Below are 54993 nucleotides of genomic sequence, written 5' to 3' on the forward strand. Positions count from 1 at the left end.
GCCCAGAATAACGGTCAGCGCCTCGATCAGTTGAACGCCCGCGTCGATGGTGTCGAGCAGCAGATGCGCGAAGCCAAGACCAAGCGCGCCAGAAACTGATCGCGCAACTGATCACGTAGCCGATCAAGCTACCGATCCGGTCGGGCTGGTCCCGATCCCGTGCCGGCGCCCCCCGCTTGTTGGGGGCGCCGGCCCCATTGCCGGATATTATCCCCGATGCACAAATTCCCAAGGGCGCTGGCGATGCTGGCGCTGTTCGGTGCCTCGCCCGCGCTGGCGGCCGCGCCAGAAGCGGCCGCGTCCGAGAAGCCCGCGCCTGAAACGCCGCGATCGCCGGATGCGCGCCGGGTCATCGACTGGATCGCCGCGACCGGCGACAATCATGGCCTGCCTTATGCCATCGTCGACAAGCAGGCGGCCCATGTCTTCCTGTTCGATGCCAGGGGGAAGGCGCTTGCCGATGCGCCGGTGCTGATCGGCATCGCGCCCGGAGACGATGCCACGCCCGGTGTTGGCAAGAAGAGCCTGGCGGAGATCGGCCCGGCGGAAAAGACCACGCCGGCCGGCCGCTTCCTCGCCAAATTCGGCCTCGCGGCGGGCAAGCAACGCGTGCTGTGGGTCGATTATGCGACCTCGGTCGCGATGCACACCATCCCCAAGGGGAATCCCAAGGAAAAGCGGCGCGAGCGCATGCTGTCGCCGACGATCGACGATAATCGCATCACTTTTGGCTGCATCAACGTGCCGATCGCCTTCTATAATCGCGGCCTGCGCCCGCAATTTCTGAAAAAGGGCGGCTATGTCTATGTGCTGCCGGACACAAAGTCGCTCGAAGCGGTTTTTCCTCCCCTGCATGTCCAGTCTTATCGGAAGGCGGACGCATCCTCATAAGGCGGGAGGCACGCGTATGATGATCGGGAGGGCAAGCGGCCTGATACTGGTTGCGGCGGCGGGGTTGTCGCCGGGCAGCGCGCAAGCCGGCTTTTATTCGGGCGAGGCGCTGCTGGAAAGCTGCACCGTCGATCGCACCGACAAGGCTTTTTTCGAGAAAAGCTATGAATGCGTCGGCTATGTCGCCGGCGCGGTCGATGCGTTCAACACCACGCGCGAGGTGAATGGCCTTAAAAGCTGCATCCCCGCCGATGTGACGCTCAACCAGTTGAAGGGCGCCACCGTCGACTATCTGCGCGCCAATCCGGACAAGCGCGCCCAGTCCGCCTCCGCCCTGGTCTTCACCGCCACGCGGCAAGCCTGGCCCTGCCCGAAGGCAAAGGCCAGGCCCGGCACGAAGAAGAAACGGAATTAGCGCTTATTGCGCGGCCTTGCCGACGGGGCGCATATAGAGGCGCGCCATCGCCGCCTCCATCTTCGCCCGGTCGACCGACAGGATCACGCGCTGCGCCTGCTCGCCCAGATGCGGGCGATAGGCTTCCGTCCAGGACAGGGTGTCACCATAGGCCGCCGTCTGGCTGGTCTCGAAATCGACCCACAAAGTCTCGTCCTTCGTCACGATCTCCGGATTGAGCCAGGCCATGGCGACGATCTCGTCCCACATCGGATAGCCCGGCTCCAGCCCGGTCTGGAACAGATCGGTCAGCGGCGTGTGAGCGGGCTTCAACTCGTCGAGGAAGGCGCGGGTCCATTGCGTGCCGGTGGACGGATCGACCGGGTTCATCGTGATCTTCTTCCACGGCGCATGGGCAAAGATCTTCGCCGCCTCGGGATCCCAGCGGATGTTGAACTCGCGGCGCGGCGAATTGACGAATTCGCGGGCAAACTGCTCGGCCGACGGCCCTTCCAGCACCTGATGCGGGGCCAGGCTGCCGCCCATATAGAGGATTTCCTTCACATTGGCGGCAAAGCTGGGGTCCAGGCTCTGAGCGATCGCGATATTGGTCATCGGCCCGGTCGCGAACAGGGTGATCTCGCCCGGATGCGCCTTCACCATCCGCACCAGGAAGGCGGCGGCAATCTCGGCGCTGGGCTTCGTCCTGGGGTTGCCGATCGGCAGGTCGGGCACCTTGGTCGGATCGGTCGATCCGGGATGCTCCTGAATCGTGTCGCCCGGCCAGTAATCGGTCCATGGCCCCTTGAACACCAGCCGGCCATATTGGCCTTCCCAGCGCTTGGTCGCCTCGGCGCTGTTGAGCAGCGGGAAGGTCGCGCCCGGCACCACCGGCACGTCGGTCCGGCCCAATATCTCCAACGTCCGCAGCGCATAGGCGGTCGCCGTGTCGCGCCACACCGATCCGCTGGTGGTGGTGATGCCCAGCACCTCGACATCCGGGCTTTGCAGCAACAGCAGCGGCACGCCGTTGAGGCCGATCATGTCGTCGTCGACGATCACCAGCCGCTTGGGGCTTGCCGGCGCGGCGGGCTTGGCATTCGCGCCCTGCACGCCCAGCATCAGCGCCAGCGCGCCCAGCATGATCTTCATCGTCCGCATTGCGTCAAACCCCCATTTCGCTTCGTCCCGCCGCCTGTTAGGACGGTGTCATGCGCAGCCTCTATCCGCCGATCGAACCCTACGCCACTGGTCATCTTGACGTAGGCGATGGCCACAGCCTCTATTGGGAACGGTCCGGCACGCCCGGCGCCAAGCCCGCTGTCTTCCTGCATGGCGGGCCGGGCGGCGGCATATCGCCCGATCATCGCCGCCTGTTCGATCCCGCCCGCTATGACGTGCTGCTGTTCGACCAGCGCGGCTGCGGCCGATCGACCCCGCACGCCAACCTCGAAGCCAACACCACCTGGCATCTGGTCGCCGATATCGAGCGCTTGCGCGAGATGATGGGCGTCGACCAGTGGCTGGTCTTTGGCGGCAGCTGGGGATCGACGCTGGCGCTGGCTTATGCGCAGGCGCATGTCGCGCGCGTCACCGAACTGGTGCTGCGCGGCATCTTCACCATCCGCCAGTCAGAGATCGACTGGTATTATCAACAGGGCGCCAGCCGCATCTATCCCGACAAGTGGGAACGCTTCGTGGCGCCGATTCCGGAAGGTGAGCGCGTCGACATGGTCGGCGCCTATCGCCGCATCCTGACCGGTGACGATTGCGCCGCGCAGGTCGCCGCCGCCAAGGCCTGGAGCGTCTGGGAAGGCGAGACCATCCGCCTGCTGCCCGACGACGCGCTGTCCGCCACCCATGAGGGCGATGATTTCGCACTCGCCTTCGCCCGGATCGAAAATCATTATTTCGTCCATCGCGGCTGGCTGGAAGATGGCCAGTTGATCCGCGAGGCAGGGAAGCTGGCCGGCATCCCGGGCGTCATCGTCCAGGGCCGCTATGACATGGCCTGCCCGGCCGAAACCGCCTGGGCGCTGCACCGCGCCTGGCCGCAGGCGCGCTTCGAAATGATCGAAGGCGCCGGTCATGCGTTCAACGAACCGGGCATATTGGACGCGCTGATCCGCGCGACCGACGGATTTGCGGCATGATGGAAGGAAAAGACGTGCGGACTATGATGTTGCTGGCGACGGCGCTGTTTCTCGCCTCCTGTGGCGGCGGCGATGAGGTGACGGCGGTCGAGAACCGGAACATGCCCGAAACCGGCGCAGCGGCTGAAGTCGCCAAGCTCGACCCCGACCTGCGCAACGGCGTGCTGGAAAAGGCGATCAAAGCATCGGGCGTCGCCTGCCCCTCGGTCACCGGCTCGGAACGCGCCGAAATCCGGCCGGGCGTCAAGGGCTGGAAGGCCCAGTGCGACAACCAGACCGCGCATCTGATCGAAATCCTGCCCGACGGCACCGCCAAGGTGACCAGCCGGACGCATTGAATATTGTTTAGGCTGCGCGGCGACTGATCCGTGCCAGTTCGCTACCATGAACACGGCGCTCTTCCTCCAGATCGAAATCGATCTGGAGGCCAAGGAAGAAGCCCTCGCTCACGCCGAAATACCGCGCCAGACGCAGGTCGATATTGGCATCGATCGGCGCCTTTTCTGCCAGGATCGCTTCCAGCCGCTGCACTGCAATGCCAGCGCCATCGACCACTTCACTCGTCGGAATATCGCTGCCGATCAGGAAATCTTCGCGCAGGATCGCGCCGGGATGAACATTGTCCAACCGGTCCTCGTCCTCAATGATAGTCCTCGATTCGGACATTTTCCGCGCCTCCGTCTGACCAGTTGAAGGTAATGCGCCACTGGTCGTTGATCCGCAGACTATATCGTGAAGGGGTAAAGCCTTTCAACTGCTCGAACCGATTTCCCGTCGGAACCCGCAGGTCATAGAGATTGAGTGTCCGATGAATCTGCCGCAGCTTGCGCCGGGCCGTCTGTTGAATGTCCGGAGGCAGGCGTCGGCTCCGTTGGCCAAGCCAGATTTTTTCGGTCTCGGGATCGGCGAAGGAGCGGATCATGGCGGTATATCCCCACAGGACGACAATCTAATCTGGCGCAACCTGCATCAGATTTGAATCGACGTTTACTACAGCCCTCAGGGCGCCCGTCCTCTTGGGGGTTTTCCTTTACCGCCCGAACTTCCGCGTCGTCTTCCCGAACCGTCCTTTCCGTGTGCCCGGCTTGCCCTCGGTCGCGCGGCCGCGTGGCGCCGTCACCTGCTGGTCCGCCGGCAGGCCCAGTTCCTCCGCCTCCAGCTTGCGGATCTCGTCGCGGATGCGGCCGGCTTCCTCGAACTCCAGGTCCGCCGCCGCCGCGCGCATCTTCTTTTCCAGATCCTCGATATAGGCGCGCAGATTATGGCCGACGAGATGCGGGCGATCCTCCAGCCCCGTCTCGATCGTGACCTGATCCTTGCTCGCGACATGGGCGATGATGTCGCCGATATTTTTCTTCACGGTGAAGGGCGTGATGCCATGCGCATCATTATAGGCCTGCTGCTTTTCGCGGCGGCGGGAGGTCTCGTTGAGCGCGCGTTCCATGCTGCCCGTCACCCGGTCGGCATAGAGGATGACGCGGCCGTCGACATTGCGGGCGGCGCGGCCGATCGTCTGGATCAGCGATGTCTCGCTGCGCAAAAAGCCTTCCTTGTCCGCATCGAGGATCGCCACCAGCCCGCATTCGGGAATGTCGAGCCCCTCGCGCAGCAGGTTGATGCCGATCAGCACGTCATAGACGCCCAGGCGAAGATCACGGATCAGCTCGATACGCTCCAGCGTCTCGACGTCGCTATGCATGTAGCGGACCTTGATCCCCGCCTCATGCATGAATTCGGTCAGATCCTCGGCCATCCGCTTGGTCAGCGTGGTGACGAGCGTGCGGTATCCCTGCGCCGCGACCTTGCGGCATTCGTTGATCAGATCGTCGACTTGGTCCTCGACCGGCTTGATCTCGACCGGCGGGTCGATGAGGCCGGTGGGGCGGATCACTTGCTCGCTGAACACGCCGCCGGTCTGCTCCATCTCCCACGGGCCGGGCGTCGCCGAGACGCTGACCGTCTGCGGCCGCATCGCGTCCCATTCATTGAAGCGCAGCGGCCGGTTGTCGATGCAGCTCGGCAGGCGGAAGCCATATTCGGCCAGCGTGATCTTGCGCCGGTGGTCGCCCCGCGCCATCGCGCCGATCTGCGGCACGGTCTGGTGGCTTTCATCCACGAACAGCACAGCATTTTCGGGCAGATATTCAAACAGCGTCGGCGGCGGCTCGCCGGGCAAACGGCCGGTCAGGAAGCGGCTGTAATTCTCGATCCCCGCACAACTCCCTGTCGCCGCGATCATCTCCAGGTCGAAATTGGTGCGCTGCTCCAGCCGCTGCGCCTCCAGCAGCTTGCCTTCGGCCTCCAGTTCCTTCAGCCGCTCGGTCAGCTCGAAGCGGATCGCCTCCATCGCCTGCTTCAAGGTCGGGCCGGGGGTCACATGGTGGCTGTTGGGAAAGACCTTCACATAATCGAGGCTGGCGACCTTCCTGCCGGACAGCGGATCGAACTCGACAATCTCCTCGATCTCGTCGCCGAAGAAGCTGATCCGCCAGGCCGTATCCTCATAGTGGGACGGGAAGATTTCCAGATTGTCGCCCTTCACGCGGAAATTGCCGCGCGCAAAGCCCGCATCGTTGCGCTTATACTGCAGCGCCACCAGCTTGCGGATGATCTCGCGCTGGTCCTCGATCCCGCCCTTCTTCATGGAGAAGGTCATGGCCGAATAGGTTTCGACCGACCCGATGCCATAGAGGCAGGAGACGGACGCGACGATGATGACATCGTCCCGCTCCAGCAGCGCGCGGGTGGCCGAATGGCGCATCCGGTCGATGCTTTCGTTTACCGAGCTTTCCTTCTCGATATAGGTGTCCGACCGCGCAACATAGGCTTCGGGCTGATAATAGTCGTAATAGCTGACGAAATATTCGACCGCATTGTCGGGGAAGAAGCTCTTGAACTCGCCATAGAGCTGCGCCGCCAATATCTTGTTGGGCGCCAGGATCAGCGCTGGCCGCTGCAACGCCTCGATCGTCTTGGCCATGGTGAAGGTCTTGCCCGAACCGGTGACGCCCAGCAGCACCTGGTCCTTCTCGCCCTCTTGTGCCGCCGCCACCAGTTCGGCGATCGCGGTCGGCTGGTCGCCCGACGGTTCATAGTCGCTGACCAGGGTGAAGGGGCGTCCACCCTCGCTTTTCTCCGGGCGCGCGGGCCGGTGCGGCACGAAGTCCTGGCCGGTTTCGGGTTCGTCAAGGCTGGTGCGGATCTGGATCGACATGGGCGTAATATGGGGCCTTTGGGCAAGGGCGCAATCCGCGCCCTGGCAAGTCAGGGCTGTAATTCGAACGCGCTCTTGGGCGGCGGCGGATAGACGACCGGCTTGTCGCCGAACCGCACCCGCAACGCGGCTTCGCGGCGCTCGCTATCGATAACTTCGACATCCACCTCTTCAGGATATCGGAAGCTGACATGAAATTTCTTCCCAGTGATCATATATTCCAACACCGACCAGCGCATGTTGGGGCCGTCGGGTTCCAGATACCAGGCTTCCCAAAGCATATCGCTGAGATTTGTGTCGCGCGGATTATAATAACGAACGACGTCGCCTTCATCCTTGAAAACGCTGGGGCTTACCCACCCGTCTCCGATTTCCACATACAGAAACACGCCATCTGGATCGCCTCCGACCAAGCTGGCCAATTCTTGACCGATCTCGTTCATGAGCGGTCCCAGGGTATCGAGTTTATCGCTCATGACGCCGGCCTTTTCTTTCGTTCGAGAAATCCCGGAATTCTTCGACGCCGTTGATGCGCCAAGTGACATGGATTCGATAAGGCCGTTTTGACGCTCCCTCATAAACGGGAACGATATGAACAACGACCTTCTTTCCGCCGCGCAGTGCCTGCGTCCATCTATCTTCCATAGCGCGGTAGGCGCCTCGATTGAAATTCCGATCCTGGGCGAAATGGTTGAAGCTGTCGCCGGGACCGTTGAAACGGGCAGCAATGAAATGACCGCCATCGTCACCGGGGCGACGATCCGGCTGACCTGCCTGAGCTTGCGCTTGGCGGGAGCGTTTGGCGATCGGTCCATCCGTAAGTTCGGCAATAATTTCTCTTGGGCGAGCGATGACGTCGATATCGAACGCATAGCCATTTCTCACTTCCCGCTGCCAGTTCGAGTTCAGTAGCTGGCTTTCCAGCGACGGTGGATCAGCTGGATCGGGCGGCAAGTCCCCGCCATGCGTATCCATATAATGGGCAAGGGCGACGACCTTGTTCTTGGCTGCCCGCCCCGCATCCAGATAGGTCTGATGTGGCAGCTTCAGCCGTTGTCCGATCTGCAAGGGTTGATCGAGCGGCATGTTGTTCAGCCACGCGAGGTCCGCAGCCGTCAGCCCCTGGCGCTGGGCGGCGATACGGCTGAGCGTGTCGCCCTGTTTGACCATGTAGAGCGAATGATTGGCGGGGTGATCGGCGCGAAAGCGATCGCGATCGGGAGCACCATTTCGTCTTGTCGCCAACGGTGACGACGACCGTGCGACGCCGGTGCCACCGGGACGGGACGGAGGCGCATTTGCGTTGCCACCCGTGGCGCCGAAATAGCGGCCCTGTCCACGGAAGGTGAAGCGACCGTTTTCCTCGTCATGCCAGGGATTGAATTTCACCTCGATCGCGTCCGGCCCGATACGACGACCGGTGCGGAGATAAAGACTGAATGCGGTTTCGCGATTGGATCGAATAGACTCCCTCTCGGTCATCGACACGCCTCCCCCATTGATGACCGGATCGTCTACCATGATATCGGGAACAAATCAAGAACAAGCTATATAAGGGCGCACCTCGCCACCTTACCACGCCCGGCCGCCCCGGATCGCAATAATCCCGATATCCAGACCCGCCGCCGCTTGCTAAGTCTGGGCCAGATAAAGGGTCGCTTCTGCCAAGATATGCCAGGGGAAGCCGGTGATGACCAAAGCCTTGACCAACGGCCTGCTGGCCTGCGCGCTCGCGGTGCTGGCCGGATGCAACAAGCCGTCCGCCAGCCAGGACACACAGATCGCCGCGACCGACGCGATGAGCCATGACGCCGCCGTCACGCAGATCGAGAAGGTGCAGCTCAAGCCCGGCCAGTGGGAAGGGCGCTTCGTGATGGAGCGGATCGACATGAGCGGCGGGGAGGCGATGCCCGCGGCGGCGCGCCAGCAGATGCAGCAGGCGATGAACCGCACGCTGCGCTATTGCGTCACGCCCGAGCAGGCCGCCCATCCCGACGGCCGCGCCTTTTCCGGCGATCCGGGCAAGGATTGCCGCTACAGCGACTTCGCCGTGCGCGGCGGCACGGTGAAGGGCAATGTCACCTGCCAGCGCGATGGCGGCACCAGCAGCATGACGATGGCCGGCATCTATGCGCCCGACAGCTATGCGGTGCAGATGGACATGCGCCAGACCGGCTTGCCCAATGGCATGGAGATGGCGATGAAGGCACGGTCGGAGGGCCGCTGGATCGGGCCGGATTGTGCGGAGGGTCAATGAGAACGGTCGCGTTCATGGGCTGCGGCGTCGACCTGGCCGGGTGACGCAGGGGGAGGGACAAGGCTGCTGGCTCTGCGTCCGCCCGCTCGGCGCGCGGATCGAATGGCATCATCCCGTGCCCAAGAGTTGGGGCGGGCGACAGATGGTGCCGGTCCATCCGATCTGCCACCGCACCATCCATGCCACCCTGTCCAACGCGGAACTGGCCCGCACCTATGCCGATGCCATGGCCTTGCGCAGCCATCCCGCCATCGCCCGTTTCCTCGGCTGGATCGCCGACAAGCCGGCCGATTTCCATGCGCCCACCCTGTCCGCCGGGCGCCGGCGGCGATGAATCCGCGCGCGCAACATTTCTACTTGCGCCCGCGCGCGCATCGGTAGAGCGTGCCGCCGTGGAACGAACGGGGAGAGGATATGCGTGACATTCTGACGCTGGGCGGCTTGCTGGCCACCAGCCTGACCCTTGCCGCCTGCGGCAGCGAACCGGCCGCTCCGCCCGCGCAGGAGGAGGAGGCCGCGCCGGCGATGATGAAGAGCGGGCAATGGACCCTCAGCCGCAAGACCACCGGCTACAACACCCCCACCGTCACGGCGGAGGAATATCAGGCCGCGCTCAAGCAGGTGAGCGAGGACAAGATCTGCATCAAGGTCGATGCCGCCGGCGTGCCCGACGCCGATGCGCTAGCCGGGGCGGAAGGCAGCGACTGCAGTTACAAGGACAAGATGGTGCGCAAGGGCCGGTTGATCGCGACCCTTGCCTGCAAGGCCGGCGCCGGCACCTCCGAAATCGTGGTCGAGGGCAATTTTACCGAGGATACGCTGACCTTCGGCACCACCATGACCAAGACGCAGGGCGGCAAGCCGGTGCTGCGCACCACCCACGACCTGTCCGGCAAGCGCGACGGCGACTGCCCGGCCTGACCGGCGGGATCGATCCGGGTGGGCCTCAGTCCGCCCGGCGGGCCTGGGCATGGATTTCCGCCCGCGACAGCAGCAGGTCGAGGTCTGCGCGGCTGATGTCGAAATTGTCGGGCAGTTCGGCCAGCGCCCTGTCGATATCCTCCAGGTGGAATCCTGCCTCCGCGCGCATCTTGTCGGCGATCACCGGCGGCGCGACCGGCTGGTGCGGATAGCTGTGGCCCGACAGGCGGTGGAAGAACAGGCCGAGGGACACCAGAGCGATCGAATTGATCCCGACCGGCGCAAAGGCGAAGGCATAGCCCGCATCATGAATGCCCTGGCTGCCGATCACCGCGGTCAGCGCGGCGGCGCCGCCGGGCGGATGCAGGCAGCGCAGCAGGCTCATCAATATTATCGCAAGGCCCACCGCCACGCCGGCCGCGACCATCATGTCGGGGATCAACTGATAGGCGGCGACGCCGATCAGGCTGGACAGGATATTGCCGCCCACCACCGACCAGGGCTGGGCCAGCGGGCTCGCCGGCACGGCGAAGATCAGCACGGCCGACGCGCCCAGCGGCGCGACGATGATCGGCAGGTCGCCGGCATGCAGGGGCAACTGGCTGCACACCAATATGGTGAGGCTGATGCCGATCGCCGCGCCCAGGCCCGCGACCAGTCGGTCGATCGGGCGGGCACCGGCCAGCAGAGGCTTGAAAAGATTCATTGCGAATATTCCTTTGGCGCAGCCCCTTGCGCCGCCAGGAGGCAAAAGACCACCCCAGTTTTTCTGCCGCGCGGACAAGATCGCCTTATCGTGGCGGGCCAAGGCCGGTCGATGCAGATCCCATGTCGCAGGACAGGGTGGCACAGCTCAAGGCGGCGAATTCCCGCGCCCGGCTTCGCGCGCTCATGGCGGACTGGATGGCAATCAGGCCGATCAGGCCAATGACCAGCATGCGTCGCCCCTGCGCCCAGGCCAGTGAGCCCATCACCCCGCACAGGGCGCAGGCGATCGCCGCCAGCGGCAGGAACATGCGTGGCTTGGGATCGATCGCCAGCGCATAGACCAGCACTGCGAAATGAAAGGCGCCCGCCAGCATCAGCCAGCCGATCAGCCGCCCGCCGGCGGCCGCACTGCCCAGATGCCGGCGTTGCAGGAGCAGCAATACCAGTGTCACCGGCAGGATGAAGGTAGCGCCATTGGCCATCAGGTTCAGCAGCGCATCGACCGTCCAGTGCAGTTCGATCCCCGATGCTGGCCGCCAATGATCGATGAAATCGACATTGAACAGAGGACTGCGATGAATGTCGACGCCCGGCGCCAGTTCGCCGGTCGGCACGCCACCATGCGCCAGCGACAACCGCCATGACCGCAGGGGATCGCCGGTCGCGCTCCAGTAGAACAGCGTCTCGACCAGCAGTGGACCAGCCAATCCGCTCAGCAGACGTCCCAGCCCCTGCCATCGCCCGATAGCCAACGCCGCCGCGAAAAAGACCGGCACCATCGCCAGCGATGTCGGCCGGGTCATCACCGCGAAGGACAGGGCGGTGCCCGACAGGATGAACCAGATTGCGCCATTGCGTTCGCTCGCCCATTGCAGCCCATGGACTGCCGCGAGCAGAAAGGTGAGTTCAATGATGTCGACGCCGAAATGGAGCATGCGCTCGGAAAAGACCGGCATCATCGCAAAGCATAGCCCGCCGATCAGGCTGGCCCTGCGTCCGAAACGTCGTTCGACCGTGGCGGTGAACAGGGCGATGGCGCACAGGCTATAGGCCAGCGGCACGATCGCCAATATGATGCGGCTTTCGCCGAGCATCGCCAGCATCGCGCTCGCCGGAATGACCAGGGTGAAGCGGCGCGCCCAATGATCCCCCGGCAGGCAGTAGCCGTGCTGGCTCGCGCAGCGGGCCGCGTCCAGATAATGCTGGTCGTCCCACCCATGCCCGACATAGCCGATCGGCGCGATCGCCATAATCAGCAGCGCCGCCATGATCGCGATCGCGATCGGGGGCAGGGAAAATCCGGTGGAAGCCCTATTCTTGGCAAGGGACGTCGCCATGGAGTTCCTTCATTCCGGCCGTAGAGATCCCATCCTAGACGCTAATGGTTAATGCTATTGCAGCGCGTCGATCGCCCGCTGGTCGCAATGTCTGGGGCCGCGCGGCACCGGGCTGACATTGGGTACCAGCAGCGACTGGCCGATCCGCATCGGCGCGAAGCGCTTTCGTTCTATCCCCGCGCAGCGCAGATATTGCTCCAGCATCCGCGGCGGCGTGTCGCGCTTCTCGTAGGAGAGGCGGAAGGTGCCCCAGTGGATCGGGATCGCGGTCGAAGCGCCCAGCCGCTCGAACAGTTCGACCGCGCGGCGCGGGCCGATATGCGCGTCCGATTCCATCTGTCCCGGCCAGAAGCGAAAGGCGCCGATCGGGATCAGCGCCAGCCGGATCGGCCCGAACCGCGTTGCATCGCCGGTCCAGCCCATGTCGCCCGCGCCGGTGTCACCGGCAAAATAGATATTGCCCGCCCGCGTCTCGATCAGGAAGCTCGACCAGAGCGCCCGGTTGCGGTCGGTGAACCAGCGGCTGCTCCAATGATGGTTGCGCGTCGCATGGACCCGATAGTCCGGGCAATGCTCGTAATTCTCGCACTGGATCACCGCTTCGGGCACAAGTCCGTTCAACTGCGCGCCGGTCACCGACTGACCCCAGTCGAGCGCCACCGACGGGATGCCGTTCGCCTTCAATATCGCGTCATTGCCCAGCGCCGTGACGATCCTGGGCCGGTCGCGCTGCCACAGCATCTTGAGTGTCGGGATATCCAGATGGTCATAATGATTATGGCTGATGACGATCAGGTCGATCCTGGGCAGATCCTTCATCCTGATGCCCGGCTCCGCGACCCGTTTTGGCCCCAGCGGCGGAAAGGGGCTGGCATGGTCGGACCAGATCGGGTCGGTCAATATGTTGATGCCCGCCGCCTGCACCAGCACGGTCGCATGGCCGACCCAGGTGGCGACCATGCCGCGCGGCGCGGCAAAGGGGGCGGGGCGCGCCGGCTTGACCGCCACCGCATCGGGCCATGCGGGGCGATCGTCATTGCCCAGCAGCCAGCGGGCGATGAAGCCCTGCCGGCTGGTGCCGGGCGGGGCGGGCATGTCGATCGCGCCATCGGGGTTGAAGAAGCGGGCGCCGTCATAATGGCGGCTCGCCGGCCCCTCATAATAGATGCGGTCGAGGAAGGGCGGCACGATCACCGTCGCCAGGCAGGCGGCGATCAGCAGGAACAGCAGCGCGACCCCGACAGCCTTCATCATTGCAACCGCGCGCGCCATGCCTGCTCCCATGCCCGTCATCGCGCCGCCATAGCGGACCGGCGGGGCAGGGCAAGGCCTCCCTATTGACCCTGACCCATGTTGGCGAGTGCGCCATTCCCGGCCTCGGGATCAAGGATAACCCTGATACCAACCGGCCCATCGCCGACCTAGCCTTGCGCCGTTCGTCTTCCCCAGTCTGACTCGCAGGAGCATCGCATGAGCAAAAAGCCGAATATTCTCATCATCTGGGGCGATGACGTCGGGATGTGGAATCTCAGCTGCTATCATCGCGGCATGATGGGCGGCTCGACCCCCAATATCGATCGCATCGCCAAGAAGGGCATGATCTTCATGGATCATTATGCCCAGGCCTCCTGCACCGCCGGCCGCGCCGCCTTCATCACCGGCCAATATCCGATCCGCGTCGGCCTCAGCACCGTCGGCCTCGCCGGCGCGCCGCAGGGCATGCAGAAGGAAGATCCCACGATCGCAGAACTGCTCAAGCCCCATGGCTATGCCACCGGCCAGTTCGGCAAGAACCATCTGGGCGACCGGGACGAGCATCTGCCGACCGCGCATGGCTTCGACGAATTTTTCGGCATCCTCTATCACCTCAATGCCGGCCAATATTCGGAAGAATATGATTATCCCAAGGATCCCGAAGTGGCCAAGGCCTTCGCCTGGCGCGGCGTGATCCACAGCAAGGCCGACGGCAAGGGGGGCCAGTCGATCGAGGACAAGGGGCCTTTCGGTTCCGAGCGACAGAAGACGCTCGTCAATGAATTCATGGTCGAATCCAAGCGCTTCATCACCGATGCGGTGAAGGCCGACAAGCCCTTCTTCGTCTGGCACAACACGACGCGCATGCATTACCAGACCCACCTGCCGCCCGAATATGACGGCGTCACCGGCTATGGTCTCTATGCCGACGGCGTGAAGCAGATGGACGATCATGTCGGCGAACTGCTCGACCTGCTCGAAGAACTGGGCGTGGCCGACGACACGTTCGTCATGTTCTCGACCGACAATGGCGCGGCCTCCAATTCATGGCCCGATGGCGGCAACCAGCCCTTCCGCGGCGAAAAGGGCGTCGGCGGCTATGAAGGCGGCTTCCGCGTGCCCTGCGTCGTCAGCTGGCCCGGCCATGTGCAGGAAAATGTCGCCACTGGCGAGTTCATGGCGATGGAGGACTGGATGCCCACCATCCTGTCCGCGCTGGGCGAGCCGGAGCTCAAGGATGAACTGCTCAAGGGCAAGACCATCGGCAGCATGACCTACAAGGTCCATCTCGACGGCTATGACCAGACCGAATTGCTCAGCGGCAAGGGCAAGTCGAAGCGCAAGGATTTCTACTATTTCACGGAAACCACGCTGCACGGCCTGCGCTATGGCGACTGGAAGTTCCTGTTCAAGACGCAGGACAAATGGTTCAACGGCATTCAGGAAAATCTGAACACGCCGCTGATCACCAATTTGAAGCTCGATCCGTTCGAGCGTTTCCATGAAGCGCGCGGCTTCGACGAGTGGCAGGAAAACCGATCCTGGACGCTGGCGCCGGCCACCGCGCAGATCGCAAAGTTCATGAAGTCGCTTCAGGAATATCCGCCGCGCATCAAGAGCCTGGATTTCGATCTGGACGCGATGGTGGCGGACGCATCGGCCTCGCAGGCGCGCTGATCGCGACAGGCATGAAGCGGATGCCGCAGGGGCCCGACCTGCGGCATCCGATGGTTCGGCAGGGCAGGGGTGCGTGCCATGAATGATCTGAGTTTCGTCCTGGTCATCTTCTTCGTCACATTGGGACCGATCAAGGTGATCGCCGCCTTTGCCCAGTTGACCAGCCAGTTGCCCGATGGGGAGCGGCGCGCGCTGGCGCTCCGGTCGACCCTGATTGCTACGGCCGTCGGCTTCCTCATCCTGTTCATCGGCGACAATCTGCGCCAGAATTGGCAGATTGCATCGCCCGACCTGTTGCTGACCGGCGGCGTGCTGCTGCTGATCGGCGCGCTGGAGGCGGTCAAGAATGCGCAGCATGCCCCCGCGCCCGATGCGCCGCCGACCTCGGCCAAGGGGCTGGCCATGTCGCCGGTGACCTTCCCGATCATCATCACGCCCTATGGTATCGTGGCGCTGCTGCTGTTCGCGGCCGTGGCTGGCGATACCCGGACCTTCCTGACCGGCGTGTTCGGGATCTTCCTGGGCATGATGGTGGCGGATTTTCTGGCGATGATCTTTGCCCGCCAGTTGCTGGGCTTCATCCATGCCGGTACGTTGATGGCGTTCGGCTGGATGATCGCGGTGCTGCAGGCGGCGCTGGCGATCCACGCCATCATGTCGGGCCTGCAGCAATATGGCGTCGTGCCCGGACCGCTTCCCGTCGTCCCTTGATGCGACGGGGTGGCGGATCAGGCGCCGGCCGGCCCTGATCCGCCCCTTTTTGCGTGTTATGGCTGCAGCATGTCGGGCTTGCGCTTCGCCAGGTCGACCAGCGCTGCCGGCCGCCATTCGGGCAGCTTGTGCCAGCGTTCGATCGCCGCATCGGACAGGGCTTCATTGGTCCGCCCGGCGTCATGCGGCACGTCGATCGCACGCTCGCCCGATCCGAACAGGCGGTAGAAGAAGGTCTGGGATTCGGTCACCGGACCGAGGGGATCGGGATGGTGCGGCGGGAAACCGGGCGGCACCAGCCCGAACGGATCATCCACCGCCAGTCCCGCGAGCCGGGCGCGCGCCACCATCCATTCCAGCGCGATATCCGACAGGCTGGAATCGGGATTGCCGCCACCGACATCGGCATGGCAGCCGGGGAACCAGCATTGCTCGACATGCTGGCCTGCGCCCTGCCCCTCGGGGATCGTCCACAATGTCGGCAGGAACGGCTTGCGATGCTCGTCGATCGCCACCGCATGAAAGGCGAAGGCGACGCTCGATGACAGGTCGGTGTCGTGAAATTCCCGGTTCACCCGGAACAGATGCTTCAATATCCCCTGGAACAAGGTGTTGGGCACGCCCAGCGACCCGACCGTGTCCCACACGCCGACGCACCGGATCGGCGTGCCGTCGGACCAGGCATAGCTTTGCCGGAACAGGCGCGACGCCTCCGATCGTGGCGCGCGGGTTCCGTCGCGCGAACGATAGAGCGCGAAGGCATCGGGGATCAGGCTTTCATGCTCGGGCCGCAATATGCCGGAATTGCGCACGAAACCGGCCAGCGACCGGGCGGTATAGGCGCCCCGGCTGAAGCCGAAGAAATAGAGCTGGTCGCCCGGCTGATAGGTGCGCACCAGCCAGGCATAGCAGGACAGGAGGATGCGGCTGATGCCATAGCCGGTGGCCCCGTCGATCAGCCGCTTGGTCCGCGACGCCATCGACCCGATGCCATTATGATAGAAGACGCGCTGCGCCGTGCCGTCCTCCGCCATTGCGGGGATCAGGCTGGCCAGCTTCACCACATTGGTCGGGCAGGGCCTACCCTGCTCATTATGGTCGGGCTCGTTCCAGGTGCCGTCGCAACAGACCACGATGCGCTTCATCCGTGCCTCCCCATCGGCAGGAAAATGGCCACCCTCCTCTATCGGGCGGGCGGCCATGGTCGCTGCGGGGCAGCCTGTTTTATAGGAGGAAACGGACGCGCCGGGCGGCGCGGATCAGCCCTGATCCTTATAGGCCATCTGCAAGATGCCCCAGTGGCGCCCGCGCACATGGATGGAGGCGATCACCTGCTTCAGCAGGATGACCTCGCCCTCGGCGGTCAGGCGGCGATAGGCCTTGATGCAGAAGGGTTCGGTGATCTTGCACTGTTCGCGCGTGTCGGGGAAATCGAACACCACGCCCTGGCGCGAAAATTCCGCATTCCATTTCTCGTCGCCCGGCCGCTGGGGCAGCGCACGTTCCGGCATGGCGATCGCGCCGAAGCTGTTGCGATCGGTGAAGGTCATGCCGAACAAGCCCTTGTAGCCGCGCGCCACTTCCTGCTGCGCGCGCGCCTCGGCCTGCATGATCGGCTGGATCGGATGGGTGAATTGCGGCGGATTGGTGCCGCGGATCGGCGCATAATATTCGCTGAAGACATCGGCCTCGCCGATGCGGCCGTCATCCAGCGCCTGCTCGATCGCACGGCCCACCGCCTGCGCGGCGGTCAGGCTGAACCGGATATAGGGCGAATCGGGAATGTCGACGCCGCTTTCCGCCAGATATTGCAGCAGCATGTTGGTGTCGTCGCTGGCGATCGACACCCGGCCCGACAGTCGTTGCAGGCCGTCGGCATTGTCGCCCGACGTGCTCGACAGCGCCGACAGGCCGGTGCGGATCTCGCTGGCGGAACCGACCATGGAGGCGATCCGCTCGGCCACCGCCTCGCTGTTGCTCGACAGGCCCTGCATCAGCGATCCCAGCCGGTCGACCAGCGCCTCGATATTCTTGGTGTCGGACAGCGCCGTGCGCGCGGTCTGCGCGCCATGGGTGATGCTGTCCAGCATGCCGCCGGCCTCGCTGGTCAGCGCGCCGATCGACCGCTCGATCGTCTGGGTCGCGCTCGCCGTTTCCTGCGCCAGCTTCTTCACTTCGGCCGCGACCACGGCAAAGCCGCGCCCCGCGTCACCGGCCCGTGCCGCCTCGATCGTCGCGTTGAGCGCGAGCAGATTGGTCTGGCTGGCGATGCCGCTGATCACGCTGGTGACATGGGCGACGGTCTTGAGCGCCTCGCCAAAGCCGTCGAGGCGCGCATGGATACGGCTCACCTGTTCGATCAGGTCGACGAAATTGCCGTTCGCGGTCGACAGCTGCCGTCCCGAATCATCGATGATGGCGCGGGCGGCGACCGCCTTCTCGCGCGCGTCCTGGCCGACCAGCGACACGCTTTCGCCGTCGCGCGACAATTGCGACGCGGCGCCGCTGATCGCCTCGATCGTGCGCGCCTGCTGCGTCACCCGGTCCGCGAGTTCGCTGATATCTGCCTGAAGGTCGAGCGTACGGATACCCAGGTCGCCCGATAATTTGGCGACCTTCATTACCGCTCGTGCGACGGTTCCCGATTGCGTTTCTGTGCCCACGGCAACTGGCTAGCCATGGATGGTAAAATATCGGTTATCATACTGACACGGATGTCAGCTTCGTCAGAATGACGCTTCCGGACCGGCCCACACCCCCACCCGGCCGCCCATCAGGATATCATGTCTGGGAGGCCGGGTGGGGGTGTGGGCCGGTCCGGCTCTTGAAATGCGCTCTTTCGCGCATTTTCCAAAAACCCCTAAAGCGCACCCAGTAGAGCGAGGACCACGCCGCAGGCGACCAGCATCAGCCCCATCGCCTCGCTGCGCGCCATGCGTTCGCCCAGGTAGAAATGGCCGAACGCCATGGTGAAGGCGACCTCGATCTGGCCGACGATCCGCACCAGCGCGACCGGCGCGGTGGCAAAGCCGGTGAACCAGCAGGCCGATCCCATAGCCGACAGGAAGCCGACCTGGCCCGACACGCGCCAGCTGGTGAACACCTTGCGCATCTCGCCCGGCTCGCGCAGCGCCAGATAGCCGCCCTGGAGCAGCGTCTGCAGCAGCACCGTGACGCTCAGCACGATCAGCGCGGCATGGATCGGATCGCCCCCGCCCACCTCCTGCGTCGCGCGGCGGATGCCGATCGCGGTCAGCGCGAAGAAGAATCCCGATGCGATGCCGGTGATCGCCGCCGGCTGGCCTAGCGCGCGCAGGAAATCCATCGGCCCCATCCGCTTGCCGCCGGTCGACAGCAGCATCACGCCGGCCACGCCACAGCCGATGCCGGCGCAGGTCAGCGTGCTCAGCCGCTCGCCCATCAGCAGGAAGGACAGGATCGCCCCCTGCACCGCCTCGGTCTTGGAATAAGCGGTGCCGACGACGAAATTGCGATGGCCAAAGGCCATGATCAGCAAATTGGTGGCGATGATCTGGGCCAGCCCGCCGGCCAGGCAGAAGGGCAGGAACAGCCGGCCCAGCACGGGGAAGGGCGCGGGGAAGAGCAACTGATAGCCGCCCAGCAGGATCAGCGCGAAGGGAATGCCGTAAAGATAGCGGACCAGGCCCGCCGCATTGATCGACAGCGTCTTGCCCACGCGCCGCTGCACCGCGGTGCGCCAGGCTTGCGTGGCCCCGGCCATCAGGGTGGCGGGCAACCAGATCGGGGACGTAATCATGCGCGCCCTATACAATAGGGACGCGACCCGTCACCCCATCATCATCAGGAAGGCGAAGAACAGCGACAGCGATGCACAGGCAAAGCCGTACAGCAGCGGCAGCCGCAGCAAGGTGCCGCTGCGCGAAAGCTGATAGGCATCCTTGAACTGGCGATACATGTGCCAGGCCGCGAACAACAGCAGCACCAGCGTCACCAGCCCATGGGTGATGCCGACCGCCGTCAGAATCATCGACAGCGAGAAGAGCAGCGACATGAAGGCGATCGAATAGGTCACATAGATCGCATGGTCATACATCTTGAACCGGCGGCTGAACGGGAACAGCAGCCACAGGAAGGGCAGCGATATGACGATCAGCAGCCAGGAGAATTTATAGGCATTGGCCTTGAGCTTGTAATAGGCGAATTCGGGATCCTTGGCAGCCGCGCTCATTGCCTTGCCGACCGTTTTGGCGATGCCCTTGTTGAGGCCCTTGTCGACAGTCTTGTCGACCGCCTTGTCGACGTTATCGCCGGTCAGCGAGTCGGTCAGGCCGCTCGCCAGCGACAGGCCCTTCCGCTCGTCCTGCGCGTCCTTCAGCTTTTCCTGCAATGTCTCGCGCCGGCTCGCGCTGATCCCCGGCTCGGCCAGTTGCGCCTGCACCTTGGCGATGCGGGCATCGGCTTTTTCCTCTTCCTTCTTCAGCTCGGCGATTGCCTCGCTGTTCATCTTCACCTGGTTGCGGGCGCCTTCCAGCCCATGATGGCTGGTCAGCGAGAAGATCGCGTACATCAGGAAGGCGCTGAACAGGAACAGGGCAAAGGGGGAGACAAACTTGGCCCGCTCGCCATGGATATAGCGGCGCGTCAATTGTCCGGGGCGCAGCGCCAGCTCGGGCAGGGTGGTGAAGATCTTGCCCTCGAAATGCAGCACGCCATGGGCCAGGTCATGGCCGATCGCGGCAAAGCTGCGATGCAGATGCGCGGCCTGGCCGCATTCGGGGCAATAATTGCCCGTCACCGCCGTGCCGCAATTCAGGCAGGCGCCATGGCCGGCCTCATGGGCTTCCCCATGGCCTGGCTCGACCGCCCGTGCCAGCATGCCCCCGGTGATCGCGTCACCCGCTGCTTCGATTTCCCCTGTCATGGGCGGGGACGATAACAAGGGTGTATGACGCTTGCCAGTCACCTTGGCGCGTGGATCGCATTGTGTTGCATTGTTACAACGCTTGGCAACATTCCGACATGTTCCCATGTTGGGCAGGGCGAACGTCACCGTCCCGCCACAAATCGCGCCTAGCGGCGATGGCATCCCGGACGGCAGGCGCAGGGGCGCCGCTGTCCCGGACGCAAAAGCAATATTATCGGGGAATAACCTTGTCGAAATTCACTTTCGCACGGTCGGCGCTGCTGCTGACCTCGGCCTTCGGTGCGCTCGCCCTTGGTGGCGTCGCCCATGCGCAGGAAGCGGGCGCTGACGCCGGCCAGCTCGACCAGATCGTCGTGACCGCCGAGCGCCGCTCGGAAAATCTGCAGAAGGTGCCCGTCTCGGTCGGCGTCGTGCAGGGCGATGCGCTGCGCAACCTGACCGCCGGCGGCGGCGACATTCTCGAACTCGCCGCCCGCGTGCCCGGCCTTTACGCCGAAACCACCACCGGCCGCATCTTCCCGCGCTTCTACATTCGCGGCCTTGGCAATATCGACTTCTATCTCGGCGCATCGCAGCCGGTGTCGATCATCCAGGACGATGTTGTGCTGGAGCATGTCGTGCTGAAGTCGAACCCGGTGTTCGACGTCAACCAGGTGGAAGTGCTGCGCGGCCCGCAGGGTTCGCTGTTCGGCCGCAACACCACGGCGGGCATCATCAAGTTCGACACCATCCGTCCGTCGATGGATTGGGAAGGTCGCGCCCAGGCCAGCTATGGCAGCTATAACACCGTCACCTTCGACGGCGGCATCGGTGGCCCGATCGTCGCGGACAAGCTCGCCTTCCGCGTCTCGGCCCTCTACCAGCATCGCGACGACTGGGTCGACAATACATACACCGGCCCCAGCGCCGACGGCACCGTGTCGCCGAAGAAGGATGCGATGGGCGGCTATAATGAGAAGGACGTGCGCCTTCAGCTGCTGATGACGCCGACCGAAAATGTCTCGATGCTGACCAGCGTCCATGCCCGCGACTATGACGGCACCTCGACCATCTTCCATCGCGCCGGCCTCACCAAGGGCAGCAACAGCGTGTCGGGCGAACCCCGCTCGAAGATCGCGCTCGACGAAGCGATGAACAACCCGCAGGCATACAAGACCTATGGCGCGTCGGAAAATATCGCGATCGACATGGGCCCCGTCACCCTGACCTCGATCACCGCCTATGAAACCACGTCGGGCTACAGCCGTGGCGACACCGATGGCGGCGCGGGCGCGGATTATCCGGTGAACGGCGTGGCCAACGGCTTCGGCCAGAGCCAGGGCAATGTCCGCGATCTCGACCAGCTGACGCAGGAAGTCCGCCTCGCCAGCAACGGCGACAGCGCCTTCAAGTGGCAGGTTGGCGGCATGTATTTCGACAGCCGCGACACCACCGATTTCTACCAGCGCGCCTATTTCCTGACCGGCACCGCCAACAATCCCAACAACTGGGTGCGTCTGCGCAACAAGAATGAAAGCTGGGGCCTGTTCGGCCAGGCGAGCTACGAAGTGGTACCGGGCCTGACCATCACCGCCGGCGGCCGCTACACCAAGGACACGAAGGAAACCCGTCTGGTCCGCGCCACCGCCAATGCGGCGGGCGTCTCGACCTATGCCGGCCGTCGCTATGTGAAGCTGACCGGCAAGGAACCGAGCTGGGACGTCAGCGCGCTGTATGAAGTCAGCCCCGAGGTCAGCCTCTATGCCCGCGTCGCGCGCGGCTTCCGTGGCCCGACCATCCAGGGCCGCTCGGCCGTGTTCAACAGCGACTTCACCACGGCGGATTCGGAAACGATCATGTCGTACGAAGGCGGCATCAAGACCAACCTGCTGGGCAACCGCCTGCGCTTCAACCTGTCGGGCTTCGCCTGGAAGGTGAAGGACATCCAGCTCAACGGCAATGACGTGAACGGCAATGGCGTGTTGTTCAACGCCGACGCGGCCAAGGCCTATGGTCTGGAAGCCGATCTGGAAGCGCGTCCGTTCGACAATCTCACTTTGTCGGCCGGCCTCAGCCTGCTGCACAGCGAGATCAACGACAAGAATGTCTATGCCCAGGTCTGTACGCTGAACAGCGTGGTCGTCTGCACCGTGGAAGACCCGACCGTCACCAACGCGCGCGGCGTCTTTGCCCAGATCGACGGCAACCCGCTGCCCAACGCGCCGAAATACACCGCCAACATCGCGGCCCGTTACGACGTACCGCTGGGCAATGGCGGCAAGATCTTCGCGGCAACCGACTGGAACATCCAGGGCTACACCAACTTCGTCCTCTACAAGACGAAGGAGTTCTACTCGAAGGGCGACTTCGAAGGCGGCCTGAAGATCGGCTACACCGCGCCGGACGGCAAGTACGAGATCGCCGCCTTCGCCCGCAACATCACGGGCGAGAAGAATATGAAGGGCGTGATCGAGAACTACATGGCCCCGGTGTTCAACGAACCCCGCATCATCGGCCTGTCCTTGAGCGGCAAGCTGTAAGACTAAGGTTATTCCACCCCATGCTGTGCATGGGGTGGGGCCAAAGAAAAAGGCGCGTCATCCGATGGGATGGCGCGCCTTTTTCGTCAGCTCGGCTTGATCGGCGCCAGCGTGACATTCTGCCAGTCGGGCTCATGATGCGGCTCGCGCCCCATTGTCCAGTTGCTCTGCAGTCGCACCAGCGGGTTGGGCGCACACCAGATTTCTCCGCTATCGCTCAGACCCGTCACCCAGATCAGATTATGCTCCTGCCCATAATCGATGACGGCGAAGGCATAGCCTTTGCCCTTGCCTTCGATCATGACGGGCAAGGGCGGTTCGAGCTGCGTGAAGGACATGGATGAACTCCGGCTTTGGGTGCCGGACATAATGCGGCGCGCGAAACGGGGTTCCCGTCTCGCGCGCCGCCTTGATCCGTATCAATTAGATAGTTGCTGACGGGCGATCTTACGCCCCTTCGAGCAGCTTTTCTTGTCTGATCTTCTCCTGCCACACCAGCGGGGCGAGGCGGTGGACATTCTGGCCTTCGCTATCGACGGCGACGGTGACGGGCATGTCCTCCACCGTGAACTCGTAGATGGCCTCCATGCCCAGGTCTTCAAACCCGACGACCTTGGCTTCCTTGATCGCGCGGGCGACCAGATAGGCCGCGCCGCCGACCGCCATCAGATAGGCGCTCTTGTGCTTGGCGATGCTGTCGGTCGCGGCCGGGCCGCGCTCGGCCTTGCCGACGCAGGCGGCCAGGCCCTGTTCCAGCATCATGTCCATGAACTTGTCCATGCGCGTCGCGGTGGTCGGGCCAGCCGGTCCGACCACTTCGTCGCGCACCGGATCGACCGGGCCGACATAATAAATCACGCGGCCCTTGAAATCGACCGGCAGCTCCTCGCCCTTCTCCAGCATGTCGGCGATCCGCTTGTGCGCAGCGTCGCGGCCGGTCAGCATCTTGCCGTTCAGCAGCAGGCGGTCGCCATGCTTCCAGCCCTGCACCTGTTCCGGCGTCAGATTGTCGAGATCGACGCGGATCGCTTCCTTGCTCGGCTTCCAGTCGACCTGCGGCCATTCACTGAGCTTGGGCGCTTCCAGATAGGCCGGGCCGGACCCGTCGAGGGTGAAATGCGCGTGGCGGGTCGCGGCGCAATTGGGGATCATCGCCACGGGCTTGCCCGCCGCATGGCAGGGATAGTCGTGGATCTTGATGTCGAGCACGGTGGCCAGGCCACCCAGGCCCTGCGCGCCGATGCCCAGCGCATTGACCTTGTCGAACAGCTCGATGCGCAGTTCCTCGATCTTGTTCTGCGGACCGCGTGCCTTGAGTTCGCCCATGTCGATCGGGTCCATCAGGCTTTCCTTGGCCAGCGCCACGGCCTTTTCCGCGGTGCCGCCGATGCCGATGCCCAGCATGCCGGGCGGGCACCAGCCAGCGCCCATCTGCGGCACCATTTCCAGCACCCAGTCGACGATCGAATCGCTGGGGTTCATCATCTTGAACTTGGTCTTGTTCTCCGACCCGCCGCCCTTGGCCGCGACGTCGATCGTCACCTTGTTGCCCGGCACCATTTCCACGTTCAGCACGCAGGGCGTGTTGTCCTTGGTGTTCTGGCGGCTGAAGGCGGGATCCTTCAGGATCGACGCGCGCAGGCGGTTTTCGGGGTTCAGGTAAGCGCGGCGCACGCCCTCGTCGATCACCTCCTGCATCGACCGGCTGTTATCGTCCAGCCGACACTCCATGCCCCACTTCACGAACACGTTGACGATGCCGGTGTCCTGGCAGATCGGGCGGTGGCCTTCGGCGCACATGCGGCTGTTGGTCAGGATCTGGGCGATGGCGTCCTTCGCCGCCGGATTGGCTTCGGCTTCATAGGCCTTACCCAGTGCCCGGATATAATCCATCGGGTGATAGTAGGAAATGAACTGGAGTGCGTCGGCGACGCTCTCGATGAGGTCGGCGGTCTTGATGACGGTCATCTACCCTGGTCCCTATTCTTGCGGCCCGCCTCTGCACGGCAGGTCCCTGCAAGGCGGGGCTATAGGCCTTTGAGACGATGAGTCCAGAAGAGGGTTGCGGTTCAGGACGCAAGCGGCCCGTCGGCAAAGGGAAAATTCTGCCACCAGGGCTGCATCTCGCACAGCACCCGCGCAAAGCTCGGCCGCGTCTCCAGCCGGTTCAGATAGGCGCCCAGCACCGGATGGTCGGCGCGCAGCGGCACGATCCTGTCGGCATAGTATAGCGAGGGCGCCGCCGCGCAGTCGGCCAGCGACAGATGATCGCCCGCCGCCCAGCTCCGCCCCGCCAGCCGATCCTCCAGCAATGCATAGATGCTGCGCAGCGCCGCCACATTGGCCGTCACGCCACGAGGATCGCGCGCCTCTTCGGGCCGCAGCCGGTCGGCCACCAGCGCCTGCATCGGCCCCATGACATAATTGTCGAACAACCGGTCCATCAGCCGCACCTCGATCGCCGCATCGCCATCGACCGGGATCGGGCGAAAGGTGCCGGGTTCGTGGCGGCCCAGATATTCGACGATGATGCTCGCCTCCGCGATCGTTGCGCCGCGCACCGGGTCGTGCAGCACGGGGAATTTGCCGAGCGGCCAGAGCGCCTGCCATTCGGCCAGGGCCGCTTCATCCTCCAGGACGCGCGGGGTGAAGGGCGTGCCATTTTCGTAGAAGGCGATCAGCACCTTCCAGCAATAGGAGGAGAGGGGATGGTAATAGAGGATCATGCCTGCCTCCCGATCGCTGCGGATGGATTCGCCTGCCTTCCCATCATCATAGCGTATCGCGCGGCGATATGCAGGGGGACGATAAAGGCAGCGATTCAACAGATTGTGGTCGTGTTCGTGCCTCTGCCCCCATGTCATGATTTTGTCGCCAATCGCGCGACGCGCGCATTTGCGTGGCAAGGCAAATTTATTTTTTAATTTCATAGGCCCCCCTTGTCTTTTCCAAGGCCCTTGGAAGTCCGCGCGTCGCTGCGCTATGGGGTGGCGTGTCAGCGACGAAACGAATCCAGGCGTCGATGAACCGAGTCCCCGAACTGTCATTTACCCTCTTGCGTGTCGGCGGGGCTGTGGCACTATCTGTGGTATCGGGACCAAGGGGGTCACCCAATAGATTGTGATTGCGTTGTCGGACCTGCTTCCGGCGATACGGGGCTTTTGTCCTTGCGATCGGATCGGTTGACCCCATTTCTGTCCCGGCCCGATCGGGTTCATGCTATGATGTCTGGGTGCGCCCTGGCATCGCTGGACCGAATCGAACGGAACAGGAACAATCGGGGGCTCGCATGGACTTTCGAGATAGTGAACAAGGTGGAAACGGCGACGTGGCGACGGTAATGGACGAGCGTATCGAGGATCTGGTGGACAAGGCCGAGCCCAAGGCTGCCAAGGGCAAGGCGACCGAGTCCGCGTCGTCCAAGATTCATGAGCGTCGTTTTCATGTCGTGACGGATTCGTCGCGCGATGCGCTGCTGACCGAATTCGGCAAGGATACGCTGAACGATCGCTATCTGCTGCCCGGCGAGAGCTATCAGGATCTGTTCGCCCGCGTCGCCGCCGCCTATTCGGACGATGCCGACCATGCGCAGCGCGTCTATGACTATATCTCCAAGCTCTGGTTCATGCCGGCAACGCCCGTGCTGTCGAACGGCGGCACCGGCCGCGGCCTGCCGATCAGCTGCTATCTGAACTCGGTTGACGACAGCCTGGAAGGCATCGTCAACACCTGGAACGAGAATGTCTGGCTCGCCTCGCGCGGCGGCGGCATCGGCACCTATTGGGGCAGCGTGCGCGGCATCGGTGAGCCGGTTGGCCTCAACGGCAAGACTAGCGGCATCATCCCCTTCGTCCGCGTGATGGATTCGCTGACCTTGGCGATCAGCCAGGGCTCGCTGCGTCGTGGCTCGGCCGCCTGCTATCTCGACGTCTCCCACCCGGAGATCGAGGAGTTCCTGGAAATCCGCAAGACGAGCGGCGACTTCAACCGCAAGGCGCTCAACCTGCACCATGGCGTGCTGCTGACCGATGAGTTCATGGAAGCGGTGCGCGATGGCAGTGATTTCAACCTGCGCAGCCCCAAGGACCAGTCGGTTCGCGGCACCGTCAATGCCCGCGCCCTGTTCCAGAAGCTGGTCGAGGTCCGCCTTGCCACCGGCGAACCCTATATCGTCTTCTCCGACACGGTGAACCGGATGATGCCCAAGCATCATCGCGACCTGGGGCTCAAGGTCTCGACGTCGAACCTCTGCTCGGAAATCACTCTGCCGACGGGCCGCGACCATCTCGGCCAGGATCGCACGGCGGTCTGCTGCCTCTCCTCGATGAACCTGGAAACCTGGGATCAGTGGAAGGATCATCCGACCTTCGCGGAAGACATCATGCGCTTCCTCGACAATGTGCTGCAGGACTATATCGACCGCGCCCCGCCGGAAATGGCCCGCGCCAAATATAGCGCCAGCCGTGAACGCTCGGTGGGCCTGGGCGTCATGGGCTTCCACAGCTTCCTGCAGGCACGCGGCATCCCGTTCGAAGGCGCCATGGCCAAGTCGTGGAACCTGCGCATCTTCAAGCATATCAATGCCAAGGTGAACGAGGCGTCGATGATGCTGGCGCAGGAGCGCGGGCCGTGCCCCGACGCCGCCGACCAGGGCGTGATGGAACGGTTCAGCTGCAAGATGGCGATCGCGCCGACCGCGTCGATCTCGATCATCTGCGGCGGCACCTCGGCCTGTATCGAGCCGATCCCGGCGAACATCTACACCCACAAGACGCTCTCGGGCAGCTTCGCGGTGAAGAATCCCTATCTGGAAAAACTGCTGGTCGAAAAGGCCAAGGATTCGAGCGCCGTATGGAACTCGATCCTGGAACGCGGCGGCTCGGTCCAGCATCTCGACTTCCTCACCCAGGAAGAAAAGGATGTGTACAAGACCAGCTTCGAGATCGACCAGCGCTGGCTGCTCGAACTGGCGGCCGATCGCACCCCCTATATCGACCAGGCGCAGTCGCTGAACCTGTTCATCCCGGCCGATGTCGAGAAGTGGGATCTGCTGATGCTCCACTTCCGCGCCTGGGAACTGGGCATCAAGTCACTCTATTATCTGCGCTCCAAGTCGGTGCAGCGCGCCGGCTTCGCCGGTGGCGTGGAAGCGGACAACACGATCGACGCCCCCAAGTTCGAGATCGGCGAGACCACCGACTATGACGAGTGCCTCGCCTGCCAGTGATCAGATTCCCTCTCCCTGTGGGAGAGGGAGGGAGCCGCGCAGCGGCGGAAGGGTGAGGGCGATGCGCAATTACCGCGATCTGCCTTCAGGGGCCGTGGATCAGGCCCGCGCTCTCCGCCGTAACGCCACGGAGGCTGAAAAACGTCTCTGGCGTGCCTTGCGTGAACAGCTTCCGACCGTGAAATTCCGCCGCCAGGTGCCCCATGGTGCCTATGTCGCGGATTTCCTCTGTTTTTCTGGCAAGCTGGTCGTCGAGGTCGATGGCGCAAGTCATGCGGAGAGCGCTGAGCAAGATGCTGTCCGAACCCGTTATTTCGAGACCCAGGGCTATCAGATCCTGCGTTTCTGGAACCATGAAGTCATGGAAAATACCGAAGGCGTCGTAGCGGTCATCGCGGCGCGTCTCTCGCCCTCACCCTCCCACGCCTGACGGCGCGGGCCCCTCCCTCTCCCGATGGGAGAGGGGAAGAAAAGATTTCGCGGAGTAACCCATATGCCCCTTCTTCAAGCCTCCAAGGTCTACAAGCCCTTCGAATATCCCTGGGCCTATGAATTTTGGAAGCGCCAGCAGCAGCTCCACTGGCTGCCCGAGGAAGTGCCTCTGGGCGAGGATTGTCGTGACTGGGCGCAGAAGCTCAGTGACCATGAGCGCAACCTGCTGACCCAGATTTTCCGCTTCTTCACCCAGGCCGACGTGGAAGTGCAAGATTGCTACCACGAGAAGTACGGCCGCGTGTTCAAGCCGACCGAGATCAAGATGATGCTGACCGCGTTCAGCAACATGGAAACGGTCCATATCGCCGCCTACTCGCATCTGCTCGACACGATCGGCATGCCCGAAAGCGAATATTCGGCCTTCCTCCAATATAAGGAGATGAAGGACAAGCATGACTATCTCGCCCAGTTCGGCGTCGATACGGACGAGGATATCGCCAAGACGCTGGCGATGTTCGGCGGCTTCACCGAAGGCCTCCAGCTCTTCGCCTCCTTCGCGATGCTGATGAACTTCCCGCGCTTCAACAAGATGAAGGGCATGGGCCAGATCGTCACCTGGTCGGTCCGCGACGAAACCCTGCATTGCGAGGGCATCATCAAGCTGTTCCACAGCTTCGTGAAGGAACGCGACTGCCTGACCGCGTCGGTCAAGGACGACATCATGGACATGTGCCAGAAGACCGTCCGGATCGAGGACGCGTTCGTCGACCTGGTCTTCGAAATGGGCCCGGTTCCCGGCATGACGCCCAAGGACATCAAGAAATATGTCCGCTACATCGCCGACTGGCGCCTGGGGCAGCTGGGCCTCAAGCCCATCTACATGATCGACGAGCATCCGCTGCCTTGGCTGACCCCGCTGCTCAACGGCGTGGAGCATGCCAATTTCTTCGAAACCCGCGCGACCGAATATTCGAAGGGCGCGACCCGTGGCCAGTGGAACGACGTCTGGGACGCGTTCGACCGCCGCAAGAAGCTCAAGGGCGCCGAAGCGGCCAATGTCGACGAAAGCGATCCGGACATGTTCAAGGCCGCCGGCATCGCGGCGGAATAAGATCACAGCGCGACGCGCCATGCGCGTTGCGCTGTGATCAAGCCCGCGCGGCGCTGACGCGTTTAAGGCTGCTGATCAGCCAGCATCACGGCAGCTTGCAAAGGGCTTTCGATCTGTTCGAGGGGAGGGGAGGCGCGGGGAGCGCCTCCCCTTTTTTGTGCGCTGCTGGAGCGCCCCGCATCGCGTCCATAACGGACCAGTCTCGCGCCGGAATGGCGATGCCCTGGGCTATGGTCCGGTCATGACCAGCCCCGTCGATCCCCCATCTCCGCCATTCTACGTCTTCGTCTGCAATGTCTGCGGCAGCGATCAGGTCACGCGCGAAGCCTGGGCGGCCTGGGATGTCGCGACCCAGGCCTGGATTCTCAACACGGCCTTCGACTTTGCCTATTGCCATCGCTGCCTGGGCTATGCGCAGCTCGACCGGCTGCTGCTGACCAGCCCGCCATCCGGCTTGCCGTCCCGCGCCCCGGCCTTCCCGCCGGCGCCGGGCTGAACCACGTAGCGGGCGTGACGCTTCCTTAACCGCCGCCATGCCAGACCGGTCGCCATGCTCGGCGTCCGACTCCGCTCCCTCTTCACCAGCCGCTGGATGGCCCTGCTCTGGGCAATATTGGTGCTGCTGAGCGCGATCCAGTTCGTGGGCAGCGATGGCGGTAATCAGGCCGGCGTGGATCAGGCCGCGACCGCGGCGCTGGACGGCCTCGACAACAGCCAGCGCGCCATCATCGCCAACGCGCTCTGAAAGGCACGGGGCGGGCGTCGCGGGCGCGCTGTCCTATTCCTTCCCGCCGGACTATATTGCCGTCCGGCGTCGGGCCTGTCTCTGACGCTCACTTGTTCCAAAATGACAAGTGTTGGAAATTAAATGTCAGAATGTGCGGGAAATATGCGAAGTTAAGCGCAGCATTTCCTATTTCGGGGGAGGGGTGCTGCGCTTGGTCTCGTCATTCTGTTTCGATCATGCAACATTGTTCCCGGCAAACTGTTCTGACCCGCATCCCGTCGATGCGGAAAGTGGAGGACCGATGCGATGCCCAATGCCCTGAAGGCCATGATCGCCACGCTCGCCCTTGGGGCGATGGCCATTTCCACCCTGCCTGCTGCTGCCCAGCATCGGCCGAACGATCATCGCCCCGGTGGCAGCCAGCATGGCCGTCCCGGCGGTTCCAACGCGCATCGGCCGCCCAGCCATGGCGGCAATCATGCCCAGCGACCGCCGTCGCGCCCTGGTGCCCAGCGTCCGCCCCAGCATGGGCGGCCGGGGGCTGGCCGCCCGCCCCAGCCGGGCCGGCCCGGCAATGGTCGTCCGCCCCAATATGGCCGTCCCGGCAACCATCGCCCACCGCCGCCCCGTGGCAATTATCGCCGGCCCGGACCGCCGGTCTATGCCTATGACTGGAACCGGCCCGATCCGCGCTATGGCGGCCGCTATCGCCCCGACCGCTATTATCGCGGCGGCTATGCGCCGATCCGGGTCGACCGCAGCATGCGCATCTATCGCGGCTATGACGACCGCTATTATTGCCGCCGTTCGGACGGCACCACCGGCCTCATCATCGGCGGCGCGATCGGCGCGCTGATCGGCGGCCAGCTTGATCGCGGCTATTCCAACACGGCGGGCATATTGATCGGCGGCGGCGCCGGCGCGCTGCTCGGCCGCGAGATCGACCGCGGCAGCCTCAGCTGTCGCTGATCGGGGAAAGGGGGCGAGGCGCCCCCTTTTTTCAGCACCAGGGGTGGCGGCGTCCGTCCCAGGTCCGGGCCAGCCCTTCGGCCACCAGTTGCTGGCCGATCGACTGGCCGTCGCGCGTCACGATCCGCAGCGCGCGGCCATATTTGTCGGTCGCCCGCCCGTCGATCTCCAGCGAGAAGGGGCCGGCATTCATCAGTTGCTGCAACCGGCTGGTCGCCCGCGCGCCCAGCGCGCCTTCCTCCGGGCAGCGCGGCCCATGGGTTTCGGGCGTGTCGATGTCGGCGATCCGATATTTCTCGCCCCGGAACCAGAAAGTGTCGCCATCGACGACGCAATTGGTTCCGCCGCCGCTATGGCAATAGCCGAAATCGGCCGACAGCTGGTCGGCGCTGGCGCTTGACGGTGTCATGCCGGTCGACGCCGTCGGCATCGCGATCTCGGGCGCCAGTCGCGCCCACCAGTCGGGCGCCTGCCAGCCGATCATCATCCCCAGCGCCAGCACCAATCCCAGTGTCTTGCCGCTGAAGCCGCTGCGCTGGGGTGCGGGGCGACGAAAGCGCGCCTGTCCGGCACGCGCCGCCTCCCGGCGCCAGAGTGTGTCGATGCGGTCGGGGGTGAATCGGTCGGGGCGTCTGGACATGGCGCGCCCCTAGCAGGTTCAGGAAAAACAGAGGGTTAAATCTGATCCGGCTTGTCGCCATTTCGGGGCGAACCGGCGTTTGATCGGGATCAATGTGGGAAGCGCAGGGGATGCGCAGGGTGCGCCGGCCTCAGCCCATGGAGATTGCCGCATGAACGCCGCCGCGCCGCCCAGCCCCTATGTCCGCATCGGCGGCGAACCGGTCGTCCGCGCCATTGCAGATCGTTTCTATGACCTGCTGGAAAGCGACCCGGCCTATGTCGAGCTGCGCGCCATTCATGCCGCCGACCTCTCGGCCGTGCGCCACGGCCTCACCCGCTTCCTGTGCGGCTGGCTGGGCGGCCCGCGAGACTGGTTTCAGCGCGGCACCTGCATCATGTCGCTGCACCGCGCCTTTCCGATCACGCCGCAACTGGCCGATCAATGGGCGACGGCGGCCGCCTGCGCGATCGCCCTGCAGGAGGATCTCGACACCGACATTGCCGACGCCATGGCGGAAGCGCTCGGCCATATGGCGCGGGGCATGATCAATTTCGGCCTTGCGCCGGCACAGGCGCACCCCGCCTAGCGGCTAGTCGTCATCCTCGTTGAGGATTTCGTCCTCCTCGCCATCATCCTCGTCGTCCATGCGCGGCTCGCCATCGAACGCGCCCTCATCGATCCAGCCGGACCGGTCCATCTCGTTCATCTTGTCGACCAGGTCGGGGACATCGTCGGGGATGATCTGCGCCGGGTTGGGCCGCCCGCCATGCTCGCTCTCTTCGCTCAGGTCGCTGGTCCGGCCCAGCGCATCGTCGGCGACGTCGTTCGCTTGGGTGCCGGCGTCGGCCTGTTCGCTATTCTCCTCACTCTCGTCGGGGAAGGGGCGATTGTCGGACATCGTCATGGCGCGTCTCCTTGCAGGGGCATGTCCCCCTCCAACGATCACCCCATTTTCCCGTTCCGCGCAAGCGCGTCCGGAAACGCACTGGACAGCGCGGAACCAAGGGGGCAAAGGCCGTCGCGATCCTTTTCGCCCCGATCCTTTTCGCATCGCAACAGGAATCCCTCCATGTCCCGCCAGCTCATTTCCTCCGGCTCGCCCTTCGAGGCGCAGGTCGGCTATTCGCGCGCCGTCGTTCAGGGCGACTGGTGCTTCGTCGCCGGCACCACCGGCACCGATCCCGAAACCAAGATCATGCCCGAAAGCGTGGTCGATCAGGGCGTCAACGCGCTCAAGGTGATCGGCAAGGCGCTCGAAGACGCCGGCTTCTCCTTTGCCGATGTCGTCCGCGTCACCTATTATATCACCGACCCTGCCTATTGGGACGATCTGGGCAAGGCCACCGCGCCCATCTTTGGCGAGATCCGCCCGGCCGCCAGTTGCGTCGTCGCTGGCCTCATCAAGCCGGAGATGAAGATCGAAATCGAAGTCACCGCCTTCAAAGGGTAACAGGGACACATCATCATGATTACCATGTACGGCATCAAGAATTGCGACACGATCAAGAAGGCCCGCAACTGGCTGGACAATGAGCGCGTCGCCTATAATTTCCACGACTATAAGGTCGCCGGCGTCGACAAGGAGAAGCTGGAGGAATGGGTGATGGAGCATGGTTGGGAAACCATCCTCAACCGCTCCGGCACCACCTTCAAAGCGCTCGACGCGGGGGACAAGGCGCATATCGACGCGGACAAGGCGATCCTGCTGATGATCACCAACCCCTCGATGATCAAGCGCCCGATCCTCGACACCGGCAAGGGCACGGTCGTCGGCTTCAAGGCGACGACCTATGAAAATGCGCTGAAAGGCGTGATGGCGTGATCGGACGGGGGCTGCTGGGCATCGGGGCATTGCTGATGATGGGCCTGCTCCCCCTTTCCGCCGTCCGGGCCGCCGACCCGCTGATCATCGCGCATCGCGGTGCCAGCGGCGAGCGGCCCGAACATACGCTCGCCAGCTATGAGCGGGCGATCGACCAGGGCGCCGACTATATCGAGCCCGATCTGGTCCTGACCAGGGATGGCGTGCTGGTCGCCCGGCATGAGAACGAGATTGGCGGCACTACCGACGTCGCCGACCATCCCGAATTTGCCGATCGCAAGACCACGAAGACGATCGACGGCATCGAAATGACCGGCTGGTTCACCGAGGATTTCACCCTCGGCGAACTGCGCACTTTGCGGGCGCGGGAACGTCTGCCTGATCTGCGCCCGGCCAATGTCCGCTTCAACGATCTCTATCTCATCCCGACCTTCGAGGAGATATTGAAGCTGGTCCGCGCTAAGGAAGCGGAGCAGCATCGTCGCATCGGCCTCTATCCCGAAACCAAGCATCCCAGCTATTTCGCCGGCATCGGCCTGCCGCACCAGCAGGCGCTGCTCGATCTGCTCGGCAAATATGGCTACACCAATGCCGACGATCCGGTCTTCATCCAGTCGTTCGAGGTCGGCAATCTGAAGGCCCTGCATGAAGCGACCCGGCTGCGCCTCATCCAGCTCGTCGATGCCGAAGGCGGCCCCGCTGACGAACCTGGCACGACCTATGCCGACATGATGAGCGTCTCCGGGCTGGAGGCGATTGCCGGCTATGCCACAGGCCTCGGCCCGTCCGCCGCCATGGTGCTGGCACCCGATGGGGCGACCGCGCTGGTTGGCCGTGCCCATGATGCCGGGCTTCAGGTCCATATCTGGACGCTACGGATGGAAAACAGCTTCCTGCCCGACCAGTATAAGCGACCGGACGATCCGCAGGGCCGGGGCGATTTTGCCGGCTATGTCCAGGCGATCGCATCGACGGGCGTCGACGGCATTTTCAGCGATTTCCCCAGGCAGGCGCGCGACGCTCTGAGCAACGCGCAGCCCTGATCGGCAACATCGCATAAATTAAAGCGGATTTTCCCTTCTCTACCCTGCGGCTCGACTTGCCAAAGCCGGGCCGCAGGCGAATAACGAACAGACCATGCTGTCCCAGAAGACCCGTTACGCCATCCGCGCGCTCCAGCATCTTGCCGACCGCTATCGCCAGGGGCCCGTGCCCCTCAACGAGATTGCGACGCGCCAGAATATCCCGGCGAAATTCCTGACGGTGATCCTGTCCGAATTGTCGCGCGAAGGGCTGGTGGCGACCCAACGGGGGCGCGACGGCGGCTATTGGCTGGCCTTGGCGCCGGTCGACATCAGCTATGGCGACATCGTCCGCCTGACCCGCGGGTCACTCGCGCTCACCCCTTGTGCCAGCCGCTTCGCCCATGAAAGCTGCACCAACTGCCTGCCCGAAAGCGAATGTCGCCTGCACCGGGTGATGCTGCGCGTGCGCGACGAAACCGCCAAGGTGCTCGACAGCATCAGCCTCGCCGAACCCTTCGCGGCCGAAGGGTTGGGGTAGGGCGCCGAAGGCGCAGGCGTGCCGACGCCCTTGCGCTCGCCCCGCCGCTTCGCCACATCGGCAGCATGACCACGCCGCCGCTCAAAGCCGCCCTGATCCCCGTCACCCCGCTGCAGCAGAACTGCACCCTCTTCTGGTGTACGGAAACGATGCGCGGCGCCTTCGTCGATCCGGGCGGCGACTTGCCGGTGCTGAAGAAGGCGGCGGCGCAGCATGGCGTCACGATCGAGAAGATTCTCGTCACCCATGGCCATATCGACCATTGCGGCCAGGCCGGCGTGCTGGCCCGCGACCTCGATGTCCCGATCGAGGGGCCGCATGAGGAGGATCGCTTCTGGATCGACCGCCTGCCGCAGGATGGCCAACGCTGGGGCATTCCCGGCGAGAGTTTCGAGCCGGATCGCTGGCTGGTCGATGGCGACCAGGTGACGGTCGGCAATCTGACCTTCGACGTCTATCATTGCCCCGGCCACACGCCGGGCCATGTCGTCTTCCACCATGCGCCGAGCCAGCTCGCGATCGTGGGCGACGTGCTGTTCAAGGGGTCGATCGGCCGCACCGACTTCCCGCGCGGCAATCATCAGGACTTGATCGACGCGATCACAGGCAAGCTCTGGCCGCTCGGCGGCCAGACCGCCTTCGTCCCCGGCCATGGCGAGATGAGCAATTTCGCCTATGAACGGCGCACCAATCCCTATGTGGCCGATTCCGTTCTCGGTTAAACCCGCGCCATCGCCGGCGGGGCAGGCACGGCGCGAGTCGCGCCACAGGCGATATAGAGCGCCGCGACCGCCAGGCCGAGCATCACGATCCAGGTGAGCAGCGCGCCGCCCGCGCGCCAGACCGTCGGCTTGTCGGCGTCCATGCCAAAGCCATGGGCGATTCGCGCCAGCGCATAGATCATCGCCCCGATCCACAGCCATAGCGGCGCGCCGATCGCCATCTCGATCAGGCCAAAGAGAATCAGCACGATCGGCGTATATTCGATGAAATTGGCGTGCGCCCGCATCCGCCGTGCCAGCAGCATATTTCCCGAGTCGCCGTGCAAAAGCTTCGCGCCCACGCGGATTCGCGCGCAGCGCACCGCCAGCCAGAAATTGATGAGCGCACAGGCCGCAGCCAGTGTAAGCGTGATCGGCAACAACATGGGCATCCCCCTATTCGACGGGCGGCCACCATAGGCGCGGCGGGCCGGCGGGCAAGGAAGGACTTGCACCATCTGCAAAAACGGCTATAGGCGCAGGGCTTCGCGATCACCCGGGCCGCATGGTCTGCGGCACCCGTGCCGTCGGCGTCTCATTTGGAAACCGGCCAGTCGCATAACCAGATTTAATTACGGAAACAGGTGCCGACATGGCTGTCCCCAAAAGGAAAACTTCCCCGTCCAAGCGTGGCATGCGTCGCAGCCACGATTCGCTGCGCGTCGAAGCATTCCAGGAATGCTCGAACTGCGGTGAACTGAAGCGTCCCCACAATCTGTGCGACGCGTGCGGCCATTATAACGGCCGCGAAGTCATCGCCGTCGGGGCGTAAGACTTTTTCGATCTCCGCAAAGGGGTGATCTCAGTGTCCAGCCAACCGCGAATCGCAATTGACGCGATGGGCGGGGATGAAGGCGTGCGGGTGATGATGGCAGGCGTTGCGCTTGCCCGTCGCCGGCACGAAGGACTCCGCTTCACCCTTTTCGGCGACGAGACCCGGATCAAGGCGGCTCTCGACAACCACCCCAATTTGCGGGCGGCGTCGGAAGTCGTGCATTCCGACACGATCGTCGAGGGCACGGACAAGCCCAGCGTCGCGATTCGCAAGAAGAGCAGCTCGATGAGCATGGCGATCAACGCCGTGAAGTCGGGTGATGCCGGTGCGGCGGTTTCCGCCGGCAATACCGGTGCGCTCATGGCGATGGCGAAGCTGGCGCTGCGCACGATGCCCGGTGTCGATCGGCCTGCGCTGGCAGCGATGCTGCCGACCCTTGGCGACAATGATGTCGTCATGCTCGACCTTGGTGCCAATACCGAGTGCGATGCGCGCAATCTCGTCCAGTTCGCGGTGATGGGTGCGGCCTATGCCCGCATCGCCCTCGATCTGGAGCGGCCGCGCGTGCGCCTGCTCAACATCGGCACCGAAGAGCTCAAGGGCACGGACGAGATCCGTGATGCCGCCGCCGTGCTGCGCGCAGCCGACACCCTGCCATTCTCGTTCGACGGCTTTACCGAAGGCGACAAGATCGGCCGCGGGGAAACCGATGTAATCGTGTGCGACGGCTTCTCGGGCAATGTCGCGCTCAAGACGGCCGAGGGCACCGCCCGCTTCGTCGCCGACCTGCTGCGCCGCGCCTTCTCCAGTTCGCTGCGGTCCAAGATCGGCTTCCTGATCTCGAAGCCGGCGATGCATCTGCTCAAGCATCATCTCGATCCCAACAATCATAATGGCGCCGTCTTCCTCGGCCTCAACGGGGTCGTGGTGAAGAGCCATGGCAGCGCTGACGCCAAGGGCGTGGCCAATGCGGTGCATGTCGCCGCCCGCCTGCTGGAAGAGGATATCACGCGACGCATCGCCGCCGACATGGCCGGGGTGCAGGATCTGTCCGCCGTCGCGTCCAAATTGGAGCTGCCCGTCAAGTGATGCGTCGATCCGTTCTCCTGGGCACGGGCTCGGCCCTGCCCGCACGCGTCGTCACCAATGCGGAACTGGCGCAGACCGTCGACACCAGCGACGAATGGATCGTCGAACGGACCGGCATCCGCACCCGCTATATCGCCGGCGAGGGGGAGACCACGACCACGCTGGCGACCGATGCCGCGAAGCGCGCGCTGGAGGCGGCCGGCCTTGCCGCGCAGGATATCGATCTCATCATCCTGGCGACTGCGACCCCGGACCAGACCTTCCCGGCCAGCGCCACGCTGGTGCAAGCCGCGCTCGGCATCGATGACTGCGTCGCCTTCGACGTCGCGGCCGTCTGCTCGGGCTTCCTCTATGCGATGACGGTCGCCGATTCGATGATCCGCTCGGGCGCGGCGCAGCGCGCGCTGGTGATCGGCGCGGAAACCTTCAGCCGCATTCTCGATTGGGAAGATCGCGCGACCTGCGTGCTGTTCGGCGATGGTGCCGGCGCCGTCGTGCTCGGCGCGGAGGAAAGCGCGGAAGGCCAGCGTGGCATCCTCGCCGCCAAGCTGCATGCCGATGGCCGCCACAACCAGCTTCTCTATGTCGATGGCGGTCCCTCGACCACCCAGACGGTGGGCAAGGTCCGCATGAAGGGGCAGGAAGTGTTCCGCCATGCGGTGGTGAATCTCGCCACCGTGCTCAAGGAAGTGATGGCGATGGCGGAGATGACGCCCGCCGACATCGACTGGCTGGTGCCACACCAGGCCAATGCCCGGATTCTCGACGCGACCGCGCGCAAGCTCAAGCTTTCCCCGGACAAGGTCGTCGTCACCGTCGACCAGCATGCCAACACCTCGGCCGCCTCGGTGCCGCTGGCGTTGGACGCGGCGACCCGCGATGGCCGGATCAAGGCCGGCGATCTGATCGTGCTGGAAGCGATGGGCGGTGGCTTCACCTGGGGCGCCTGCGTCCTGCGGGTCTGATACGGCGGCGAAACGATCGCCCCTACGTATCTGACCTGCTTGCCGAATCACCCAACATGCATCACATTTGTGTCGCAATCATTTGCCCCGGCAGATGATGCAGGGGGGCACATTGGGGATTTGCGATGACCGGCACTGGCACACTGACCCGCGCTGATCTGGCGGAGAGCGTCAATCGTCACATTGGCTTGTCCCGCGCGGAAGCGGCGGCACTGGTCGAATCGATCCTGGAACATATGTCGACTGCGCTGGAGCGCGGCGAAAATGTGAAAATTTCGAGTTTCGGTACCTTCGTCCTGCGCGACAAGAATGAGCGCATGGGGCGCAACCCGAAGACCGGGATCGAGGTGCCGATCGAGCCGCGCCGGGTGCTCACATTCCGCGCGAGCCAGACGATGCGGGACCGCGTTGCCTCGACCTGAGGCAATTCGGTCAGCTTTTGTAATATTGGCGTATATTTACCGTAGTTGACCTTTACGGGACTATGGGTGCAACATTGCGCCCATGGAAAAGGCCGAGGGCGCATTTCTGACCATCAGCGAACTGGCGACAGAGCTGGGTCTTGCCCAACATATTTTGCGCTATTGGGAAACCCGCTTTCCGCAATTGCGTCCGCTCCAGCGATCGGGCAACCGGCGCTACTATCGTCCTGCCGATGTGGCGCTGGCACGGCGCATCAACCAGTTGCTCAATGTCGAGGGCTTCACGGTCAAGGGCGCGCAGAAGGCGCTGGCCTATGGCACGGACGATATAGCGGTCGATCCGCTGCCCGCCGCGACGCCGGAGCCGGACCTGATCGCCCGGCTCGAAGCCATCCGGGCCGATCTGGCGCGGGCCTTGGGTCGCTGATCGCGATCAGAGCGTCCGGGCATAGACAAGGTCGCGGAACGGCACGTCCCCGACCATGAAGGTCAGTTCGCCGATCTCGACAAAATCATGCCGGGCATAGAAGCGCCGCGCCCGATCATTCTGTGGATAGACGGCCAGCAGTAGCCGACGTGCGCCGCGTTGCCGGGCTTCCGCCAGCACCAGCGCCATCAGCGCGTCGCCATTGCCGCCACCCTGCCACCCGCTCAGCAGATAGATGCGCTTGAGTTCGACATCCGTCCGGTCGTCAGTCGGCACCGGCAGGTCGGGCGGGGTGATCAGCGCATAGCCGACCGGCGCGCCCAATGGCGTCTCGCCGATCAGGATCGTCTGGGCCGGATCGGCGAGGGCGGCGCGATAATAGTCCTCGCCATGCGCCTTGCGGATATGGGCGACCAGCGCCTCGCCGGGATGGTCATGGGCAAAGCTGGCCAGGAAGGTGGCGCCGCCCAATATCGACAATGCGGCGGCGTCGGAGGCGACAGCCGGTCGCCAGTGAATCGGCGTGGTCAAGCTCAGCGCGATCCCGGCCCCAGCGCCGGGTCCAGGTCGCGGGGACGGGTGAAGCTCAGCAATGTGCCGCACTTGTCCGTCGTAGCCTCCCACTGGTCGATGGCGAGATCCATCACCGCGATGCTGGCGGTCGGGAATTTGATCTCCACATCCTCGCGCAGCGGATTGGCGCCATCATCGGGGACCAGGCTCAGGATCAGTTCCTCGAAACCGGGATTATGCCCTGCCATCAGCACGCTGTCCGCCTCGTCCGGCAAATCGCGCAGCACGTCGATCAGGGTCGGGGCAGAGGCCAGATAGATGCGCCGGTCCCAGCGCGCGTCCAGCGTTTCGCCATAGCCGGTGAAGAAGGTATCGAGCGTCTGCACGACGCGGGCAGCGGGGGAGGCGACCAGCAGGTCGAACCGCATATCCTTGCGCGCGGCGAACTGGCCCATCAACAGCGCGGCCTTTTCCCCCCGGCGGTTGAGCGGCCGGTCGAAATCCCGCGCGACCGGATCGTCCCAATCGGACTTGGCATGGCGCAACAGGGTCAACCGCTTCATTCTCGCTCCAGCTCCTCGCGCCTTGTCGCGGCGGAATATCTCCTGCCGACTCGCAAAAACGCAGAAAACAAAGGCGCCGTGCCCTGTCGGGTCACCGCATGCCGGGTTCGCTTCCCTGATGCCCTAACGTTGTTCGGTCGCCAAGACCAGCGTCCTGCATGTCCCGCGCCTGCATCTTTGCGCTGACGGCGATGATCGCCTCGTCCAGCGTCAGCCGGCGGATCGGCGTGCCGGGCGGGAAGGCGCTCAGCAGTCGGCTCGGCATGGCGGCGGACAGGATCACGAAACTGCCCTTGTCCTCGGCGCGGCGGATCAGCCGGCCGAACGCCTGCGCCAGCCGCGCCCGGATCAGCCGGTCGTCATAGGCGCTGCCACCCCCCGCCAGGCGCCGGGCGGCATGCAGCACGGTCGGCTTGGACCAGGGCACGCCCTCCATCACCACCAGCCGCAGCGAATGGCCGGGCACATCGACGCCGTCGCGCAGCGCATCTGTGCCCAGCAGCGATGCGCGCGGATCGTCGCGGAAGATATCGACCAATGTGCCGGTATCCATCGGATCGACATGCTGGGCATAGAGCGGCAGGCCGGCGCGGGCGAGCCGGTCGGCGATGCGCGCATGCACCGCCCGCAGCCGCCGGATCGCGGTGAACAGGCCCAGCGTGCCGCCACCCGATGCCTCGATCAGCCGGGCATAGGCGCCCGACATGGCGGCGATGTCGCCGCGCTTGATGTCGGTGACGATCAGCACTTCGGCGCGATCGGGATAGTCGAACGGGCTGGCCGCCTCGAACCGCTCGGCGCTGTGCGGCAAATGGGTGACGCCGCTGCGCGCCTCGGCATTGGACCAGTCGCCGCCGCCCTTCAGCGTGGCGGAAGTGACGATCACCCCCTGCGCGGGTTGCAGCACTGCCTCGGCCAGCGGCCGGGTCGGGTCGAGCCAGTGGCGGTGCAGACCGATATCATATTCGCGCCCTTCCACCCGGTCGACGGTCATCCAGTCGACGAAATCGGGGTCGGCCGGGCCGCCGATCCGGGCCAGCAGCGCCAGCCAGGCGCTGATCAGGTCGCGGCGCCAGCCCAGCGATCCGATCGCCCCTTCGATCCGCGCCCGCGCCGCGCCGTCGAGCCAGTCGGGCGCATCCTCCAATACCGCCTCCAGCCGCTTGGACAGGCGGACGAGAGGCTTCAGCAGCGCATCGAGGGCGATCGCCGCTTCCTGCGCCGCCTCGACCAGCGGGCCATCGGGTTCGGCCAGTTCTGTCTCCAGCCCATAGCCGGCATCGGCCTCGCCACTGTCGGCGGCGCGCGCGAAGACGGTGCCGCGCACCGTGGCGAGCAGTTCCTCCAGCGGTCCGAAAGGCTCGCCCGCGACGATCCGTTTCAGCCAGTCGTCGGCCGGTAAAGCGCGTGCAGCTTCCACCGCGGTGCGGATCGCCTCGCCGCCTTCCTCGTCATAGCTGGCAAGGTCGGACAGGCGCGCCGCCAGGCCCCGGCGGCGGCCGCGCGATCCGCCTTCCGGTCCCATCACCCAGCGCCGCAGTTCGATCGCCTCCTGCCCCGACAGTGCGACCGAGAAGGTCGAATCGGCGGCGTCGAACAGATGATGGCCCTCATCGAAGACGATGCGTTGCGGGCGCTGCCCGGTCTCGCGGCCGCGCGCGGCGTTGATCATCACCAGCGCATGATTGGCGATGACGATGTCCGCCTCGGCCGATGCCCGCGCCGACCGTTCGATGAAGCATTTCCGGTAATGCGGGCAGCCGGCATAGATGCACTCGCCGCGCCGGTCGGTCAGCGCGGTGGAGCCGTTGCGCCGGAACAGGATGGCCAGCCAGCCGGGCAGGTCGCCGCCCACCATGTCGCCATCCTTGGAAAAGGCGGCCCAGCGCGCGACCAGTTGCGCCAATATGGCGGCGCGGCCGGCAAAACCGCCCTGCAACGCATCTTCCAGATTGAGCAGGCAGAGATAATTTTCCCGCCCCTTGCGCACCACCACACGTCGCGCGGCGGTCGCCGGATCGGGGAACAGGCGCAGCGATTCCCGGTCGAGCTGGCGTTGCAGCGCCTTGGTATAGGTGGATATCCACACCGTGCCCTGCGCCTGCGCCGCCCATAGCGAGGCGGGAGCGAGATAGCCCAGCGTCTTGCCGATGCCGGTGCCGGCTTCCGCCAGCAACATATTGGGCTGGTCGCGATGGCTGCGCGGGCGAAAGGCCTCCATTGCGGCGGCGGCATAGGCGCGCTGGCCGGGGCGGGGTTCGGCGCTCGGTCCGGTCAGGCTGTCAAGCCGCGCCAGCACGGCCTCCTCCTCCATCGCCACGGTGCGCGGGGCAGGGCGGGGTGCGGCCTCCTCCCATTCGGGCAGCTTGGAAAAGAGCCAGCGTTCGGCCTCCGCCGGGCGGCTGATGCGCGGCGCGACCAGCGGCGACCAGGGCCAGCGCAGCCGGTGCAGCGCCTGCGCCGCGGTCCAGCCGCCTTCTCTTTCTTTCCATTCCGGGGAATCGAGCCGGTCGAGCAGGGCCCGCGCCGCCATCTGCAACAGGGCCGGGATATCGCCTTCCTGTGCCGGTTGCGGCAGGTCCAGCGCCTCGGCCAGCCCCTTGGGCGTGGGCACCAGGAAGCGGGCTGGATGGACGAAGGCCCAGAGTTCCAGCAGGTCGAGGCCGTTGAGATCGGGATAGCCCAGCCGCTGGCCGGTCAGCGGTGCATTGAGCAGCAGCGTCGGCGTCTCGGCGGTGCGGGCAATGGCCTGCCCCTTGGCGACGCCCATGGTGCGGCTGCCTTCGCGCAGCCAGATGCCGCCATGGCTGGCATGGAGGGCGGGCAGGGCAGCAGGATCGATCACCCGCCCGGCTTAGGGCAAGGCGAACAAAAGGGAAACCGAAATGCGCCGATCAATTGGTCCGGCGGCCAAAACCCATGGGGCCGGAATAGGTGAAGGCGGGCGCAGCCGGTCGGGGCTGGAACGCCACCGGCGCGCGGCGGGCCAGGCGCGCCATTTCCAGCTGTTCGAACAACGGCCCTTCGGTCAGGATATAGGGGAAACGGATGCCCATCCGGTCCTCTTCCGACCAGCGCACCGTGCCGAACACGCTATAGCCGTCAATATCCAGCTGACACTGGCTTCCGGTCGGCAGCGAACAGCCGACGACCTGCGCGCCGCCCGCGCTCAGATCGACGATCGTCCCTTCCAGGCTGTCGAGCACGGTCGTGATGGTGATCGCGATGTCGACGGGAATCCGTTCGCGGCTGCGGGGTGTCTGCATGGGAGCCTCCATATGACCAGACCATGGAGGAACAGGGTGAACAAAATCTAAATATGAAGCCCGGTTTAACGCGTTTTTGCCTCCAAAAGCCGTTCCCTTTCGCCCTTCGCGGCGGTAGGGGCTTTGGCATCATGACCATATCCGACATTCTCCGCACCGCCGCGAACGCGTCCAAGGCCTGGCCCTATGAGGAGGCGCGCAAGCTTCTCAAGCGTTACCCCAATGGCGCGCCGGAGAAAGGCCATATCCTGTTCGAGACCGGCTATGGCCCGTCGGGCCTGCCGCATATCGGCACCTTCAACGAAGTGCTGCGCACCACCATGGTCCGCAACGCCTTCCACGCGCTGTCGGACATCCCGACCCGGCTGGTGGCGTTCAGCGACGATCTGGACGGCTTCCGCAAGGTACCGGACAATGTGCCGAACCAGGCGATGCTGGCCGACTATCTGGGCAAGCCGCTGACCCAGGTGCCCGATCCGTTCGAGAAATATGAAAGCTTCGCACATCACAATAATGCGATGCTGCGCGAATTTCTCGACAGCTTCGGCTTCGACTATGAATTCGTGTCCGCGACCGAACGCTATCAGGCCGGTGCCTTCGACGAAGCGCTGCGCCAGGTGCTGCGCCGCTATCAGGCGATCATGGACATCATGCTGCCGACCCTGCGCAAGGAACGGCAGGCGACCTATTCGCCGGTGCTGCCGATCAGCCCCAAGAGCGGCATCGTGCTGCAGGTTCCGGTCGAGGTGGTCGATGCCGAGGCTGGTATCGTCCGCTTCGTCGACGAAGGCGAGACGATCGAGCAGTCGATCCTGGGCGGCGGCGCCAAGCTGCAGTGGAAGGTCGACTGGGCGATGCGTTGGTATGCGCTGGGCGTCGACTATGAAATGGCGGGCAAGGATCTGATCGACTCGGTCACCCAGTCGTCGAAAATCTGTCGCGCGCTCGGCGGCCGTCCGCCCGAGGGCTTCAACTACGAGATGTTCCTCGACGAAAAGGGCGAGAAGATTTCCAAGTCGAAGGGCAATGGCCTCAGCCTCGAACAATGGCTAACCTATGGTCCGCAGGAAAGCCTGGCCTTCTACGCCTATCGCGAGCCCAAGAAGGCCAAGCAGCTGCACATGGGCGTGATCCCGCGCGCGGTCGACGAATATTGGCAGTTCCGCGGCAATTATCCCAAGCAGGCGATCGAGCAGCAGCTGGGCAATCCGGTCCATCATATCCATGATGGCAAGCTGCCGCAGGGCGAGTTGCCGGTGACCTTCGGCCTGCTGCTGAATCTGGTCGGCGTGATGGGCGATGCCAGCCGCGAACAGGTGTGGAGCTATCTCCAAAATTATGTGCCCGGCGCCAGCGCGGAAACCTATCCGGAACTGGACGCGCTGATCGGCCATGCGCTCGCCTATCATCGCGATTTCGTCGCGCCGACGCTCCAGCGCCGGGCGCCGCACGCCAACGAAGCCGCCGCACTGCGCCAGCTGGACGAAGAACTGGCCGCCTTGCCGGCCGATGCCAGCGCGGAGGATATCCAGAATATCGTCTATGCCATCGGCAAGGATGAAGCCTTTGGCTTTGCCGAACTGCGCGACTGGTTCAAGGCGCTCTACCAGACGCTGCTGGGCGCCGATCAAGGGCCGCGCATGGGCAGCTTCATCGCGCTCTATGGCATCGACAACAGCCGCAAGCTGATTGCGCAGGCGCTGGCCGCCTGATCGGAAAGAAGCGGGGGAACCATCGCGCGCGAGGGGCGTTTCGCGAACGGTCCACCCCCCTTTCGGACTGATGGCGTGCCTGGCACGGCATCGGCCGCGCCCGCCCGGAAACGGGGGGCGCGGCCAAGGGGGTAAAGAAAGGCCCCGGACATCGCTGTCCGGGGCCTTTTCTGTTTCGTCGTCCGGCTTACCAGAAGAAGCCGCGATGGACGGTCATGACCCGGCCGGTACGCACATTCACCAGCATCACGTCATTATAGTGGCGGACCCAACGCTGATTGGCGGCCGGACGGGGCAGGCGATAGCGATAGGGATCGGCGATATAATAGCGCGAGCTATAATAGGCCGGGCGAAGCTGAGCGCCGGCATTCCAGCGCGAATAGCGGAAGGGCGCATTCCAGTTGCCGGCGCGATAGACGTCGCGGTGGCTGCGGCGATAATCCTGCCAGTCTTCCCGCGCTTCCTGGCGGGAGTCGCGGACGTCGCGACGGGCTTCCTTCACATCGCGGCGATCGCCATAGCGCTGGGCTGCGCGCAGGTCGCGCTGGTCTTCGCGCAGCCGCTGCTCGCTGCGGCGGGCTTCGCCATAGGATTGGGCAGAAGCGACGCTGGGGACGACGGTGGCCGCAAGAAGGCCAAGGATGATGATCTTGCGCATATTTCTACTCCCATCAATCTGGAGGCTCGGGGACGCTTCCAACCGCTTCAAGCGGGGCAGGTTCCCTTACCAACATGTTGAATATGGAGTGGATTCGCTGAACCGTCCGGGAACGGCGCTGTCAGGAACCAGTCATTTATGTCGCAAAGTGTAATGGCGCGCGACCTTCTGGGTCAGCGAACCCAGGGACGTTCGCGAAACCATTTGGTCACGACATATTTGGTGCCCTGAGCCACTGGCCGGGCGGCGTGCAGGCTATAGGGGTTGGGCGCACCGTCGGGCTTCAGGTTGTTCCAGATCAGGATCATCCCCTCGATCGGCGGCACCATGAATTCGCAGCGCGGAAAATGGGTCTCGCCCCCGCCCTCGACCGGCGACAAATAGATCATCGCCGTCCAGTTACGCTGGCCGCCGGTCTTGCGCATGTCGGGCCAATAGCTGGCATTGACCGGGAAATAGTCGCAATGGACCTTATATTCCTGGCCCTGGGTATAGCGCTGCCCCTGCAATGTCTCGCCATGGTCGGGCTCCAGCCCGGTCATCGCACAGATGCGGGCGCTGATCGCATGGACCAGCGGGTCTTCCCGGTCGAGATTGCAGCTGTGGCTGGTGCGATAATCGGCATTTTCCCGCCCGGTGAACAGGGTAGAGGGCTGGGCACCGGCATCGATGATCGCGCGCATCACCGCGCATTCTTCGGCGCCCAGGAAATCCTGCCGCCCATAGATTTCCAGATGGGGGCTGTCGATGCGGCTGACCAGCGGGTTGCGGTTCAGTTTCTCGCGCACCCGATCGCCGATCGCGGCGCGGGCCGGCGACGCGGTGCCGCCATCATCCACTATCTCGTTCATGCCGCCTCCCTGCCATTTCCCGTCGGCGCTGCGCAATGAAAAAGGGCCCGGTGCGGTGTCGCACCGGGCCCAGTGTCCTGAAGGCCAGTTCAGGAGGCTGTCACCAGAAGAAGTTGCGGATCACGTCGACGACATAGCCATCGCGGATATCGACCAGCAGCGCGTCGTCATAATAGCGGATCCAGCGCATCGTGCCGTAGGCCGGCGGCAGGCGGTAATAATAGGGATCGTTCAGCCAGTAATTGCTGCCATAGAGCGGACCCGACAGGAACACGCCGATCGAGAAGCTGCGATAGCCATAATTCCAGCCCGACGGCGCATAATAGCGGCCCATGCGGTAACGGTCGCCATAGCGGCTGCGATAGCCATACCAGTCATAGCGCCGGTCCTGGCGCCAGCCATTGTCCCAGCGGCGCTGGTCGGCCCAACGGGTGCGATCGTCATAGCGGGGGCCACCATTGTTCCAATTGCCCGGATAGCCGGGACGATCGCCGCGCCGGTCATTGTCGCTCCAGCGCCGATCGTCGGGGCGGCCATCGCGATTACGATCATTCCAGTCACGCCCGTTGCGATCGCGGTCCCAGACCTGCCGGTTCCAATCGGCGCGACTATCCGGGCGGGCGTCGGGCCGGCGTCCATCACCGCGTCCGTCCGGGCGGTCGGGGCGGGTGACCGGCTGCATGCCGGGGGTCGGATTGCCGGGACGCTGCCAATTGCCATTGGGGCGATCGGCGCGTTGATCGGGCCGCTGGTCCGGCCGGCTTACCCGCTCGGGGCCACCCTGCCAGCGCTGTGCAGGCGCCGCCATTTGCGGACGTCCGCCAGCATTGCCATTGCCGCGATCACCGCCACCCTGCCAGCGGGTGCCGCCCTGGGAACCGCGCATGTCGCCGCCCCGGTTTCCGGGATTGCCGGCGCCACGCTCGCCGCGCGGACCGCCGCCATTGTCGCCACGCTGGGCATAGGCCGGTGCCACGCCGCCCAGCAGCGTCGCACCCATCAGGCCGGCCAGCATCCATTTCCTCAGCATCGTTCCGATTCCTCGTGCGGGAACCATCTGTTCCCTTCATGCCGCATCTCTACGCCGATGGCGATGTCGCGATGCTGAACTCTTCTGTCAGCGATTTGAAAGATTCTGTCCCGGAACAATGGACAATCTCGATCATTCCATCCATCCCACCATCTTGCATCGGAAAAGCCCGGTAAATGGGCTGTTCGGCGCAAAGCTGATCCAGATCAGTGCAGTGCCGACAAACAACCTTTAGGACCAACGGGTGATAAGAACCGCCGATGCCGGCCGCACAAGACAGGCCCTGCGCGCCGCGACGATGGAGAGCCATCAACGGGTCGATGACCTGTTTTCCCATTTTTCGCTCGCTTCCGCGCCCGATTACCGGGCGTTCCTGCGCGCCCATGCCCGCGCGATCGCCGCGCTGGAGCCGGTCGCCCAGCCCGATTCGCCGCGCCTCGCGCTGATGGCGCAGGATCTGGCGGCCTTGGGGGAGGCTATGCCTGCGCCGCTGTCGATGCCGTCCACTGGCGGCGACGGCTTTCGCTGGGGCCTGCTCTATGCGCTCGAAGGATCGCGCTTGGGCGGCGCGATGCTTGCGCGCCAGGTCGCCCAGGATCTGCTCCGCGCCTATCTTTCGGCCGTTCATGCCAAGGGCGGCTGGGTTGCGTTCCAGCAGCAACTGGATGCCGCAGCGGCTGAGGGCGATGCGGACTGGCTGGACGATGCGATCGCCGGGGCGCGGGCCGCCTTCACCCTGTTCGAAGCCGGCGCGCGCGCCGAGCGGGAGGTCGCCTGTGACTGATGTGACCAGCCCGGAAGCCCAGGGCTTCGCCGTCGACATCAATAATTGCGATCGCGAGCCGATTCATGTGCTTGGCACGGTCCAGCCCTTCGGCTTTCTCGTTGCCCTGACCGCCGACTGGCTGGTGTCGCGCGTCTCGACCAACAGTGCCGACCATATCGGCCTGGCGCCGGACCAGATGCTGGGCCAGCCGATCAGCGCGCTCTTCACCGCCGATGCGATCCACACGCTGCGCAACCGCATCACCCTGCTGCGTGGCCCCGATTCGGTGGAGCGGGTCTTCTCGCTGCCGCTGGTGGAGGGCGGTGCGCCGTTCGACGTTGCTGTCCATTTCTCCGGCCAACTGGTGGTGATCGAGGCGGAGCCTGCCGTGCCCGACGAGATGGAGGCCAGTTCCATGGTCCGCTCGATGGTTGCACGGCTGGCGCAGGCGGACAGCATGACCGCCTTCCTGCGCGATGGCGCGCGCCAGGTCCGGGCGCTCACCGGCTTCGACCGGGTGATGGTTTATCGCTTTGCCGACAATGGCGATGGCGAGGTGGTGGCGGAGGCGCTGCGTCCCGGAATCGACAGTTTCTTCGGCCTGCATTATCCGGCCTCCGACATCCCGGCGCAGGCGCGCGCGCTCTACATGCGCAACATCTTCCGGGTGATCGCCGACATCAACGCGCCGCCGGTGCCGGTCATCCCGGCGCTCGATCCCGCCGGCGCCGCGCTCGACATGTCGCTCTGCGTCACCCGCGCGGTGTCGCCGATCCATATCGAATATCTGCGCAACATGGGGGTGGGGGCCTCGCTCTCCATCTCAATCATCGTCGATGGCAAGCTGTGGGGCCTGTTCGCCTGCCATCATTATGCGCCGCGCCTGCCCAGCTTCGCGCAGCGCAGTGCCGCCGAACTGTTCGGCCAGATCTTCTCGATGATGCTGGAAGGGCGCGAGCGGGCGGAAACCGCCAGCTATGAGGGCAAGGCCCGCCAGGTCGCCGACCGGCTGCTCTCCGCCGTCGCGCAGGATCATGACTTGATGTCCAATGCCCGCTGGCTGGGCGACATCATCTTCGACACGATCCCCGCCGATGGCGTGGGTATCTATATCGACGGGCAGATGACCCTGTCGGGCCTGACACCGGACGAGCCGTCCTTCGCCGCGATCGTGTCGATGCTCAACCGCACCGCCGCCAGCCAGGTCTATACCACCGACAGTATCGCCCGCATCATGCCGGAAGCGCTGGCCCATGCCGATCGCGCCGCCGGCCTGCTCGCCATTCCGATCTCGCGCCGGCCGCGCGACTATGTCGTGCTGTTCCGCGCCGAACAGCTGCGCTCGGTCCGTTGGGCCGGCAAGCAGGACAAGCATATCGAATATGGCCCCAACGGCCCGCGCCTGACCCCGCGCAAGAGCTTCGAGGAATGGTCGGAACTGGTGAAGGGCACGGCCGTCGCCTTCATGCCGGCCGAACTGCGTGTCGCCGAAGCGCTGCGCACGGCGCTGCTGGAAGTGATCCTGCGCCTGTCCGATTCCGCTGACGAGGAACGGCAGCGCGCGCATGAGAAGCAGGAATTGCTGATCGCGGAACTCAACCACCGCGTCCGCAATATTCTCGCGCTGATCCGTGGCCTGATTTCCCAGACCCGCGACAGCGCCATGTCGGTCGACCAGTTCATTGGCACGCTGGAAAGCCGCGTCCATGCGCTGGCCCGCGCCCATGACCAGATCACCGCTGATCGCTGGGCGCCCGCGCGTCTTTATGACCTGATCGAGGTGGAGGCCGGCGCCTATCTCGGCGACCGGCGTGACCGGGTGAAGCTGACCGGCCCCAATGTGCTGCTGACCCCCGCCGCCTTCACCGTGCTGGCGCTTGTCATCCACGAACTGCTGACCAATGCGGCCAAATATGGCGCGCTGTCCGACAATGGATCGGTCGCGATCGACTGGCATGTCGACGCCGAGGGCAGCCTGCTGCTCCACTGGTTGGAAAGCGGCGGTCCGGCGGTCGTCGCGCCCTCGCGCCGGGGCTTCGGCTCGACCGTGATCGAGCGTTCCATTCCCTATGATCTGGATGGCCGGGCGGAGGTCAATTATCGGCTGGCGGGGCTGGAGGCGCGCTTCTGCATTCCGTCCGCCCATGTTGCCTCGATCCTGCCCGACGTGGCCGGCACCGATCGCGCCAAGCCGGCGCCCGCTCCCTCACCGCATCTGCTCAAGGGGCGGCAGATTTTGCTGGTCGAGGATAATATGATCATCGCCATGGATGGCGAGGATGCGCTGCGCGACCTCGGCGCGCAGGTGGTGACTGCCGCCAGCATCGGCCGCGCGCATGAGGCGATCACGCTCCATCCGGTCGACCTCGCCGTGCTCGACTTCAATCTGGGCAATGAAACCAGCCTGCCGATCGCCGACATGCTGGCGGAACGCGGCGTGCCCTTCCTGTTCGCCACCGGCTATGGCGACGGGGTCGACCTGCCGGATCGTTTCAGCGACGTCATCCTGCTCAAGAAACCCTATTCGGGCGCGACCCTGGCCCAGGCGATCGCCCCGATGCTGGCCAGGGGCTGACAGGAAACAGTCGGTTTCCGCCTGGCGCGTTGCGCGGGCGGCGCCGACATCCGATCTAGGCGGGCATGAAACAGCCTGCCTTGTTCATCCCCCATGGCGGTGGTCCCTGCTTCTTCATGGACCCCGCCGATCCCCAGCACCCGCACAGTGACGCCATGTGGCAGCCGATGCAGGATTATCTTGCCGGCCTGATCGCCGACCTGCCGGAACGGCCGCGCGCGATCCTGCTGGTGTCCGGCCATTGGGAAACGCCGGGCTTCACCGTCCATGACGGCACCCGTCCGCCCTTGCTGTTCGACTATTTCGGCTTTCCGCCGCACACCTATCAGCTCCGCTGGGACGCGCCGGGCGCACCCGCGCTTGCCGATCGTGCGGCCGAACTGCTGGAACAGGCGGGCTTTCCCACAGCGCGCGAATCCGAACGGGGCTGGGACCATGGCGTCTTCATCCCGATGAAGGTCGCGCTGCCCAATGCCGACATTCCGGTCGCGCAATTGTCCTTGCGCCGCGATCTCGATCCGGCCGCCCATATCGCCGCCGGCCGCGCGCTGGCGCCGCTGCGCGATGAAGGCGTGCTGATCGTCGGATCGGGCATGAGCTTCCATAATCTACGCGTGCGCGGCGCGATGGCGACGGCGCCCTCGCGCGAATGGGACGATGCGCTGCGCGATGCCGTGACCGATCCCGATCCGGCTCGCCGGGCGGCGCGCATCGCCGCCTGGAATCATCTGCCCCATGCCCGCTTCGCCCATCCGCGCGAGGAACATCTGCTGCCGCTGATGGTGGCGCTGGGGGCCGGCGGCGAGGATGCCGCCATCTGCGCCCATCGCAGCACGGTGCTGGGCTGGACGGTTTCCGGCTATCGTTTCGGTTAAGGCCGATATCTAGGGTTTGCGCAGCGCCGGCACGGCCCGCACCGCTTCGTCCGGCGTGATGCCGGGCGGCGGTGCGGCCTGGATCGGACCGTCGCCGGCCTGATCCTCGTCGCGCATGATCCGGCCGGCACGCTTGATCGCGCCGCGCAGCCGGGGATAGACGCCGCAGCGACAGATATTGGTGATCGCCGCATCGATCTCCGCATCGGTCGGGTCGTTGGTCCGCCGCAGCAATACCGACGCCGCCATGATGATGCCGGACATGCAATAACCGCATTGGGAGACATTTTCGGCCGCGAACGCCTGTTGCAGCGGATGGCCGCGATCGGGCGACAGCGCCTCGATCGTCGTCACGAACCGGCCCTCGGTCTTGCCGATCGTCACCTGGCAGGACCGCACGGCCTCGCCGTCGATATCCACGGTACAGGCGCCGCAATCGCCGGTGCCGCAGCCATATTTGGTCCCCGTCAGGTTCGACGCGTCGCGCAGCGCCCACAGCAGGGGCGTCTCGGGATCCATCCGATATTGCACCGGTCGGTCGTTGACGGTGAAGCGCGTCATGCCGCCTCTTCCTCCTCCACCTTGTGGTAGAGTACCTCGTTGCGGATATGGATGGTGCGTGACGCCAGGCGGATTTCCTGGATGAAGGTGCCGAACGCGGCCGCCTGCAGCACCATCGCCAGGCTGAACAGGATCGCCACCGGCGTACCCAGATGGGCGTTGAACAAATTGCCCGCGAACAGCAGGATGACGACCAGACAGACCGCGCAGGCCGACGCCACCGACAGGAAGATCGCGCCATTGACCACGCTCATGCGCCGGTCGAGCACGCGGATCTCGCTCACCATCCGGTCATGCTCCTTGCCGCGCGTGCTCAGCACCCATTCCTCGACCGCGCGGGCGCGATCGATGATGCGGGCCAGTCGGCTGACGCAGACGTTCAGGAACGCGCCGATACCGGCGAGCAGGAAGACGGGGGCAAGCGCCAGCTGGATCGTCTGGGCGACCTGGCTGACCTGCGGAAGGGGGATCATTGTCATTTCCTTCTCCCTATCAACCAGTGGACAAGGACAAAAGTGGCGATGCCTGCGAGAGGTGTAAGGATCAGGGTGATCGCTGCCTGTCGTTTCCCGGCTGCGCATTGGGTGTCACCGGCATCAATATGACAATCGCCAATGACGAGCGCTACGAAGAGGACGAGCAATGCGCACATGACGGGCAATGCTGCGATACAGCCGCAGCGTCCGCCCGTCATGTCAGGTCTATAGGTCAGGCCGCGCCCTTGGACGAGGGCGTGTTGACGCCCATCGACTTGAGATACTGCTTGATGTTGCGCGCCGCCTGGCGGAGCCGTTGCTCATTCTCGACCATGGCGATGCGGACATAGCCTTCGCCATCCTCGCCATAGCCCACGCCCGGCGCGACCGCGACCTTGGCATGGGTCAGCAGCTGCTTGGAAAATTCCAGGCTCCCCATGTCCTTGAGCGCGGGCGGCAGCGGCGCCCAGGCGAACATCGACGCGCGCGGCGCGGGAATGTCCCATCCGGCGCGGGAAAAGCTCTCGACCATCACGTCGCGGCGCTTGTGATAGAGTTCGCGATTCTTGGCGACGATGTCCTGCGGGCCGTTGAGCGCGGCGCAGGCGGCCGCCTGGATCGGCGTGAAGGCGCCATAGTCGAGATAGGATTTCACCCGGCTCATCGCCGCGATCAGCTGCTTGTTGCCGACCGCAAAGCCGATGCGCCATCCGGCCATCGAATAGGTCTTGGACAGGGACGTGAACTCGATCGCGACATCCTTGGCGCCCGGCACCTGCAGGATGGAGGGCGTCGGATTGCCGTCATAATAAAGCTCGGAATAAGCGAGGTCGCTCAGCACCCAGACCTTGTTCTCCTTCGCCCAGGCGACCAGACGCTCGTAAAAGGCCAAGTCCACCGTCTCGGCCGTCGGGTTGGACGGATAATTGACCACCAGGATCGACGGGCGCGGCACGGTGAAGGCCATGGCGCGGTCGAGCGCGCGGAAATAATTCTCGTCCGGCGTCGTCGGCACCGACCGGATGGTGGCCCCTGCGATGATGAAGCCGAACATGTGGATCGGGTAGCTGGGGTTGGGCGCCAGCACCACGTCGCCCGGCGCGGTGATCGCGGTGGCGAGGCTGGCAAGCCCCTCCTTCGACCCCATGGTCACGACGACTTCGGTTTCCGGGTCGACATCGACGCCGAAACGGCGGCCATAATAATTGGCCTGCGCCTTGCGCAGGCCCGGAATCCCCTTGGACTGGGAATAGCCATGGGCGTCCGGCTTGCTGGCGACTTCGACCAGCT

Annotated in this window: 61 protein-coding genes (2 of these 61 only partly in view); 32 read left to right on the forward strand and 29 right to left on the reverse strand. The window is 64.5% G+C overall.

The features are described from left to right. From U0025_RS22575 to U0025_RS22585, 3 genes are all read left to right on the forward strand, one after another. Positions 1-99 carry the 3' portion of a hypothetical protein gene (locus U0025_RS22575; RefSeq protein ID WP_004209889.1) on the forward strand. 201 nt of this gene lie to the left of the window's left edge, so 99 of the gene's 300 nt are visible here — the last part of the coding sequence; its start codon lies beyond the left edge, outside the window; it ends in the stop codon at positions 97-99. 117 nt (positions 100-216) lie between these two features. Further along, entirely contained in the window at positions 217-891 is a 675-nt protein-coding gene (locus tag U0025_RS22580) for a hypothetical protein (protein ID WP_037490847.1), read from the forward strand. A gap of 16 nt (positions 892-907) precedes the next feature. Next, the gene (locus U0025_RS22585) at positions 908-1306 is read left to right on the forward strand and encodes a Rap1a/Tai family immunity protein (RefSeq protein WP_004209891.1); all 399 of its coding nucleotides are present in this window, start codon (positions 908-910) and stop codon (positions 1304-1306) included. A gap of 3 nt (positions 1307-1309) precedes the next feature. On the opposite strand, the gene U0025_RS22590 is transcribed toward U0025_RS22585, so the two are convergent. Further along, positions 1310-2446 carry a nucleoside hydrolase gene (locus U0025_RS22590; RefSeq protein ID WP_004209893.1) on the reverse strand — a complete coding sequence of 379 codons (1137 nt, stop codon included), beginning with the start codon at positions 2444-2446 and terminating at the stop codon, positions 1310-1312. Between the two features lie 50 nt (positions 2447-2496). On the opposite strand from U0025_RS22590, the gene pip reads away from it, so the two are divergent. Continuing rightward, complete coding sequence (pip, locus tag U0025_RS22595; protein ID WP_004209894.1) at positions 2497-3438, forward strand: prolyl aminopeptidase; 942 nt, start codon at positions 2497-2499, stop codon at positions 3436-3438. Between the two features lie 23 nt (positions 3439-3461). Beyond that, positions 3462-3776, forward strand: coding sequence for a hypothetical protein (locus U0025_RS22600; RefSeq protein ID WP_037490849.1), 315 nt, complete (start codon positions 3462-3464; stop codon positions 3774-3776). Positions 3777-3783: 7 nt separating this feature from the next. On the opposite strand, the gene U0025_RS22605 is transcribed toward U0025_RS22600, so the two are convergent. The 5 genes from U0025_RS22605 to U0025_RS22625 form a co-directional block, all read right to left on the reverse strand. Next, positions 3784-4065: a HigA family addiction module antitoxin gene (locus U0025_RS22605; RefSeq protein ID WP_254792225.1), complete on the reverse strand. Its 282-nt coding sequence runs from the start codon at positions 4063-4065 to the stop codon at positions 3784-3786. A 13-nt stretch (positions 4066-4078) separates the two neighbouring features. Then, positions 4079-4360 (reverse strand): type II toxin-antitoxin system RelE/ParE family toxin, encoded by a 282-nt coding sequence (locus U0025_RS22610; RefSeq protein ID WP_004209899.1) that lies wholly within the window; start codon positions 4358-4360, stop codon positions 4079-4081. Between the two features lie 108 nt (positions 4361-4468). Next, positions 4469-6652 carry an excinuclease ABC subunit UvrB gene (gene uvrB / locus U0025_RS22615; RefSeq protein WP_004209900.1) on the reverse strand — a complete coding sequence of 728 codons (2184 nt, stop codon included), beginning with the start codon at positions 6650-6652 and terminating at the stop codon, positions 4469-4471. Positions 6653-6702: 50 nt separating this feature from the next. Further along, positions 6703-7128 (reverse strand): hypothetical protein, encoded by a 426-nt coding sequence (locus U0025_RS22620; RefSeq protein WP_004209902.1) that lies wholly within the window; start codon positions 7126-7128, stop codon positions 6703-6705. Further along, complete coding sequence (locus tag U0025_RS22625; RefSeq protein ID WP_004209904.1) at positions 7118-8134, reverse strand: LysM peptidoglycan-binding domain-containing protein; 1017 nt, start codon at positions 8132-8134, stop codon at positions 7118-7120. Before U0025_RS22625 ends, U0025_RS22620 begins: the two co-directional genes overlap by 11 nt. Before the next feature lie 208 nt (positions 8135-8342). On the opposite strand from U0025_RS22625, the gene U0025_RS22630 reads away from it, so the two are divergent. From U0025_RS22630 to U0025_RS22640, 3 genes are all read left to right on the forward strand, one after another. After that, positions 8343-8909 carry a DUF3617 domain-containing protein gene (locus tag U0025_RS22630; protein WP_004209906.1) on the forward strand — a complete coding sequence of 189 codons (567 nt, stop codon included), beginning with the start codon at positions 8343-8345 and terminating at the stop codon, positions 8907-8909. 40 nt (positions 8910-8949) lie between these two features. Then, a complete protein-coding gene (locus tag U0025_RS22635; RefSeq protein ID WP_037490853.1) occupies positions 8950-9243 on the forward strand; it encodes an HNH endonuclease in 294 nt (97 codons plus the stop codon). A gap of 80 nt (positions 9244-9323) precedes the next feature. Next, positions 9324-9830 (forward strand): DUF3617 domain-containing protein, encoded by a 507-nt coding sequence (locus tag U0025_RS22640; RefSeq protein ID WP_004209910.1) that lies wholly within the window; start codon positions 9324-9326, stop codon positions 9828-9830. A gap of 25 nt (positions 9831-9855) precedes the next feature. On the opposite strand, the gene U0025_RS22645 is transcribed toward U0025_RS22640, so the two are convergent. The 3 genes from U0025_RS22645 to U0025_RS22655 form a co-directional block, all read right to left on the reverse strand. Beyond that, positions 9856-10536 (reverse strand): HPP family protein, encoded by a 681-nt coding sequence (locus U0025_RS22645; RefSeq protein ID WP_004209912.1) that lies wholly within the window; start codon positions 10534-10536, stop codon positions 9856-9858. A gap of 85 nt (positions 10537-10621) precedes the next feature. Beyond that, the gene (locus U0025_RS22650) at positions 10622-11875 is read right to left on the reverse strand and encodes a glycosyltransferase family 39 protein (protein ID WP_004209913.1); all 1254 of its coding nucleotides are present in this window, start codon (positions 11873-11875) and stop codon (positions 10622-10624) included. Between the two features lie 54 nt (positions 11876-11929). After that, positions 11930-13147: an MBL fold metallo-hydrolase gene (locus U0025_RS22655; protein WP_004209914.1), complete on the reverse strand. Its 1218-nt coding sequence runs from the start codon at positions 13145-13147 to the stop codon at positions 11930-11932. A gap of 198 nt (positions 13148-13345) precedes the next feature. On the opposite strand from U0025_RS22655, the gene U0025_RS22660 reads away from it, so the two are divergent. Further along, the gene (locus tag U0025_RS22660; protein WP_004209915.1) at positions 13346-14806 is read left to right on the forward strand and encodes an arylsulfatase; all 1461 of its coding nucleotides are present in this window, start codon (positions 13346-13348) and stop codon (positions 14804-14806) included. 78 nt (positions 14807-14884) lie between these two features. Then, the gene (locus U0025_RS22665; RefSeq protein ID WP_004209916.1) at positions 14885-15517 is read left to right on the forward strand and encodes a MarC family protein; all 633 of its coding nucleotides are present in this window, start codon (positions 14885-14887) and stop codon (positions 15515-15517) included. 56 nt (positions 15518-15573) lie between these two features. Here the strand turns inward: U0025_RS22665 and U0025_RS22670 are convergent, their stop codons facing one another. The 4 genes from U0025_RS22670 to U0025_RS22685 all read right to left on the reverse strand — a co-directional run bounded on the left by U0025_RS22670 (position 15574) and on the right by U0025_RS22685 (position 20420). Further along, a complete protein-coding gene (locus U0025_RS22670; protein WP_004209917.1) occupies positions 15574-16662 on the reverse strand; it encodes a DUF2235 domain-containing protein in 1089 nt (362 codons plus the stop codon). 114 nt (positions 16663-16776) lie between these two features. Further along, positions 16777-18138: a methyl-accepting chemotaxis protein gene (locus tag U0025_RS22675; protein WP_004209918.1), complete on the reverse strand. Its 1362-nt coding sequence runs from the start codon at positions 18136-18138 to the stop codon at positions 16777-16779. 239 nt (positions 18139-18377) lie between these two features. Beyond that, positions 18378-19295 carry a DMT family transporter gene (locus U0025_RS22680; protein ID WP_004209919.1) on the reverse strand — a complete coding sequence of 306 codons (918 nt, stop codon included), beginning with the start codon at positions 19293-19295 and terminating at the stop codon, positions 18378-18380. 30 nt (positions 19296-19325) lie between these two features. Beyond that, a complete protein-coding gene (locus U0025_RS22685; protein ID WP_004209921.1) occupies positions 19326-20420 on the reverse strand; it encodes a DUF3667 domain-containing protein in 1095 nt (364 codons plus the stop codon). A 230-nt stretch (positions 20421-20650) separates the two neighbouring features. On the opposite strand from U0025_RS22685, the gene U0025_RS22690 reads away from it, so the two are divergent. Further along, positions 20651-22942: a TonB-dependent receptor gene (locus tag U0025_RS22690; RefSeq protein WP_004209922.1), complete on the forward strand. Its 2292-nt coding sequence runs from the start codon at positions 20651-20653 to the stop codon at positions 22940-22942. Positions 22943-23028: 86 nt separating this feature from the next. Here U0025_RS22690 and U0025_RS22695 read toward each other — a convergent pair whose 3' ends face one another. The 3 genes from U0025_RS22695 to U0025_RS22705 all read right to left on the reverse strand — a co-directional run bounded on the left by U0025_RS22695 (position 23029) and on the right by U0025_RS22705 (position 25668). Then, positions 23029-23280 (reverse strand): hypothetical protein, encoded by a 252-nt coding sequence (locus tag U0025_RS22695; protein WP_004209924.1) that lies wholly within the window; start codon positions 23278-23280, stop codon positions 23029-23031. Between the two features lie 109 nt (positions 23281-23389). Beyond that, the gene (locus U0025_RS22700) at positions 23390-24910 is read right to left on the reverse strand and encodes a fumarate hydratase (RefSeq protein ID WP_004209925.1); all 1521 of its coding nucleotides are present in this window, start codon (positions 24908-24910) and stop codon (positions 23390-23392) included. A 101-nt stretch (positions 24911-25011) separates the two neighbouring features. Continuing rightward, positions 25012-25668, reverse strand: a complete 657-nt coding sequence (locus U0025_RS22705) for a glutathione S-transferase family protein (protein ID WP_004209926.1) — start codon at positions 25666-25668, stop codon at positions 25012-25014. A 614-nt stretch (positions 25669-26282) separates the two neighbouring features. On the opposite strand from U0025_RS22705, the gene U0025_RS22710 reads away from it, so the two are divergent. The 6 genes from U0025_RS22710 (at position 26283) to U0025_RS22735 (ending at position 31411) form a co-directional block, all read left to right on the forward strand. Beyond that, positions 26283-28169, forward strand: coding sequence for a ribonucleoside-diphosphate reductase subunit alpha (locus U0025_RS22710; RefSeq protein WP_010336832.1), 1887 nt, complete (start codon positions 26283-26285; stop codon positions 28167-28169). Between the two features lie 61 nt (positions 28170-28230). Then, the gene (locus U0025_RS22715) at positions 28231-28599 is read left to right on the forward strand and encodes an endonuclease domain-containing protein (protein ID WP_004209930.1); all 369 of its coding nucleotides are present in this window, start codon (positions 28231-28233) and stop codon (positions 28597-28599) included. 63 nt (positions 28600-28662) lie between these two features. Further along, positions 28663-29715 carry a ribonucleotide-diphosphate reductase subunit beta gene (locus U0025_RS22720; protein ID WP_004209931.1) on the forward strand — a complete coding sequence of 351 codons (1053 nt, stop codon included), beginning with the start codon at positions 28663-28665 and terminating at the stop codon, positions 29713-29715. Positions 29716-29956: 241 nt separating this feature from the next. Next, a complete protein-coding gene (locus U0025_RS22725; protein ID WP_004209932.1) occupies positions 29957-30211 on the forward strand; it encodes a hypothetical protein in 255 nt (84 codons plus the stop codon). A gap of 54 nt (positions 30212-30265) precedes the next feature. Next, positions 30266-30460, forward strand: a complete 195-nt coding sequence (locus U0025_RS22730) for a hypothetical protein (RefSeq protein WP_004209933.1) — start codon at positions 30266-30268, stop codon at positions 30458-30460. Between the two features lie 288 nt (positions 30461-30748). After that, on the forward strand, positions 30749-31411 hold the full coding sequence (locus U0025_RS22735; protein WP_004209934.1) for a glycine zipper 2TM domain-containing protein: 663 nt from the start codon (positions 30749-30751) through the stop codon (positions 31409-31411). Between the two features lie 31 nt (positions 31412-31442). Here the strand turns inward: U0025_RS22735 and U0025_RS22740 are convergent, their stop codons facing one another. Then, positions 31443-32051: a thermonuclease family protein gene (locus tag U0025_RS22740; RefSeq protein ID WP_004209935.1), complete on the reverse strand. Its 609-nt coding sequence runs from the start codon at positions 32049-32051 to the stop codon at positions 31443-31445. A 151-nt stretch (positions 32052-32202) separates the two neighbouring features. Between U0025_RS22740 and U0025_RS22745 the strand changes: the two genes are divergently transcribed. Continuing rightward, positions 32203-32619: a globin domain-containing protein gene (locus tag U0025_RS22745; protein WP_004209936.1), complete on the forward strand. Its 417-nt coding sequence runs from the start codon at positions 32203-32205 to the stop codon at positions 32617-32619. Positions 32620-32622: 3 nt separating this feature from the next. Here the strand turns inward: U0025_RS22745 and U0025_RS22750 are convergent, their stop codons facing one another. Further along, positions 32623-32937, reverse strand: coding sequence for a hypothetical protein (locus U0025_RS22750; RefSeq protein WP_004209937.1), 315 nt, complete (start codon positions 32935-32937; stop codon positions 32623-32625). Between the two features lie 165 nt (positions 32938-33102). Here U0025_RS22750 and U0025_RS22755 point away from each other — a divergent pair, with 165 nt between their 5' ends. The 5 genes from U0025_RS22755 (at position 33103) to U0025_RS22775 (ending at position 36140) form a co-directional block, all read left to right on the forward strand. Then, positions 33103-33483, forward strand: coding sequence for a RidA family protein (locus tag U0025_RS22755; protein WP_004209940.1), 381 nt, complete (start codon positions 33103-33105; stop codon positions 33481-33483). Between the two features lie 15 nt (positions 33484-33498). Next, positions 33499-33855, forward strand: coding sequence for an ArsC family reductase (locus U0025_RS22760; RefSeq protein WP_004209945.1), 357 nt, complete (start codon positions 33499-33501; stop codon positions 33853-33855). Next, positions 33852-34898 carry a glycerophosphodiester phosphodiesterase gene (locus tag U0025_RS22765; RefSeq protein ID WP_004209946.1) on the forward strand — a complete coding sequence of 349 codons (1047 nt, stop codon included), beginning with the start codon at positions 33852-33854 and terminating at the stop codon, positions 34896-34898. The genes U0025_RS22760 and U0025_RS22765 overlap by 4 nt, the downstream gene beginning before the upstream one ends. 94 nt (positions 34899-34992) lie before the next feature. Further along, complete coding sequence (locus U0025_RS22770; RefSeq protein WP_004209947.1) at positions 34993-35418, forward strand: RrF2 family transcriptional regulator; 426 nt, start codon at positions 34993-34995, stop codon at positions 35416-35418. A 65-nt stretch (positions 35419-35483) separates the two neighbouring features. Then, a complete protein-coding gene (locus U0025_RS22775) occupies positions 35484-36140 on the forward strand; it encodes an MBL fold metallo-hydrolase (protein WP_004209948.1) in 657 nt (218 codons plus the stop codon). Here the strand turns inward: U0025_RS22775 and U0025_RS22780 are convergent. Beyond that, on the reverse strand, positions 36137-36565 hold the full coding sequence (locus U0025_RS22780; RefSeq protein ID WP_004209949.1) for an MAPEG family protein: 429 nt from the start codon (positions 36563-36565) through the stop codon (positions 36137-36139). The two genes, U0025_RS22775 and U0025_RS22780, sit on opposite strands and share 4 nt — an antisense overlap. A 206-nt stretch (positions 36566-36771) precedes the next feature. Here U0025_RS22780 and rpmF point away from each other — a divergent pair, with 206 nt between their 5' ends. From rpmF to U0025_RS22805, 5 genes are all read left to right on the forward strand, one after another. Further along, complete coding sequence (gene rpmF / locus U0025_RS22785) at positions 36772-36951, forward strand: 50S ribosomal protein L32 (RefSeq protein WP_004209950.1); 180 nt, start codon at positions 36772-36774, stop codon at positions 36949-36951. Between the two features lie 66 nt (positions 36952-37017). After that, complete coding sequence (plsX, locus tag U0025_RS22790; RefSeq protein ID WP_010336845.1) at positions 37018-38043, forward strand: phosphate acyltransferase PlsX; 1026 nt, start codon at positions 37018-37020, stop codon at positions 38041-38043. After that, on the forward strand, positions 38040-39008 hold the full coding sequence (locus U0025_RS22795) for a beta-ketoacyl-ACP synthase III (RefSeq protein WP_037490861.1): 969 nt from the start codon (positions 38040-38042) through the stop codon (positions 39006-39008). The genes plsX and U0025_RS22795 overlap by 4 nt, the downstream gene beginning before the upstream one ends. Positions 39009-39133: 125 nt before the next feature. Next, positions 39134-39430, forward strand: coding sequence for an integration host factor subunit alpha (gene ihfA, locus U0025_RS22800; protein WP_004209953.1), 297 nt, complete (start codon positions 39134-39136; stop codon positions 39428-39430). Between the two features lie 82 nt (positions 39431-39512). After that, on the forward strand, positions 39513-39857 hold the full coding sequence (locus tag U0025_RS22805; RefSeq protein ID WP_004209954.1) for a MerR family transcriptional regulator: 345 nt from the start codon (positions 39513-39515) through the stop codon (positions 39855-39857). Between the two features lie 6 nt (positions 39858-39863). On the opposite strand, the gene U0025_RS22810 is transcribed toward U0025_RS22805, so the two are convergent. The 4 genes from U0025_RS22810 to U0025_RS22825 all read right to left on the reverse strand — a co-directional run bounded on the left by U0025_RS22810 (position 39864) and on the right by U0025_RS22825 (position 44199). Next, on the reverse strand, positions 39864-40388 hold the full coding sequence (locus U0025_RS22810) for a GNAT family N-acetyltransferase (protein WP_004209955.1): 525 nt from the start codon (positions 40386-40388) through the stop codon (positions 39864-39866). A 2-nt stretch (positions 40389-40390) separates the two neighbouring features. After that, on the reverse strand, positions 40391-40933 hold the full coding sequence (locus U0025_RS22815) for a SixA phosphatase family protein (protein WP_004209956.1): 543 nt from the start codon (positions 40931-40933) through the stop codon (positions 40391-40393). A gap of 91 nt (positions 40934-41024) precedes the next feature. Further along, positions 41025-43778 (reverse strand): ATP-dependent DNA helicase, encoded by a 2754-nt coding sequence (locus tag U0025_RS22820; protein ID WP_004209957.1) that lies wholly within the window; start codon positions 43776-43778, stop codon positions 41025-41027. A gap of 49 nt (positions 43779-43827) precedes the next feature. After that, entirely contained in the window at positions 43828-44199 is a 372-nt protein-coding gene (locus U0025_RS22825) for a PilZ domain-containing protein (RefSeq protein WP_004209958.1), read from the reverse strand. Positions 44200-44330: 131 nt separating this feature from the next. On the opposite strand from U0025_RS22825, the gene U0025_RS22830 reads away from it, so the two are divergent. After that, entirely contained in the window at positions 44331-45911 is a 1581-nt protein-coding gene (locus U0025_RS22830) for a lysine--tRNA ligase (protein ID WP_004209959.1), read from the forward strand. Between the two features lie 187 nt (positions 45912-46098). Here U0025_RS22830 and U0025_RS22835 read toward each other — a convergent pair whose 3' ends face one another. From U0025_RS22835 to U0025_RS22845, 3 genes are all read right to left on the reverse strand, one after another. Beyond that, positions 46099-46569: an RcnB family protein gene (locus tag U0025_RS22835; protein ID WP_004209960.1), complete on the reverse strand. Its 471-nt coding sequence runs from the start codon at positions 46567-46569 to the stop codon at positions 46099-46101. Positions 46570-46742: 173 nt separating this feature from the next. Then, the gene (locus U0025_RS22840) at positions 46743-47420 is read right to left on the reverse strand and encodes a 2OG-Fe(II) oxygenase (protein WP_004209961.1); all 678 of its coding nucleotides are present in this window, start codon (positions 47418-47420) and stop codon (positions 46743-46745) included. Positions 47421-47520: 100 nt separating this feature from the next. Further along, positions 47521-48450 (reverse strand): RcnB family protein, encoded by a 930-nt coding sequence (locus U0025_RS22845; RefSeq protein ID WP_037490864.1) that lies wholly within the window; start codon positions 48448-48450, stop codon positions 47521-47523. A gap of 298 nt (positions 48451-48748) precedes the next feature. On the opposite strand from U0025_RS22845, the gene U0025_RS22850 reads away from it, so the two are divergent. From U0025_RS22850 to U0025_RS22860, 3 genes are all read left to right on the forward strand, one after another. Then, entirely contained in the window at positions 48749-49234 is a 486-nt protein-coding gene (locus U0025_RS22850; RefSeq protein WP_037490866.1) for a biliverdin-producing heme oxygenase, read from the forward strand. After that, entirely contained in the window at positions 49227-51791 is a 2565-nt protein-coding gene (locus U0025_RS22855) for an HWE histidine kinase domain-containing protein (protein ID WP_004209965.1), read from the forward strand. The genes U0025_RS22850 and U0025_RS22855 overlap by 8 nt, the downstream gene beginning before the upstream one ends. Before the next feature lie 65 nt (positions 51792-51856). Beyond that, positions 51857-52666, forward strand: a complete 810-nt coding sequence (locus U0025_RS22860; RefSeq protein WP_004209967.1) for a DODA-type extradiol aromatic ring-opening family dioxygenase — start codon at positions 51857-51859, stop codon at positions 52664-52666. Between the two features lie 9 nt (positions 52667-52675). Here U0025_RS22860 and U0025_RS22865 read toward each other — a convergent pair whose 3' ends face one another. From U0025_RS22865 to U0025_RS22875, 3 genes are all read right to left on the reverse strand, one after another. Next, positions 52676-53227, reverse strand: coding sequence for a (2Fe-2S)-binding protein (locus U0025_RS22865; protein WP_004209969.1), 552 nt, complete (start codon positions 53225-53227; stop codon positions 52676-52678). Beyond that, a complete protein-coding gene (locus U0025_RS22870) occupies positions 53224-53700 on the reverse strand; it encodes a DUF2721 domain-containing protein (protein ID WP_037507334.1) in 477 nt (158 codons plus the stop codon). The genes U0025_RS22865 and U0025_RS22870 overlap by 4 nt, the downstream gene beginning before the upstream one ends. Positions 53701-53935: 235 nt before the next feature. Beyond that, on the reverse strand, positions 53936-54993 hold the 3' portion of the coding sequence (locus U0025_RS22875) for an LL-diaminopimelate aminotransferase (protein WP_004209971.1). It continues 154 nt past the right edge of the window; the window shows 1058 of its 1212 coding nt (coding positions 155-1212); its start codon lies beyond the right edge, outside the window — the gene reads right to left on this strand; its stop codon occupies positions 53936-53938.

Source organism: Sphingobium yanoikuyae (assembly GCF_034424525.1).
Classification (GTDB): domain Bacteria; phylum Pseudomonadota; class Alphaproteobacteria; order Sphingomonadales; family Sphingomonadaceae; genus Sphingobium; species Sphingobium yanoikuyae.

Bases quoted from the DNA above. Each gene is read 5' to 3' on its own strand.
- U0025_RS22835 (WP_004209960.1), bottom strand. From the start codon at position 46,569: ATGCGCAAGATCATCATCCTTGGCCTTCTTGCGGCCACCGTCGTCCCC.
- U0025_RS22815 (WP_004209956.1), bottom strand. From the start codon at position 40,933: ATGAAGCGGTTGACCCTGTTGCGCCATGCCAAGTCCGATTGGGACGAT.
- U0025_RS22780 (WP_004209949.1), bottom strand. From the start codon at position 36,565: ATGTTGTTGCCGATCACGCTTACACTGGCTGCGGCCTGTGCGCTCATC.
- U0025_RS22645 (WP_004209912.1), bottom strand. From the start codon at position 10,536: ATGAATCTTTTCAAGCCTCTGCTGGCCGGTGCCCGCCCGATCGACCGA.
- U0025_RS22865 (WP_004209969.1), bottom strand. From the start codon at position 53,227: ATGACGCGCTTCACCGTCAACGACCGACCGGTGCAATATCGGATGGAT.
- U0025_RS22625 (WP_004209904.1), bottom strand. From the start codon at position 8,134: ATGACCGAGAGGGAGTCTATTCGATCCAATCGCGAAACCGCATTCAGT.
- U0025_RS22610 (WP_004209899.1), bottom strand. From the start codon at position 4,360: ATGATCCGCTCCTTCGCCGATCCCGAGACCGAAAAAATCTGGCTTGGC.
- U0025_RS22665 (WP_004209916.1), top strand. From the start codon at position 14,885: ATGAATGATCTGAGTTTCGTCCTGGTCATCTTCTTCGTCACATTGGGA.
- plsX (WP_010336845.1), top strand. From the start codon at position 37,018: ATGGGCGGGGATGAAGGCGTGCGGGTGATGATGGCAGGCGTTGCGCTT.
- U0025_RS22680 (WP_004209919.1), bottom strand. From the start codon at position 19,295: ATGATTACGTCCCCGATCTGGTTGCCCGCCACCCTGATGGCCGGGGCC.
- U0025_RS22870 (WP_037507334.1), bottom strand. From the start codon at position 53,700: ATGATCCCCCTTCCGCAGGTCAGCCAGGTCGCCCAGACGATCCAGCTG.
- U0025_RS22720 (WP_004209931.1), top strand. From the start codon at position 28,663: ATGCCCCTTCTTCAAGCCTCCAAGGTCTACAAGCCCTTCGAATATCCC.
- U0025_RS22850 (WP_037490866.1), top strand. From the start codon at position 48,749: ATGGAGAGCCATCAACGGGTCGATGACCTGTTTTCCCATTTTTCGCTC.
- U0025_RS22735 (WP_004209934.1), top strand. From the start codon at position 30,749: ATGCCCAATGCCCTGAAGGCCATGATCGCCACGCTCGCCCTTGGGGCG.
- U0025_RS22715 (WP_004209930.1), top strand. From the start codon at position 28,231: ATGCGCAATTACCGCGATCTGCCTTCAGGGGCCGTGGATCAGGCCCGC.
- U0025_RS22705 (WP_004209926.1), bottom strand. From the start codon at position 25,668: ATGATCCTCTATTACCATCCCCTCTCCTCCTATTGCTGGAAGGTGCTG.
- uvrB (WP_004209900.1), bottom strand. From the start codon at position 6,652: ATGTCGATCCAGATCCGCACCAGCCTTGACGAACCCGAAACCGGCCAG.
- U0025_RS22830 (WP_004209959.1), top strand. From the start codon at position 44,331: ATGACCATATCCGACATTCTCCGCACCGCCGCGAACGCGTCCAAGGCC.
- U0025_RS22585 (WP_004209891.1), top strand. From the start codon at position 908: ATGATGATCGGGAGGGCAAGCGGCCTGATACTGGTTGCGGCGGCGGGG.
- U0025_RS22845 (WP_037490864.1), bottom strand. From the start codon at position 48,450: ATGCTGAGGAAATGGATGCTGGCCGGCCTGATGGGTGCGACGCTGCTG.
- U0025_RS22730 (WP_004209933.1), top strand. From the start codon at position 30,266: ATGCTCGGCGTCCGACTCCGCTCCCTCTTCACCAGCCGCTGGATGGCC.
- U0025_RS22630 (WP_004209906.1), top strand. From the start codon at position 8,343: ATGACCAAAGCCTTGACCAACGGCCTGCTGGCCTGCGCGCTCGCGGTG.
- U0025_RS22650 (WP_004209913.1), bottom strand. From the start codon at position 11,875: ATGGCGACGTCCCTTGCCAAGAATAGGGCTTCCACCGGATTTTCCCTG.
- U0025_RS22750 (WP_004209937.1), bottom strand. From the start codon at position 32,937: ATGACGATGTCCGACAATCGCCCCTTCCCCGACGAGAGTGAGGAGAAT.
- U0025_RS22695 (WP_004209924.1), bottom strand. From the start codon at position 23,280: ATGTCCTTCACGCAGCTCGAACCGCCCTTGCCCGTCATGATCGAAGGC.
- U0025_RS22580 (WP_037490847.1), top strand. From the start codon at position 217: ATGCACAAATTCCCAAGGGCGCTGGCGATGCTGGCGCTGTTCGGTGCC.
- U0025_RS22700 (WP_004209925.1), bottom strand. From the start codon at position 24,910: ATGACCGTCATCAAGACCGCCGACCTCATCGAGAGCGTCGCCGACGCA.
- U0025_RS22620 (WP_004209902.1), bottom strand. From the start codon at position 7,128: ATGAGCGATAAACTCGATACCCTGGGACCGCTCATGAACGAGATCGGT.
- U0025_RS22655 (WP_004209914.1), bottom strand. From the start codon at position 13,147: ATGGCGCGCGCGGTTGCAATGATGAAGGCTGTCGGGGTCGCGCTGCTG.
- U0025_RS22860 (WP_004209967.1), top strand. From the start codon at position 51,857: ATGAAACAGCCTGCCTTGTTCATCCCCCATGGCGGTGGTCCCTGCTTC.
- U0025_RS22770 (WP_004209947.1), top strand. From the start codon at position 34,993: ATGCTGTCCCAGAAGACCCGTTACGCCATCCGCGCGCTCCAGCATCTT.
- U0025_RS22745 (WP_004209936.1), top strand. From the start codon at position 32,203: ATGAACGCCGCCGCGCCGCCCAGCCCCTATGTCCGCATCGGCGGCGAA.
- U0025_RS22805 (WP_004209954.1), top strand. From the start codon at position 39,513: ATGGAAAAGGCCGAGGGCGCATTTCTGACCATCAGCGAACTGGCGACA.
- U0025_RS22775 (WP_004209948.1), top strand. From the start codon at position 35,484: ATGACCACGCCGCCGCTCAAAGCCGCCCTGATCCCCGTCACCCCGCTG.
- U0025_RS22710 (WP_010336832.1), top strand. From the start codon at position 26,283: ATGGACGAGCGTATCGAGGATCTGGTGGACAAGGCCGAGCCCAAGGCT.
- U0025_RS22755 (WP_004209940.1), top strand. From the start codon at position 33,103: ATGTCCCGCCAGCTCATTTCCTCCGGCTCGCCCTTCGAGGCGCAGGTC.
- U0025_RS22725 (WP_004209932.1), top strand. From the start codon at position 29,957: ATGACCAGCCCCGTCGATCCCCCATCTCCGCCATTCTACGTCTTCGTC.
- U0025_RS22740 (WP_004209935.1), bottom strand. From the start codon at position 32,051: ATGTCCAGACGCCCCGACCGATTCACCCCCGACCGCATCGACACACTC.
- U0025_RS22670 (WP_004209917.1), bottom strand. From the start codon at position 16,662: ATGAAGCGCATCGTGGTCTGTTGCGACGGCACCTGGAACGAGCCCGAC.
- U0025_RS22600 (WP_037490849.1), top strand. From the start codon at position 3,462: ATGATGTTGCTGGCGACGGCGCTGTTTCTCGCCTCCTGTGGCGGCGGC.
- ihfA (WP_004209953.1), top strand. From the start codon at position 39,134: ATGACCGGCACTGGCACACTGACCCGCGCTGATCTGGCGGAGAGCGTC.
- U0025_RS22675 (WP_004209918.1), bottom strand. From the start codon at position 18,138: ATGAAGGTCGCCAAATTATCGGGCGACCTGGGTATCCGTACGCTCGAC.
- U0025_RS22660 (WP_004209915.1), top strand. From the start codon at position 13,346: ATGAGCAAAAAGCCGAATATTCTCATCATCTGGGGCGATGACGTCGGG.
- pip (WP_004209894.1), top strand. From the start codon at position 2,497: ATGCGCAGCCTCTATCCGCCGATCGAACCCTACGCCACTGGTCATCTT.
- rpmF (WP_004209950.1), top strand. From the start codon at position 36,772: ATGGCTGTCCCCAAAAGGAAAACTTCCCCGTCCAAGCGTGGCATGCGT.
- U0025_RS22590 (WP_004209893.1), bottom strand. From the start codon at position 2,446: ATGCGGACGATGAAGATCATGCTGGGCGCGCTGGCGCTGATGCTGGGC.
- U0025_RS22825 (WP_004209958.1), bottom strand. From the start codon at position 44,199: ATGCAGACACCCCGCAGCCGCGAACGGATTCCCGTCGACATCGCGATC.
- U0025_RS22640 (WP_004209910.1), top strand. From the start codon at position 9,324: ATGCGTGACATTCTGACGCTGGGCGGCTTGCTGGCCACCAGCCTGACC.
- U0025_RS22685 (WP_004209921.1), bottom strand. From the start codon at position 20,420: ATGACAGGGGAAATCGAAGCAGCGGGTGACGCGATCACCGGGGGCATG.
- U0025_RS22840 (WP_004209961.1), bottom strand. From the start codon at position 47,420: ATGAACGAGATAGTGGATGATGGCGGCACCGCGTCGCCGGCCCGCGCC.
- U0025_RS22760 (WP_004209945.1), top strand. From the start codon at position 33,499: ATGATTACCATGTACGGCATCAAGAATTGCGACACGATCAAGAAGGCC.